This window comes from Vibrio sp. 1249-1 (assembly GCF_033340495.1).
Genome location: NZ_JAWOWJ010000018.1, coordinates 1 through 57,671 on the forward strand (window position 1 = coordinate 1; position 57,671 = coordinate 57,671).

Below are 57,671 nucleotides of genomic sequence, written 5' to 3' on the forward strand. Positions count from 1 at the left end.
CACTCAATAGCCAAGAATGGATCAAGTGCTGAGTGTCACACTTTTTCTGTCAATAGGGGCTTGGTGAACACTTACAATTTCAGAGCTAAAAAATGAATGTAACGAACACGTACGGGGTATTATAGGCCACATAAATGTAATGTCAGGCAATGCGGAAATTAACCTATCTAATATTACTTGTAGAGCAATAAAGCTTTGTTTTTCAAGGTTAGTAAAAAGGCTAGACAGTCATGCTAGTAACGTATTAAATACCCTGGAGTAACAATAAAATAAATTAGCCATCGTTTTATATATACGCTTCATCGGTCTTAAATTATTTGAATTATAAATAATAAAAGTGCGAAGCTATTTTGCTTCGCACTTTTATTGAGTCCAGCACGGCTAACTATATTAGAAGCGATACTCTACACCTAGTGATGCTTGGTTAAAGTCTGTTTCCGTGTTTGCACCGTTCGCGACATTCTCCGCATTGAGTTCTACGTCGTACCACATATATTCTGCGTTAACTAAGAAGTTATCAGTAACTTTAAAACCCACACCGGCACCAGCGAATACACCTTCATCATCTTTGTTGCCTTGGAAGCCCGCAACGTTGTAATCCGTCGAGTACCACATTTGACCGCCTTTTGCGTAAAGGTCGACACGATCAGCAATGGGAGCGGTAACTTTTAGAGCCGCTGTATAGCCGTCCGTTTCGGCATTTGCTAGGTTATTACCATAGCTACCGAAATCAATGTAACCACCTTCCAACGCTAAGTAAGGATTAAAACGGTAACCAACTAAACCTTGAATAACATCGCTGTCATCATCAAAGTCATCTTGTCCATCAACTTTTAAGTAACCGTAGTTGGCGCCAACATATACACCATGATCGTTGGAGTCCGCAGCATGTGATAAAGTACTAAACGTTGCTAAAGAAAAAAGGCTAATCAAAGTAACAACATTGCTTTTCATTTCGTTCTCCTAATATAAGTTCCATTGAAGGTTCGAATAGTAAAGAGCAAATGCAATGCCAACTTTAAATTAATGAAAAATATATTTAATTTTATAGAATACTGACAATCCTCTAAAGAACGCCGAACAAAAACAGAAAAAACGATCTGTCTGTTTACTTTATATAAACAATACTAAATTGAGGTTAATCGATGATGTGAAAAAGATTCTTGTTAATTTGTAGATTTTTCAAAGAAATTAAATAAACATCTAAAATACTCTTGTAGATTAATCAGTCAAAAAACGCTTAGCTAGTTTTTATAAGAAAGGAAGCTAATCACACATACGTTGCATCTTACTTTGCTTCAAGCCGTGAATACTCTACTCTTTGCCTAAGCAGAGTTTAATGGAACTGAAGTATGTTAAAAGGCAGTGAATACCCTTCTATTCGAGCATTAAGGACGTTTGTCGCGGTCTCTAATTACCTCAGTTTCTCTAAAGCAGCGGATGCCCTATGTATTACGCAAAGCGCAGTAAGCAAACAAATCGCATCGCTGGAGCAATTGGTGGGTTTACCTTTAATACAAAGAAGGGCGAGTGGTATTGAGTTAACCGAAGAAGGCAAGCGTTATCTGCCGCAAGTCACAGAAGCTTTGGAGCTTATTCAGCATGCAACTGCCAACTTAATCCAGTCAGATTCAAAGCAAGAATTACTCACCGTGGACGTAACCCCTTCTTTTGCCAGCCTTTGGTTGATACCTAATATTGATGACTTCCACCAGCAACATCCTAACATCCGAGTAAGAGTCTGTACCGGGGATGGGAACGTCAAAGATTCGAGCAACGAAAGTGACTTACATATTCGCTGCCTTCCATTATCCACACATTATGAATACAGCCACTTACTGTGCGAAGAAACATTGTTATTAGTCGGTTGCACAAATGCTCCTGCAATTGAGAGTGTGCACGCTGTTAGTAATTATCCGTTTATACCTCAAATCACTCGCCCTCAGCTATGGGAGCAATTTAAAACTGTCTACACTGTAGAATCTCCCGTTACCTATCAACCTGTAGGCGTCGAACATTTTTACCTAGCTTGCGAAGCTGTCAGAATGGGAAAAGGGCTCGCCTTGCTTCCTGATTTTATGGCGCAGTATTCGATTTTAAGAGGGGACATTCAGCATGTTCTCAACCTCTCTTTACAGAGCGGTTATGGTTATTACGTGATGATTCCAAATTATCGACTTTCAGCTAAAAAAGTAGTGGCATTTCACGAATGGCTGAAGAGCAAGCTAAGTTAATGTTGTTTCTTTAAACTCGTTTAGGTAAACCAAAACAACTCAAAGACTTCGGTATCTGTCTGCTCAAATTTATGGCATTCTCATCCATACTATTTAAAAAGGATAAATGGATAGTAGGATATGGACAGCAACACGCCAAGACTCTCTTTACGCACCATTGAGCCGACCGATTACCCAGAGCTCGCGGAATTAATGGACCTTGTTTTTCCTGATGTTGGTGGCTCATGGCCACGCCTGACCATCATGGATCTTATTCATCAGTTTCCTGATGGACAAATCTGTATTGAGGATAACGGAAAAATTGTCGGCGCAGCGCTAACAATCAAAGTGGACTACAACCGATTTTCACTTCCTCACCTGTACACCGACATCATCACCGAGAACAACGTCATCCAAAACCAAGTGACCGGTGACGCCATGTATGGTCTCGATGTATTTGTTCACCCGGACTACCGTGGGCTGCGTTTAGGTCGCCGCCTGTATGATGCGCGTAAAGAACTTTGCCGGAGTAAGAATTTCAAAGCAATTTTAGCCGGTGGTCGCATCCCGAATTACCACAAATATGCTGACGAACTGAGCGTGGCTGAATACATCGACAAGATAAAACGCCGTGAGCTTCACGATCCTATTTTGTCTTTTCAGCTTGCAAATGACTTCGATGTAAAGCGTATTATGCGTGGTTACTTGCCAGAGGATAGTGCTTCTAAAGGCTACGCAACTCTACTGGAGTGGGATAACTTCTTCTACGAAGAGGATATTCAATCCGTACACGATGTAGAAAAAACGCTGATTCGGATTGGTGTTGTGCAATGGCAAATGCGTGCTATGAATGACTTAGAGGACTTGCTCGATCAGGCTGAGTTCTTCATCTCTTCTCTTGCGAACTACAAAGCCGATTTCGCCCTATTCCCTGAATTCTTTAACGCGCCGCTGATGGGATTGCAAAACGACCAAAATTCCGTCGAAGCAATTCGCTTTTTGGCTAGCTTTACAGAAGAGATCAAAAACCGCTTCTCGCAGATGGCCGTCACCTACAACATCAACATTATTGCAGGCAGTATGCCCGTCATCGAGGATGGCAAGTTGTATAATGTGGCCTACTTGCTGCAACGAGATGGTGAAATAAACGCTCAATATAAGATCCACATCACGCCCCATGAGCAAAAAGACTGGGTGATCGACGGTGGTGACAATGTTCAAGTGTTCGAAACCGATGCAGGCAAAGTCGGCATACTGATTTGTTATGACAGCGAGTTCCCAGAGTTGGGAAGAATGCTCGCCGAGCAAGGCGCACAAATTGTGTTCGTTCCTTTCTGGACAGACACAAAAAATGGCTACCAACGAGTACGAATCTGTTCCCAATCACGAGCCATCGAAAACGAATGCTACGTTGCAATTGGGGGCAGTGTCGGCAACTTACCTCGTGTTGATAATGTCGATATCCAGTACGCACAATCTGCCGTATTTTCACCGTCGGATATCTATTTTCCACACGATGCGACCTTGACAGAAGCAAGCGCCAACACCGAAATGATAATCTTCGCTGATGTTGATTTGACTAAGTTGAAACAGCTTAATACCGAAGGCTCTGTCACCAACTTACGTCATCGCCGCCTTGATTTGTATGGTGCATTCACCAAAGCCAAAGAGTCATAAGGATCTCCCTAATTCGCCGCTACCAAAGAGCGTGGCGGCGAATAAAGCCTGCTGCAGGTTGATTCTGCGCAATTATCAGAGGCATGTCAGTTTTTCTCAATGGTGAGAAACAAGAATTGACCCAATAGGACATTCGGAGTATCACTCCAACTTCGTTCCGCTTTTATTAGGGGAAAGCTTTTGGAACATATTAACGAACTTCTCATGTCAATGAAGCCTTTGCTTGAGCAATACGGCTACGTTGCGCTGATTGTCAGTATATTTCTAGAAGGGATAGGTATCCCGATGCCTGGTCAATCACTGATGATCGCGGCATCTTTGCTCTCGTCAGAACAAGTCATGAACCTAAGTATGGTAATGATGGTATCGTGGCTGAGCTGCTTTTTGGGTAATACCTGTGGTTACCTAATCGGCTATTACTTTGAAGGCTGGTTGGATAAAAAAGGCTACATTTCCGGCCCGAAGATGCAAACGCTTCAATTGACTATCCAGAAATACGGCCCTACGTGCTTGGTCGTCAGCCGCTTTATTGAAGGAATGAAGCAATTTATGCCTCTTGCATGCGGTATCGCGAAAATGCCACGTAGAGAGTTTTTGCTCGGTAACGCCCTCGCGGCGACGGTTTGGGTATTGGTATTCAGCTTGTTAACTCACTTTGCATTTGAACATTTAAGCGTGTTGAGCAACCTGTACACCGAATACAAATATCTGGTATGGGCATTTGCTGCTGTCTTATTTACGTGGATGGTTTTAGGTATTGTTAAACGCAAAAAAGCCAAATCAATGCAATAACGATAGTCTCTTCATTAGCGCATAACTAAAGCTCGTGGTATCAGTGAGATACGCAACACGAGCTTTTATCTTTTTCTTTACGTGTAAAATTTAAACAGCCATTTAGACGTCTAGACGTTGACAATGTAGAAGTGTGATATTAGTCTGCTCTTCTCTCTTATCATTAACATTGTCGTTTACATGTCCGGTTCCCAACAAACTACTAAAACAGTTGCACCGTCTGCGGTCGCACTGATCCCATTAATTGTATTCCTTGCGCTATTTATTGGCGTAGGCACATACTTATCTTTGCAAGGCGTGGAATTTGCCTTCTACCAGCTGCCTGCACCCATCGCGGTGTTACCAGCCATCATCATTGCGTTTCTTTTAAGTAAAGAGAAACTTAACCGCTCAATCGAACACTTCATGCGTGGTGTTGGCCACCCAGACATCATCGCAATGTGTATGATCTATCTGCTTGCAGGTGCCTTTGCTGCGGTAGCAAAAGCCTCTGGCGGTGTTGATGCAACAGTGAACCTTGGTTTATCCGCTATTCCAACCAGCATGATTTTACCGGGCATTTTTCTGATTTCTGCTTTTATCGCAACAGCAATGGGGACTTCGATGGGTACCATCGCAGCCGTTGCCCCCGTAGCGTTGGGTATTGCTGAATCAGCAGGAATGAGCTTACCGTTAACCGCAGGCGTTGTACTGAGCGGCGCTATGTTTGGTGATAACCTTTCTATCATCTCTGACACCACCATCGCGGCGACACGCTCTCAAGGTTGTGAGATGAAAGACAAGTTTAAAGAGAACATTCGTATTGCTTTACCTGCGGCGTTGATCGCGATTGCAGTGTTCGCTTTCAACAGTACTGCGACTCAAGTGCCTGCAACTGGCGATATTGAGTGGCTAAAAGTCTTGCCGTACATCACTATTTTGATCCTAGCGGTATCTGGTGTGAATGTGTTTGTGGTTCTGTCGATTGGCATTCTTTTGGCTGGCGGCGTGAGCTTGGCATCGATTGACAATTACGGACTAACTAATCTAGCCCAAGACGTATACAAAGGCTTTGGTAACATGCAAGAGATCTTCTTGTTATCCATGCTGATTGGTGGCTTGAGTGAACTGATGCGTCGCCAAGGTGGTCTTGCTTTTCTAACAAATTTCGTTAGTAGCCTTATCCACGCGTTTGGCTCTAGTCACTCTAAGCATGCGAACAGTCGTGCAAGCGAGCTAGGTATTGCAGGTTTGGTATCAATGGTCAATGGCTGTACGGCAAACAACACCGTAGCCATCATTGTATCGGGCAGCGTTGCTCGCCAACTGGCGGAAGAGAATAATGTCTCTCCTCGCCGCTCAGCAAGCTTGTTAGACATTTTCTCATGCGTGGTGCAAGGCGTGTTGCCTTACGGTGCTCAAGTACTACTGCTAGGTTCCGTGTTCAACCTCTCGCCACTTGAAGTAGTTGCCAATTCTTACTACTGTTTTGCATTAGCGATAGCGGCTGTTGTCGCGGTGTTTATCAAACATCCCGCTCGTCAACCTGTAGCGCAAACTGAGAACTAACGACAAATACCGAAAAGGCTCCGATGGAGCCTTTTTACTTTCCTTTCTTCTTTTTTTCTTTTCCGCGAGCAGATTTACTTCAAAGCTGAACGCAAACTTTGCGCACTGCGTAAAGGAATCGCAAAGCGATGCGCCACATCGCGTAGAGCTTCCACCTGAGCCGCGTTACTGATTGCTAATTCGCCTGCCACATCGAAGTGGTTATTCTCAAACCCCACTCTAACATCGAATCCAAGTAACATCGCACTCGCTAAACAGTCTTGCTCTCGCGCACCAAAAGCACAAATGGCACATCGAATTTCTTCCTCGTCAAAACGCGCCAAATTCAAACCTCGTAAATCCCATGGCGAAGACTGTTGAGTTTGGTGATAACGCCCTAACACCACTAATGCATGCTGATGCGTTTTAGGTAACACGCCCGCATCGCGTAGTTGGAAATAACGTTCAATGTCGGTTGTATCGTAGAGAATAATTTGGCTCACGATGCTGTTCTCTGCCAACCAATGGAAAAAGACATGCCCTTCTTTCTCACTTGCGCGATCGGGGATTAACTCCCTCAATGCGAAAGAAGCCGCTTCAGGTTTCACAGCTTTGACTAACGCCCTCTGTTGTGGCGGAGAATATAAACCCACAGCTTCTGTGGTGAGCTGAACCATCATGGTTTCTCCCACCGCTTCTTTCACGGCATGGTAAATTGCCATGTTGTCGTCGATGTCTAATGAATGACATCCGTTGGCGTCTCTAGCATGCAAATGGATCATGGCAGCCCCTGCCGTTTGACAAGCGATAGCCTCTGCAACCAGTTCGTCTTTTGTCATAGGTAAGTTGGCGTGATCGTGCTTAGTTTTTCTAGCACCGTTTGGGGCCACGATAATGGCGATAGGTTCTCGCAAATATTGGTTTGCTACTTCCATGTCTCCGCCACCTCTTTTAACGTTAATGAGAGTTTACCGACTAGTTCATCAATATGATGAGACTGAATAATGAATGGCGGTGCGAGCAAAATATGGTGCCCATTAACGCCATCAATCGTTCCGCCCATTGGGTAGCACATTAAGCCATTTTCCATTGCTCGCTGTTTGATGCGTTTGTCTGCCAATGTGGCTTTACTCAGAGGCGCCTTGCTTTCTTTATCCGCCACCAGCTCAATGCCAAAAAACAAGCCTTTACCACGAATGTCGCCAATGTACGGTAAATGGGCCAATGCAGAAGTAAGCTCATTACGCAGCAAAGCACTTTGCTGATTCACCGCCGTTAATAAATCATCTTGGAAGATGGTTTCAATTGTTGCCACGGCAGCAGCGCACGCCACAGGGTGCGCCATAAAGGTATGACCGTGTTGGAAAAAACCGCTTCCATCAGCAATAGCTTGATAGACTCGATCATTCGCAACCACCGCGCCAATAGGTTGATAACCCGCACCAAGCCCTTTAGCCATACACACCAGATCGGGTTCTGCCTCTTCTTGCTCAAACGCAAAAAAACTGCCACTGCGTCCAACGCCACACATGACTTCATCCAAGATCAATAACACATCGTATTGGTCGCATATTTCGCGAATACGCTTGAAGTAACCTTGTGTGGCAGGCACAGCTCCAGCGGTGGCTCCCACAATGGGCTCAGCGACAAAAGCCATGACATTATCAGCCCCCAACTCAAGAATTTTTGCCTCTAGCTCATTCGCCGCTCGCAATGAGTAATCCAATTCCGACTCATGACTCTGCTGATAACGATAAGCATAGCAAGGGGCGATATGATGGCTCGGGTGTAAGATGGGTTTGAACGGTTCACGTCGCCATTCATTACCTCCGACAGCCAGAGCCCCCAAGGTATTACCGTGATAACTTTGCTGACGCGCGATGAATTGCTTTTTCTCTGGCTTACCTGATTCCACGAAATACTGCCGCGCCATTTTTAGTGCCGACTCCACTGCCTCTGATCCGCCACTGACTAAATACACATGGTTGAACTGTTCAGGCATGTACTGACAAATCAATTCTGCTAGGCGCTCACTGTTGTCACTAGTAAAAAATCCAGTATGAGCAAATGGCACTCGCTCGATCTGTTCCAACATGGCTTTTTTAACGGCGTGATGACTGTGGCCAAGGTTTGATACCGCAGCACCACCACAAGCATCGAGATACTGCTTTCCATGCTTATCGAATAGATAAACACCTTCACCTCTATCGATGATTGGTAGCGTGGCATGGCAATGACGGTGAAATACGTAAGACATTTGAGTCCCTTCCAATGTGTAATACTTGCACACATCATCAGGAACAAACCCAAACGTGACAAGAGAATAAATCTCACCCTCTATGAGCTTTTGGAATACCACAAACCAAAAACACCAAATCCCTTGATATTTAAACAATAAAATAAAAATAGGCCAGCTTTTTTAAAGGCTGGCCTATGGGTAACCCAAAGCTAAAAACAGAATCGTTTTACGCGTTTAGTGCCTGTTCTAAATCGGCTAGAATATCGTCAATATGCTCAATACCCACCGATAAACGAATCATCTCTGGAGACACACCAGCTTGTTTTTGTTCTGCTTCGCTCAATTGACGATGAGTCGTCGATGCAGGATGGCAAGCCAATGATTTTGCATCGCCAATGTTCACCAAACGCTTAAAGATTTTCAAAGCATCATAAAAACGCACACCAGCGTCATAACCATCTTTTAAACCAAACGACAAAATCGCAGAAGGCTTACCTTTCATGTATTTTTCGGCGAGATGGAAGTGTTCAGAACTTGGTAATCCGGCATAACTTACCCAACTGACGTTGTCATTCTGTTCCAAGAATTCAGCCACTTTGAGTGTGTTCTCGGTATGGCGCTCCATACGCAGCGGTAACGTTTCTAGCCCTTGCATAAGCATAAATGCATTCATCGGTGATAATGCGGCTCCGGTATTACGCAGTGGTACGGTACGCGCACGCCCGATAAATGCCGCCTCACCAAACGCTTCGGTATACACCACGCCGTGGTAAGAAGGTTCTGGTTGGTTGAAAACAGGAAAGCGGTCTTTGTGCTGCGCCCAAGGGAATTTACCTGAATCCACAATCACGCCACCTAATGTGGTGCCATGCCCACCAACGTATTTAGTGAGAGAGTGAACTACGATATCCGCACCAAATTCGATGGGTTTGCAAAGCACTGGCGTCGCAACGGTGTTATCCACAATCACAGGTACGCCTTGTGCATGAGCAAGCTCCGCCACACGTTCTAAATCGATGATATTGCCCGCAGGGTTCCCAATGCTCTCGCAGTACACCGCTTTGGTATTTTCATCAATTAATTCGGCCAAACTTTCTGGCTTGTCATCTTTAGCAAACTTCACCTGAATACCTTGATTTGGGAGCATGTGCGCAAACAAGGTATAAGTACCGCCATAAAGTTGCGGCGTAGAAACGATGTTATCGCCCGCTTGCGCTAACGTCAGAATCGCATAGTTAATCGCTGCACTCCCCGCACTCACGACCAATCCAGCAATGCCGCCTTCTAACGCTGCCATGCGTTTTTCCAGCACGTCATTAGTCGGATTCATGATGCGAGTGTAGATATTCCCCGGCACTTCCAAGTTAAACAGATCAGCGCCGTGCTGCGCGTTATCAAACTCGTACGCGACCGTTTGATAAATCGGTGTCGCGACAGATTTGGTGGTCGGGTCAGTTTCGTAACCAAAATGGATAGATAGCGTTTCGTCTTTCATGTTCTTCCCTGTCTTTCATCACTCAAATAGCGGCAAGAAAAGCACTTACCTTGCTTAAAACTTATATTGCCCAATTTTTCAACAAATAACGTAGGGATGAATCACAGAGATAAAACGCTAATTCAACTGTCCAAGTAACCAGTGACGAAACGTTTCTGTCGCATTCGTACGTGTGTTCATGATCAAGTAATACCCTGCATTGGCAGGAATCGGTTTGAATGGAGAAACCAAACGCTCTGTCGTCAATTCATCCTCAATCAATGCCATTCGAGCCATCGCAATCCCAACGCCAGCTTCGGCTGCAGACATCGCCATATCCGTTCGATTAAAAAAGTGTCCGACATCGGTTTTAAAATCCAACCCCATCGCTGACGCCCAATATAGCCACTCATAGTCACGCGTCGCTTTTTCCCATGGCATCGCATCGTGTAGTAGCGTCGCCTCTTGCCATTGCTTCACTGGCATTGAGTTTTTTTGCTCACCAAACAACGTTTTTAGCCAGCCATGATCCTCAAGGTATTTTGGACTCATCACCGGTAGCAGATGCTCATCCAAAATCAGCTCCGCGTTAGCATTTCTATAAGGATGAAGACCATAGTCAATTGCGGCGTCATAGTCTTTTATCTCACTATTTACCAGCGCACCTTCCGCAAAGATTTGTACTTGGATATCCGGATTATCATGATGGAAGCTTTCGAGCTTTGGGACTAACCATTTGAAAGCAAAAGAAGGCGTCAACTTCAAACGAATTTCATTGGTTTGCTTTTCTACTTTGAGCTCATCAAGCAATTTGCTCAGTTCCGAAAAGTGAAACTGCGTCGCTTGGTGTAACTGAGTGCCTTTTACGGTTAAACGAATACCGCGAGAGTGGCGTTCAAATAAAGTAAAACCTAATAACGCTTCCAAATGAATAATTTGTTGGCTTATGGCACCAGTGGTGAGGTGTAAATGTCTTGCAGCACCAGTAAAGCTGTTGTACTCCGCGACTTGGCTAAATAAACACAAACCACTTATCAGATTACTTTTCATCCTTGAGCCTATAGTTTTTCTAAACGCTGTGTGTAATTTATATCGATTGTTAACAAAAGGTAAAGAAAAGAAACTGAGCACTCTGATAAATGTGTGGAGTGCATCAATGGAAGTCATCGTATTAGGCAGCGGCGTTATCGGCTTAACCTCTGCTTGGTATTTATCTCAAGCAGGCTATCAAGTTACCGTCATTGACCGCCAAGCAAGCAGTGCCATGGAAACGAGCTTCGCCAATGCCGGGCAGATCTCATATGGCTATTCTTCGCCTTGGGCTGCGCCTGGTGTTCCTGTTAAAGCCATTAAGTGGTTAATGGAGGAGCATGCTCCACTTAAAATCAAACCCACTCTGAATGCCGACATGATCCGCTGGGCAAGTAAAATGGTCGCGAACTGCACCCTACCTCGCTATCAAGTTAACAAGGCTCGCATGCTTTCGATCGCCAACCACAGCCGTATTTGCTTAGAACAGTTACGCCAAGAACACGCCATTGAGTATCAAGGGCGTCAGTTTGGGACCTTGCAAGTATTCCGAACACATCAACAGCTGCAAGCTATTGAAAAGGACATGCAGCTCCTTGAACAAAGCGGAACCCGATTTAAGCTAATGGACGTCGAACAATGTATTGAACAAGAGCCAGGGCTTGCACTTGTGAAAGACAAACTGGTTGGTGGCTTGCATCTACCTGATGACGAAACGGGCGATTGCCATCAATTTTGCCAACAACTAACGGAGCTTGCTAAGACAAACGGTGTCCGATTTGAGTTCGATACTGAAGTAAGCAATTGGGTTACAGTAGGCAAAAAGATCATAGGTGTCCAAACGAACCGAGGACAATTTAAAGCAGACCAATATGTGGTGGCCTCTGGCAGCTACTCTACAGCGCTACTCAAGCAACTCGATATTGATATTCCGGTCTACCCTGTCAAAGGCTATTCACTCACCATCCCGATGGAAGATGAACACTTCTCTCCTCGATCTACTGTGATGGATGAAACCTATAAAGTCGCTATGACTCGATTTGATGACAGAATTCGCGTAGCTGGCACCGCAGAATTAGCAGGGTTTGATACTTCCCTTCCACAAAAGCGGAAAAACACTATCGAAATGGTCATCCGTGATCTTTTTCCTCGTTGTGGTGACTTCAGCCAAGCTGAGTTTTGGAGCGGCTTTAGGCCAATGACGCCTGATGGCACACCAATTATCGGCGCGACTAAATACGATAACCTTTTTACTAATACCGGACACGGAACTCTGGGCTGGACGATGGCTTGTGGTTCAGGTCAATTGCTAGCAAGCGTAATGAAAGGTGAAAAAGCAAAAGTGATGGATAATGCGGAACTTAACCTTTGTCGTTACGCCTGAGCACATGACTGAACAAAAAAACAGACAGACACTTACTCCACAAAATGCATAACCATTGGCATTTTTAACTCATCAAAATCGCAGCACATTTAAATGACAATGTGCTGCATAATTAATCATCAGGCAAATCTTCTACCTAAAAGGAGCAAATAAGCAACAAGAACCAAATTTTAACAACTACTCTCCATTCTGTGTTCATCATCACGCTACAAAGGATTTGTAGCTAAAAAAGTTAACAATTGCATTACATAAAGGGTAATGTATTGTGTGAAAAACAACCACAAACACAACTAACAGGGAAAATACTCATGCAGTCATTAGTTGATTTTCTGAATGGAATTATTTGGAGCCCGGTACTGATCTATTTGTGCCTTGGCGCAGGTTTGTTCTATTCAATCATGACGCGTTTTGTACAAATTCGTCACTTCTTTGAGATGTGGCGCTTATTACTTTCAGGGAAGAGTTCAACAAAAGGGATATCATCATTTCAGGCACTTGCCGTTTCACTATCTGGCCGTGTAGGTACAGGTAACATTGCTGGTGTTGCTGCTGCTATCGGTTTCGGTGGCCCAGGCGCAGTATTCTGGATGTGGGTCGTTGCCTTCTTTGGCGCTGCAACCGCATACGCAGAATCAACACTTGCACAAATTTATAAAGAAGAAGACGAAGGCGAGTTCCGTGGTGGCCCTGCTTACTATATTGAGAAAGCAATGGGACAAAAATGGTACGCTTGGATCTTTGCTATCGCGACCATCTTTGCTTGTGGTGTTCTACTTCCTGGCGTTCAATCGAACAGTATCGGTAACGCAGTAGAAGCCGCATTTGGCTCAGGTGACATGATTGAAACCGCTATTGGTACCTTCAGTTTTGCTAAAATTTTCACTGGTACGGTTGTTTGTGTCATTTTGGCTTTCATCATTTTTGGTGGCGTAAAGCGTATCGCGAACTTTACCCAAGTCGTTGTACCATTTATGGCGTTAGCTTACATCATTACTGCGTTTGTCATCATCCTTCTAAACATTGGTGAGGTTCCGCGCATTTTCGGCATGATTATTGGTGACGCGTTCACACCAATGGCAGGCGTTGGTGCCGCAATTGGCTGGGGTGTAAAACGTGGTGTCTACTCCAACGAAGCAGGTCAAGGTACTGGTCCTCACGCAGCAGCAGCAGCGAGTGTTGATCACCCTGCTCAGCAAGGTCTTGTTCAATCTTTCTCTATTTACATCGATACACTACTTGTGTGTTCAGCAACCGCGTTCATGATTCTTATCACTGGCGCGTACAACGTAAATGGTGCGATTGAAGGTACATTCCTGGTTCAAAACCTACCAGCGGATATTGGTGCAAATGGCCCTGTGTTTACACAGATGGCGATCGAAAGCGCACTACCTGGCGTGGGTAAACCATTCATCGCAATCGCTCTATTCTTCTTCGCGTTTACGACCATTCTGGCTTACTACTACATTGCAGAAACGAACATTGCTTACATTCGTCGTACGTTCAAAGTAAATGGACTGATGTTTATTCTGAAAGTCATCATTATTTCATCCGTGTTCTACGGAACCGTGAAAACCGCCAACTTAGCATGGGCGATGGGTGATGTAGGTGTAGGACTGATGGCGTGGCTAAACATCATCGGTATTTTGATCATCTTCTTTATGTCGAAGCCTGCACTCAAAGCATTGAACGACTACGAAGAGCAACAAAAACGTGGTGTGACCGATTTTACATTTAACCCTGTTGCACTGGGCATTAAAGGCGCAGATTACTGGGAAGATAAGTACCGACGTAAAACGGGTAAAGCACCAACGGCAGACAGCAATAGCGCAGAAACTGTTGAGCAACCATCAACATAGCGTTATCACATAAATAAGAAAAAGCAGTGGTCCGATTAAGGACATAAAAAAGGGGGATTAACCAATGGTTAATCCCCCTTTCTTCTTTATGAGTAACAGCTTAGGCGATAACCGCTTCAACTTTACGAGCGATTTTTGCTTTACCCACAGGTAACACTTCACGACCAAATTCGTTGTTCAGTACTTGCGCCATTGCGAAGTAAATTGCACTTGCGCCACAGAAGATACCCTCGAAGCCAGCGATAGCACCGATCACTTCGCTACCAGTGAAATCACGAGCAGCAAGCAAGAAGAACAGGATAGTTAGAGAGCCAAATACCACTTGCTTCGCTGTTGGGTAACATAGAGAACCAATGAACATGAAACCAGTGAAGATGCCCCAAAGCGCTAGGTACCAACCCATAAAGCTTGCAGGGCTTGCAGGAAGACCCATGTGAGGCATTACGATTAGACCAACCAATGTTAGCCAAAATAGACCGTAAGAAGTAAACGCAGTTGTGCCGAATGTATCACCGCGTTTAAAGCACATGATGCCAACGATTACTTGGCTAAGGCCACCGTAAAAGATGCCCATCGCTAGAATCATAGAGTCAATTGGGAAAAATCCTGCATTATGAATATTGAGCAGAATAGTGGTCATACCGAAACCCATAAGACCTAGCGGTGCTGGGTTAGCCAGTTTTGTCGACATGTACAAATACCTTTTTTCAAAAATGTTGATAAAAAATGCGCGCGAATTTTAATGGGCTCCAGAACAAAAGAGAAAAGCTGTTATTGAAAACTTAGATTCCATAAATAAACCACTACATATATAAAAAAAGACCCTGCAAAAAAGCAGAGTCTTTATAGATGGTTAGGTTGTTTTTTACTCGATCACTGACAAGAAATCTCGTCCCAGAACCAGTTGCTTTGCGTTGGGCTTTCCCACACTCCTGGGCCATTTTTCGCAACAAAACATTTGTTTTGGTACGTCACTTTATCGCCGTTAGCGACTTGCGTTACACCCGGCTCCCACTGAATAAAATTGCCTGTCACTGGTGGTTCTGGCTCGGTTACTGGCGGCTCTGGCTCAGTCACCGGTGGTTCAGGTTCCGTTGTAGGCGGCTCCGTAGGAGTGCCTGAAACCAGCTTCCAAGGGTCTCCTTTCGTTGGCTCATTACCTTGTGACCACCATTTCGCTTCGTAAACAGCACCTTGGTAAGAAACTTGATCACCCGTGTTATATACTTTGCCAGAATCCCAAGCTGCCACACCACCTACAGGCGGATCGACCGGATCCACTGGGTCTAACTTGTCAACTACACGAACTTCTGGCCAACCCGCATGAGATTGGTAGAAGTTAGTTACACATTTCTCATAGTCACCCGCAACTAGCGCAGAGTAAGCCGTTTGGAAACCAACAAGTTCACATTCAAAAGAGTGGCCTCCCGGACGATCTGAGTAGTATTTCCAGTTCCCATCCCAGTTGGTGTACAACACGTCTGTCGCACCATTCAGATTTAAGCTGCCGTAAGGCGTCTGCTGCCAACAGGTATTGGTCTCATCGGCTTCAATTGGAATTTGATAATGAGCGGCAAGTCCTTCCCAATAGCGAATACGGTTAACAGGTTGGCCTTTATCTTTGTTTTGCTCTCCACACTCAATACCACCATTGATCACGTTGATGGTGGTACCAAAGCCGTAACCAATGCCAGCATCAAGCTCACGCTGTGAAGGCACCCAAGTACGGTCAATCACATGTAGCATTGCAGGTTTCGGTGCTTGTGGGGTTAGGAAGAACCAGATAGCCGATGCTAAGTTCAGCCACGAATCCGCAACCAAGCCTGGATTTTTCAGCAATACAGATGCATCGCCATCAAACATCACTTCAGAGAACGCGCCATAGTTAAAATGGTAAGAAAGCTGCTTTGCACCACGTCCAAAGTAACCTTGTCCAGACTCACATGGCCAGCGTTTGTTTTGCCAGTCATTTTGACCACAACCTGTTGTGTAACCTTCTTGCCCTTCAGACCATCCCATTTCTCGCACATGAACCAAAGCTTGCTGCCACTCTTCCAACCCTAGCGGATTATCCGATACGTTATCAATCGAAATATGGCCACCGGTTTCTTGTGCAAAGTGAGCAAACGCTGTCACGATCGATTTTTTACAAATTGCATCCGAATCACGACCGTCTGTGTACTCACCACAGAATGCAGGGAACTTACCAATTGCACGTAGGAAACGCGTGTAAGTGTATTCAGGTGCCGCCATTTGAGTCAGGAAGTCCCACTCACTTTCGGGGAATACACGCTCTACACGCTTCACGTTTTCTGGGTTGGTTGTCGCCCCTGGAACAATCGCTTCAACCACTGAGTTCGGGCGTGTCTCTAATGCTTGTGACCAAATGGCATACATAGGATCAGAAGTTTTGCTTTGCTCTACGGCTTGAACGTCACCACGAGCAATAACATAACCATTCGGATTTTGCGGATCGGGCTGAATATTCATACTCGCATTCACTTGTGCTGCTAAGACACAACTCAATGCAAGAGGAAGATGTTTGAGTGCAAACATGTCTAGTCTCCGGATTTCAACAATACAATATACGAGGAATAACTAGACATATAGTGGATCATATATACGAAACACCGAGCCAAGTACGTTGATTCTGCGAGACAAAATGAATAAATAGGTCCTCACACACATTTTGTCACAAGAAAAATGTTACCTTGACTCAAAAGAAAAGCGGAGACCCTGTGAGCCTCCGCTTTGTGATGTTTCTCTCTTTATTGTTCTGCCGAAACCACCTCTAGCTTCGCGGTTGACTTTTGTTTAGACAGCACAAAATAAACCACACACTGAGAAATAATTGCGGCAAGCACAATCACTGGTGAGGCGTTGATTCCAGCTAAAAGAAAACACCCTAATGCGATCATTCCATTGAGTAATGCGTAAGGCAATTGTGTACGGAAGTGCTCATACTGTTCACACCCCGCTCCTGTCGACGACAAAATCGTAGTTTCAGAGATGGGAGAACAGTGATCGCCAAACAAGCCACCAGATAATACCGCACCAATACAAACCAACAGTGGTGCATCAATCGCAACGGCAGTTGGGATCACTAATGGCATCATGATGGCAAACGTCCCCCAAGATGATCCCGTAGCGAACGAGATAATACCGGCCAGTAAAAACGCAACCGCTGGCAATAACCAGTAAGGGAAACCGGCTTGAGCTTGTTCAGCAATGTATGCAGCTGCACCTAATTCTTTCCCAACCGAGCTAAGCGCCCAAGCCAATACCAGAATCACCGCCACTGACATCATGTTTGACATCCCTTTCAGATAAACCTGAATACCATCCGAAAGCTTTCTTACGCCATAAAACGCCATCAGCGCAATTAAAGTGAAGGCCGCGAAGAAATATGCAGAAGAAAGTGCAGCCCTAAACGTTGATCCTGCCACTTTTTGAAATGGAAAACCGTGTGGCACGAGGATGGTACATAGAACCACCAGCATAACGAGCAAAGGTGCCCATACAAAACTAGATTTTGCATTTTTATGCGTAAACACATTCATGGACTCCTGCACTTTCCCAAAGTCGGAGCCCTGCTCTGCTAGTTGTTCAGCCTTCGCCATCGGTCCGAAATCTAATTTGAAGAAAGAGACAATCGGCACAATCGCGATCGCAAGAAAGGCGTAAAACTGATACGGGATCGCACCAATGAAAGCATCCCAATCACTCATACTGACATTCAGGGCAGTAAACTCTTTTTGAATCAATCCCATGATGTAAACGCCCCATCCGATAAAAGGGATCAAGATTGCGACGGGAGAGGAAGTAGAGTCGATAATAAAAGCTAATTTTTGGCGTGATACTTTTAACTTATCAAATAAAGGGCGAAAAACAGGGCCAACAATCAGTGGTGTACCAAGGTCTGAGAAGAAAATAACCACACCACCGAACCATGCGGACAGTTGAGCTTGGCATTTACTCGCAACCCATTGAGTAACCTTTTTAGCAAACGCCACACCACCGCCAGATTTCTCCATCAAGGCAACAAAGCCACCAATAAAGACCAAGAGCAAAATGACGCCCGCATTGTAGCTGTCAGTTAATTGCGGCAGTAGATAGCTTTTCATCAGTGCACTAAACGAGTCTAGTGGCCCTTTTTCGACAAATGTCCCTTCGAGCATAGCGACACCACTCACCACACCCGCGAATAAACCAACAACGACATTTCTTGTGGTCAGCGCGAGGAAAAGAGTAATAAGGATGGGAATGAGAGAGGTAACGTCAGCCTGTTCCATAGCAATACCATTTATGATAATTAAACAATTAAAATGAATATATATTTAATTTAACCGCATGTATATATCTCTCACAAAAAAGTTGAGCCACCTCTTCACAAACTTGAAGTACAAAAAAACCAGCCCGAAGGCTGGTTCTTATAAACTCAACTGTCTAGAGGAAAATTATTCCCACTCGATAGTCGCTGGTGGCTTACCTGAAATGTCGTAAACAACACGAGAAATGCCATCAACTTCGTTGATAATACGGTTAGATACCTTACCTAGGAAGTCGTATGGTAGGTGTGCCCAATGAGCAGTCATGAAGTCGATAGTTTCTACCGCACGTAGAGACACAACCCAATCGTACTTACGGCCATCGCCCATTACACCAACAGAACGTACTGGTAGGAATACCGTGAACGCTTGAGATACTTTGTTGTATAGATCAGCTGCGTGAAGCTCTTCAATAAAGATAGCATCAGCACGGCGTAGCAAGTCACAGTACTCTTTCTTGATTTCACCAAGAACACGAACACCTAGACCTGGACCCGGGAATGGGTGGCGGTAAAGCATGTTGTAAGGCAGGCCTAATTCTAGACCAATCTTACGAACTTCATCTTTGAACAACTCACGTAGTGGCTCAACAAGACCCATTTCCATGTCATCTGGAAGACCGCCCACGTTGTGGTGCGATTTGATCACGTGCGCTTTACCAGTCTTAGATGCAGCTGACTCGATTACATCAGGATAAATCGTACCTTGAGCTAGCCATTTCGCGTTTTTCAGCTTCTTAGACTCTTCATCGAATACATCTACGAATACGTGACCGATAGTCTTACGCTTCTCTTCTGGGTCAGACTTGCCTTCAAGTGCTTTTAGGAAGCGTTCTTCAGCGTCAACTTTGATGATGTTCAAACCAAATTGGTCGCCGAACATATCCATTACTTGTTGACCTTCGTTTAGACGAAGTAGACCGTTATCAACAAATACACACGTTAGCTTGTCGCCGATTGCGCGATGAACCAGCATCGCAACTACCGATGAATCAACACCACCAGATAGACCTAGGATAACTTCGTCGTCACCCACTTGCTCTTTAATGCGAGCAACCGCGTCTTCGATGATAGATTCCGAAGTCCATAGACGCTCACAGCCACATACGCCAAGAACAAAGTTCTCAAGCATTTGTAGGCCACCTTTTGTGTGTGTCACTTCTGGGTGGAACTGAACACCGTAGTATTTCTTCTCTTCGTTCGCCATCGCAGCGTAAGGACAAGTGTCTGTCTCACCAACTTTTACGAAATCGGCTGGGATCTCTACTACTTTGTCGCCATGGCTCATCCAAACGTCTTGAGTTGCTTCAAGGTCTTTAAATAGAGCACATTCACCAGAAACTTTAACCTGAGCGTAGCCAAACTCACGTTCGTTAGAGCCCGCTACTTTGCCTCCTAGTTGTTCCGCCATAGTTTGCATGCCGTAACATACGCCAAGTAGAGGAACGCCAGAGTCAAACACATATTGAGGCGCGCGTGGAGAGTTCTCTTCCGTTACGCTTTCTGGACCGCCAGATAGGATAATGCCATCTGGGTTGAATTCGCGAATATCCGCTTCTTCTACATCCCAGCTCCATAGTTCACAGTAAACGCCGATTTCACGTACGCGGCGTGCTACTAATTGAGTGTACTGAGAACCGAAGTCCAAGATCAGAATACGTTGGTCATGGATATTTTTAGTCATTTTGAGCAGTCTTTTTAAGGCTAAGTGATTAAAACCGAGGCGAGTGTACTCGCCTCTTCTTAATGCTTCAAGGAAAAAGCAAACGTTTCCGTTGGGTAATTAGTTCCCTAGACGGTAGTTCGGCGCTTCCTTAGTAATTTGAACATCGTGTACATGAGACTCTTGCATACCTGCACCAGAGATACGTACAAATTCAGCTTTCGTACGCATATCTTCGATAGTTGCAGAACCAGTTAGACCCATGCTTGAACGTAGACCACCCATTTGTTGGTGTACGATCTCTTTTAGACGGCCTTTGTATGCGATACGACCTTCGATACCTTCTGGTACTAGCTTGTCCGCTGCGTTGTCAGACTGGAAGTAACGGTCAGAAGAACCTTGAGACATAGCACCAAGAGAACCCATGCCGCGGTAAGATTTGTAAGAACGGCCATTGTATAGAATCACTTCACCCGGCGCTTCTTCAGTACCAGCAAACATAGAACCAACCATCACACATGATGCGCCTGCTACGATTGCTTTACAGATATCACCTGAGAAACGGATACCACCGTCAGCAATAACCGGAATACCATAATCATTAGCCACTTCTGCCGCATCTGCGATTGCAGTGATTTGTGGAACTCCCACACCCGTTACAATACGAGTTGTACAGATAGAACCAGGTCCGATACCCACTTTCACTGCGCTTACGCCAGCTTCGATTAGTGCTTTAGCACCAGCACCAGTTGCTACGTTACCACCGATGATGTCTAGATCTGGGTAAGCAGCGCGAGTTTCGCGGATGCGGTTTAGTACACCTTCAGAATGTCCGTGTGAAGAGTCGATAAGTAGAATGTCAACGCCTGCTTCAACTAGAGCAGCAACACGCTCTTCGTTACCAGCGCCAGCACCAACGGCTGCGCCAACACGTAGGCGACCACGCTCATCTTTACATGCGTTTGGTTTACGTTCTGCTTTGTGGAAGTCTTTCGCAGTAATCATACCGGTTAGTTGGAACTCATCATTCACAACCAATACTTTCTCTACACGAGCTTCGTGCATTTTCTCTTGCACTTCTTCTCGTGTTGCACCTTCTTTAACTGCTGCCAACTTCTCTTTTGGCGTCATTACTGAAGATACTTTCTTAGAAAGGTCCGTCACAAAACGAACGTCACGACCAGTGATAATACCAACAAGCTCATTGCTCTCAGTGACAACAGGGAAACCTGCAAAACCATGCTTTTCAGTGAGTGCAACAACATCAGCGATGGTCGCGTCAGGGTTTACAGTAACCGCGTCAGTTACCATACCAGCTTCGAACTTCTTAACTTTACGAACTTCGGCTGCCTGCTGCTCAATAGACATGTTCTTGTGGATAAAGCCAATGCCACCCTCTTGCGCTAGCGCAATCGCTAGACGAGCTTCAGTAACAGTGTCCATAGACGCTGAAATCATTGGGATGTTTAGGGTGATGTTCTTAGTTAGCTGAGTGCGAAGATCAGCTGTGTTTGGGAGAACGGTGGAGTGTGCTGGCACAAGTAGTACGTCATCGAATGTCAGCGCTTCTTTGGCAATTCTTAGCATTTGCAATATCTCACAATTAGAGGAGTAAAAAGAACAATCCAATCTCATCGTTTCGCATAATGAGGGTAACCTGTGTTAGCAACAAGCTACATTTGGATTAGATATTGCGGAGGGATTATACGGTTAACGCAATCGCTTGACCACAAATTTTTTAATTTTTTTTCTTGCAATTACCCCCTTGCTATGTATTATATTGCCGCTAATTTCCATACTCACGTCTAAGAGATTAGCTGTGCTCTCCAAGACCAATCAAAACATCTTTACTGTTTCTCGTCTCAACGCAGAAGTTCGTTTACTCCTTGAAAACGAAATGGGGATCGTTTGGCTCGTCGGAGAGATATCCAACTTTTCAGCTCCTGTCTCTGGTCACTGGTACCTCACTCTTAAAGACTCTCGCGCTCAAGTTAAATGTGCCATGTTTCGTGGTAACAATCGCCGCGTTACTTTCAAACCCGCTAACGGTAATCAAGTCCTAGTAAAAGCTCGTCTGTCTCTTTATGAGCCTCGCGGTGACTACCAATTGATCATCGAAAGCATGCAACCGGAAGGTGATGGCCGTCTTCAACAAGAGTTTGAAGAGCTGAAAATGAAGCTTGCAGCAGAAGGGTTGTTCGCGCAAATCAATAAGCAATCTTTGCCTGAGCACCCTAAACGTGTTGGCGTCATCACATCGAAAACTGGTGCCGCGCTTTACGATATCTTAGACGTATTGAAACGTCGTGATCCTTCCCTACCTGTTGTGATTTATCCGACAGTGGTACAAGGTGAGGACGCAGCCATTCAAATTGCACAAGCCATTGGTCGCGCTAACAGCCGTGATGAATGTGATGTACTAATTGTGGGCCGAGGTGGTGGTTCATTAGAAGACTTATGGTGCTTTAACAACGAGATATTAGCTCGCACGATTGCAGCAAGCCAAATTCCTATTATTAGCGCCGTTGGACATGAAGTTGACGTAACAATAGCTGATTTTGTCGCCGACGTACGCGCGCCTACTCCATCAGCAGCCGCTGAGCTAGTAAGCCGTGATAACAGCCACAAAGATCAAGCTTTAGTTACCCGCCAGCATAAGTTAGCGAGTGCGATGCGTTACTACCTAGCACAACAAAAGCAGCAATCTGCTCAATTAGTGCACCGTCTAGAGAGACAGCACCCAAGCTATCGCTTGCAACGTCAGACGCAACAGTTAGATGAGTTGGACATGCGCTTACAGCGAGCGATGAGTCGTTTTATTGCCTTGCGTCAACAGCGAATCGAGCGTCAACATTATCGGCTGCAATTAAATTCTCCTGTAACACGCCTTGCCGAGCAGAAGTCGAAGCTAGAACGTGTTGAGCAAAAGCTCATGGATGCAATGGATCGCAAATTACTGACTATGCGCCATCAACTCGCGATTGCTGCAGAGAAGTTAGACACCGTCAGCCCACTAGCGACATTGAAACGAGGTTACTCAATTACTCAAACTGAGCAAGGTAAAGTGATTACTCAATCTTCAGATGTAAAATCGGGAGATATATTGATTACTCGATTAGCCGAAGGCGACGTTCGCTCTACCGTTAACTGAATACAAACTCTGGTTAACTGATTTTCTGGAACTTAAATCGGACACGTGATTTTGATTTGAGTTCATTACACACATTACAAAAGTAACTCGCAGCACCGCATGCTTGCAGCTTCTCCAGCTCCGCCTCACAATCAGGGCAAAAACCTACTTTTTTAAAATCCGATTCACACTGTGCACAATGGTATTGTCCTGTCCATTCCAGTTCGACATTGCAAGTCGGGCAAATGTTCTGCTGCATATCCCGTTCCTCTCTCTAAACTAAGCAATTTCGAGTAACGCATGCTACTCAAAATAGCGAACAAGTATGTTGATCTTCATCACCGCCCCAACAAGTTTCACGAGGCGTTAACCATACTTGATACGTAGGATCTTATACTGATCGTCTGATATTTACTCCTTGATCAGCGATCACCCCTTAAAAGAATATTTATATAACCACACACCGAAAGCATAAGTTACATATTCTGCATTCCAATTTAAGGCAGAATAAAAAACCTTAAAAAGATTTAATTAAACGAAAAATCAGAATTTAATAAAAAGATCTTATTCAAAAAGCAGTGTTTACATTGGTGTGCATTTCGATAGTTTGAGCGTCGAGCTTAACGAGTTTAACTTGGATAAAAGCAAACTCATTTAAATGGCTCGCATGCGTTCCACCACAAGGGATTACCGCTAATTGACCTTCCCCTAAATCGCACTTCCAATAGCGAGAATCCGTTAATCTGTCACCGTGGCATTCCATGGTGATCATCGCATCTCGTCGAAGCCATTCCACAAGTTGGCTATTCACTTTTTTTGCAATCGCCTGGAGGTCATTCAGCATATCTGCACTGTTTAATCCTCTTTTACGGAGTGTTTTGCCTAAACGGTACGTATCGAGGCACTTGTCTGGAGTAACATAACTCGTAACTTGTGCATAGCTATTAAAGTCATAATAACCATGTGGGTCTTTGCGGTCTGCGTCTTTTCGCCAATAGTCTTCCGCTAGTACTTTATTCAACGCCAAATACGCTAAGTGTCCTGCAGTGTGGCCTCGACTCAAAGCGCGTTGGTAATCCTTATCTACCGCCAATGTCACCAAATCATCAGTAACAAGTGATTCCGTACGTGATAAAACATGCACAACGACAAACACCCAACCTTCAGCATCACGCTTTACAGGGATGTCACTACCCACATACAAAGCACCACTCTCCTGCTCCACTGCTCCAACTTGGCAATCTACTACGTCATGCTCAGACCCATTCACCTTCAACGTTCCTTTATCTGCAGGGTGATCCGGCCACATGTGACTAACGGGATGGAACGGCGTGACATCTGTAATAACGTAAGTCACTTCTTCCGTAGATTGAACGAGCTGTATTTGTGCTTCTAATTGCCATGTTTGATGACAAAAACGAGTCTTTGTTGCTGTGATAGTCATTTTTACGATTACTTTTGATAAAAAAATACCCAAGTAGAAACTTGGGTATTCGAATTTCATTATTTATTGCGGTTTTTCACCATCGACATCATACGTTTGCGTTTACGCTCTTGTGATAGCGTAAGCTTATTCGTACGGTTCTCGTATGGGTTATCACTGTTGTGGAAGTTAATGCGAATCGGTGTTCCCATAATTTCCAGAGACTTACGGAAGTAGTTCATCAGATAACGTTTATACGAATCTGGCAATTCACGAACCATGTTACCGTGGATAACAACGATCGGTGGGTTGTAACCACCTGCGTGTGCGTATTTGAGTTTGATACGACGACCACGAACCATTGGCGGTTGGTGATCATCCACAGCCATCTTCATGATACGCGTCAGTACTGACGTACCCACACGCGTTGTCGCCGAGTTATATGCTTCTTGAATAGATTCAAACAAGTGACCAACGCCAGTACCGTGCAGCGCAGAGATAAAGTGGATACGCGCGAAGTCGACGAATCCTAGACGGCGGTCCAGTTCTTTCTTCACGCTTTCTTTCACGTCACTGTCTAGACCATCCCACTTGTTAACGGCGATGACAATTGAGCGGCCAGCATTCAGTGCAAAACCAAGCAAGCTTAGGTCTTGGTCTGAAATATTTTCACGTGCATCAATCACCAGTAGAACGACGTTTGCATCTTCTACCGCTTTCAGCGTCTTAACAACAGAGAACTTTTCAACCGTTTCATTGATACGACCACGACGACGAACACCTGCGGTATCAATTAGTACGTATTCGCGTCCATCACGCTCCATCGGGATGTAGATAGAATCGCGCGTTGTACCAGGCATATCGTATACAACCACACGTTCTTCACCCAGAATACGGTTAGTCAGTGTCGATTTGCCTACGTTAGGACGACCGATGATCGCCAACTTAATCGGCTGCTCTTGAAGGCGTTTGAATTCAGCTTCTGCGTCTTCTTCAGTGTAATCTTCAACAAGAGGCTCTTCGTCTTCGAATCCAGTCAGGTCTTCAATCTCACCTTCTTCAGATTCACTTGTTAGTAGATCATCAAAGAATGGAGATAAAGCACGCTCAAGCAAAGCGGTCACACCACGGCCATGAGCAGCCGCAATCTGGTACATATCATCCACGCCGAGCTGCCAAAAATCAGCACACGCCGCATCGGCATCAATACCATCGATTTTGTTTACTACCAGCATCGCTGGCTTTTCAATTTTACGCAGATGCGCAGCAATTGCTTCATCTGAAGGTGTCAGACCAGCACGACCGTCAACAAGGAACAATACAACATCAGCCTCATCAATCGCGGCTAATGACTGTTCTGCCATCTTTGTTTCCACGCCTTCTTCTGTGCCATCGATACCACCAGTATCAATCACAATGAATTCGTGCTCTTCACCAAGTCTCGCCTGGCCATATTTACGGTCTCGCGTTAGGCCTGGAAAGTCCGCAACCAACGCGTCACGAGTGCGAGTCAATCGGTTAAATAGTGTAGATTTACCTACGTTCGGACGCCCTACTAGAGCTACAACAGGTACCATAACAACCTCTACAATAATCTTTCTTCTGTAGTTATAGGTAACGACTTGCTCGATGCCAAATCAAACCAGCTTTTTACCTATAACCACGTCAGGGTTAATAAATTCAAACAACAAAACGGCTCCTAGCTGTCACCAGCCAGGAGCCGAATGTGAATTATATCACGATATTATTCGTTAATGGTTAGTTTCTTTACATCGCCGTTGCGAGTTGTAATCACATAACCATCCGACAATAACGTCGGGCCAACTGCCAAGCCACTATCATCGACAAACTGCTGCGCAACAAATTCGCCCGTTGAACGATCCATCCAGTGAAGGTAACCAAGCGTGTCACCGACAACGAGATAATTGCCAACAATAACTGGCGCTGTAAGTTGTCGGTGCTCAAGCAAGCTGTTTTCCCACAACTCAGTCCCGCTTCGTGAATCAACGGCAACAACATGATCTTTTTCCGTTATCACAAAGATGCGACTACCATCTGTAGAAATGTCTGTCGCAGATGAGTAATTACGCTTCCAAATCGGGTTCGCTGAACGTAAGTCAATGGCGATAAGTTGACCATTGTATCCAATGGTGAAAAGAGTACCGCCTAGCACAATTGGCGATGAATCAACGTCAACCAAACGATCAATTTCTGTCGCGCCTTTTGGCGTACCAACAGGCTGTTGCCAAATCAACTGACCACGCTCAACGATAGCAGCTGCGAGTCGGCCATTTGCCGTTCCCCAAAATACACCGCCGCCAATTGCAGTCGGAGTACTGTCGCCACGTAAAGTTAAGTTCGGCACTTCTGTGCTCAATGCCCAGCGTTGCTCACCTGTACTCTCATTAAGGGCAATCAGCATGCCTCGGCTAGTATTGATGATAATAAGGCCTGAATCTGCAACTGGCTTCGCCAGTACCTCACCACCAACTTTTACACGCCAAACAATTTCACCTGTTTCTTGGTCAAGAGAGATGACTTCACCATTCTCAGAGCCAATGTAAAGGTTTCCGTATGCCGCTGTGATACCACCAGAGAGACGAGCAATGACATCTTCTTCTAGGTCCGTTTGCCAACGTTGTTTACCATTCTCAGGATCCAGCGCTTTTACTAAGCCATCACGACTTGCCACGAACAATGTATCATTCGCAAATACAGGGGATAGTTTTGAAAAGTAATGACCAACACCATCGCCAACCGATGTGCTCCACTCACTACTGGTTGTAAACTGACTGTCTACCTGAGGTAGTGGCGCCATTACAATGGTGTCTTTCTCACCTGCACAACCGGCAAGTACTCCCATTGTTAACGCCCCTAGCAAGGCTTTCTTAAAGACTCTTTTCATCCAATGCGGTCCTTATTTCGCCAGATCGTCCAATTTCATTTGTAGTGTCGGGCTTGCATCTGCCGCTTGCTGAGCTTCAGTATACGCAGCGTACGCAGCATCTTTGTCACCTTGGCGAATCGCAATATCGCCACGAAGTTCAGCAATACGACCTGTCCATGCTGTATCAGTGACGTTACTTAGCTCTGCCGTTGCAGCGTCGAAGTTACCCATTTCCGTCTCAATACGCGCAATGCGGTAACTAATCAATGGTAACAACGCAGCATCTTGAGTGTTGCTTTGCGCCCACTTCAGTTGCTCCAATGCAGCAGAAAGGTCTTGAGCTTCAACTTGTGCTTTAGCAAGTTGTAGTGCAGCCAATACTGAATATTCTTTTACTTCATTTGACTCAATGAAAGCTTTCACGTCAGCTTGAGCATCAGTGCCTTTGTCTTGCAAAGCATTCATTGCTGTCGTGTAGCTTTGAGAAGCTGCTTCACTCGCCTGAATCACAGAATCCTGGTAGTAACGCCAGCCAAATAGACCACCTAAACCAACAACCGCACCGATGATGACGGCTTTGCCGTTTTCCTTCCACCAGTCTTTAATGGCTTCAACTTGTTGTTCTTCAGTATCGTAAAGTTCCACTTCCTGTCCTCTTAAAACATGTAAATGGCAGCTTAGCTGCCATTGTTCCTATTTCGTTTAAAGGCTCCACATTTGGGAGCCTTAGCTTACGAACTAGGATGTAATTTTGTTAGATTACTAAAAGACTTAAATCAGTGCTGCGATCTTTTCTGCAACTTCTGCTTGGTTGTAAGTCTCTTGCTCACCACCAGCTAAGTCTTTCAGTACTACGGTATTATCCGCAACTTCGTTTTCGCCCAGAACCAATGCTACAACAGCACCAACTTTGTCTGCGCGTTTAAACTGTTTCTTGAAGTTACCGCCACCGAAGTGATTCATCACACGAACGCCTGGAACAGACTCGCGAAGCTGTTCTGCTAGCTTCATTCCTGCCATCATGGTGCCTTCACCCGCTGTGACTACGTACACGTCAACACTGCGACGAACGTCTGTCAGTTCCAACGTTTCTAGCATCAGTACTAGACGCTCTAGGCCCATTGCAAAGCCAACCGCTGGTGTTGGTTTACCACCTAATTGCTCTACAAGGCCATCGTAACGACCACCGCCACATACAGTGCCTTGAGCACCTAGGCTCTCAGTGATCCACTCAAATACCGTGCGATTGTAGTAATCCAGACCACGAACTAGACGTTCGTTAACTGTGTATTTGATACCTGCGGCGTCTAAAAGTTCACATAGACCTGCGAAGTGTGCTTTAGATTCTTCACCCAAGTAATCTGAAAGGCGAGGCGCATCACCTAAAATAGCTTGAACGTCTGGGTTCTTCGTATCCAGAACACGCAGTGGGTTCGTGTGCATGCGACGCTTACAATCTTCATCTAGCACATCAATATGTTGCTCAAGGAATGCAACCAGTGCAGTACGGTAGTCTGCGCGGTCTTCTTGAGAACCGATAGAGTTCAGCTCAAGACGAACATGTTCATTGATACCTAGCTCACGCCATAGACGCGCCGTCATCATGATAAGCTCTGCATCAACATCTGGACCATTTAGACCAAACACCTCAACACCACACTGGTGGAATTGACGGTAACGACCTTTCTGCGGACGTTCATGGCGGAACATAGGCCCCATGTACCACAGACGCTGTTCATCACGGTTGATCAGGCTGTTTTGGATACATGAACGTACACAGCCCGCCGTACCTTCAGGGCGAAGTGTTAGGCTGTCACCGTTACGGTCATCAAAGGTGTACATTTCTTTTGAAACGACGTCTGTCTCTTCACCAACAGCGCGGCTGAATAGGTTTGTTTCTTCAACGATTGGCATGCGCACTTCGTTATAACCGTATGCGCTAATTACATTTTTCACTGTGTTTTCTAATTTTTGCCACAGTGGCGACTGAGTTGGGAGGCAATCGTTCATGCCTCGAATTGCTTGAATTGTTTTTGCCACAATACTTACCGTAATTCTCGTTGAGATTAATCTTGTACTTTAACTTCGATGCGGTTTTCGCCATTCATCATAGCTGCTTTCGCACGGATCTTAGCTTCTAGCTTATTCACAAGGTCATCGTTATCAAAGCGCTCTTTCTGGCGTTTACCATCTTCGTAGAATGCGCTCTTCTTGTTACTACCTGCTAGACCTAAGTGAGAAACTTCTGCTTCACCAGGGCCGTTTACCACACAACCGATGATAGACACATCCATTGGCGTGATGATGTCTTCTAAACGTTGCTCCAGTGCATTCACCGTACCAATCACATCGAATTCTTGGCGTGAGCAGCTTGGGCACGCAATAAAGTTGATGCCTCGAGAGCGAATGCGCAGAGATTTAAGGATGTCGAAACCGACTTTGATTTCTTCAACTGGATCGGCAGCCAAAGAGATACGCAGCGTATCTCCTATCCCTTCAGATAACAGCATACCTAAGCCAACAGATGACTTAACAGCGCCAGCTCGAGCACCACCCGCCTCTGTGATACCTAAATGAAGAGGCTGATCGATTTTCTTCGCCAGCAGACGATATGAATCCACCGCAAGAAAAACGTCTGAAGCTTTCACGCTAACTTTAAATTGGTCAAAGTTAAGACGATCGAGATGATCTACGTGACGCATCGCCGATTCAACCAAGGCTTCTGGCGTAGGCTCACCGTATTTCATCTGTAGATCTTTTTCCAAAGATCCACCATTGACACCAATACGGATCGGGATATTTTTATCGCGAGCGCAATCAACAACAGCGCGAATGCGCTCTTCATTGCCGATGTTACCTGGGTTGATACGTAAACAGTCAACTCCGTACTCCGCAACTTTCAGCGCGATACGATAGTCGAAATGAATATCAGCCACTAATGGTACAGAAACTTGCTGTTTAATCAGTTTGAAAGCTTCTGCTGCGTCCATCGTAGGTACAGAAACTCGAACGATATCTGCGCCGACTTTTTCTAGTGCTCGGATTTGAGCGACTGTCGCTTCTACGTCAGTCGTGCGAGTGTTAGTCATTGACTGTACTGCAATTGGCGCACCATCACCAATTGGCACATCACCCACATAAATACGCGTCGATTTACGACGAATAATTGGAGATTCGTGTTGCATAATTTTTTATAACGGTAGAGTGAATCTAGCTACTTTGCCTGAAGTATACCCAGAAAGGTCGACAGGTTCACTTGCAAATGTCATTGTAACCCCTTCCGGTGCGCCTAATATCACTTTAAATGGCGCTTTTCCGGTAAGTTCTACATCTTGTCCTGGCTTATGAGTACCACTTACCAGCGTTTTACCATTGGTGTCTTTTACTTGAATCCAACAGTCCGCTTTAAACTTCATAGTAAGAAGTGTCATGCCTTCAGGTACTACTGGCGCAGGCTGTTCCTCTTCCGCCGCTTCAATCACGGCAACAGGTTCTTCAGAATCTACGCTTGTTGTATTTTCAGTTTCAGTCAGCAAAGGATCCGCCCCTTGCTCAACGGGTGCTTCAGTCAATTCAGCAACACCTTCATTAGTTGAAGCAACTTCTTCAGGAGTGCTTGCGATTAACTCTTCAGCCGTCATCAAATCGATATCAGCTAATTCTTGAGCAGTGGGCTGCGGCGCTTCAACACTTGAATCCGTTACTTCCTTAGTTAGGCTATTCTCTTGTTGGTTTTGCCACCACCATGCAGCTGAAATGCCAATAATGACTAGCCCGATAACCCAAGTAAGGAGCATAATACGGCTATTGTGCTTCTCGTCTTTTGTTTTACGAGAGAAGCTTTGCATTTCAATTTCTTGCTCTTGAGGCTGAGCATCGGCAGTCTGCTCTAACGCCGTCAAAACCACCTTCTCATCAAGACCTACGAATTTAGCGTAAGAGCGTAAGTAACCACGCGTAAATGTCGCGACTTGTTGAGATTCAAATCGGTTATTTTCAATATCTTCAATCACAGAAATGCGAAGCCTCAGGCGGTCGGCAACTTGCTTTTGGCTCATTCCCAAGGATTCACGTTTGTTTTTCAGTAATGTGCCAGCTTCAATAGAGAGTGGCACTTCATTCGTATTTTCGTGTTCTGTCATAATGGCGGTATTTAATCTGTTTTAGTGGCTAACGTGGTCATGTATTTTCGTTATTGTTCTTAAGCCTCTTTAAAGATAGCTAGCCTAAACGCGTTAACCAAAAATAATAATTTTAAGAAACTCTCAGCGATCTGAGTGCGAATACCCGTTTTGCAAAAATCAGCAAAACGTATGTGAGAAAGTGCTGAGAATTATCGGTGTCATCGTTAGTGTTACATATCATGATAAGCGAATGCGCAACGAAGACAAAAACTCTTTACACTCAAACTAACAGATAGCTCAAGCTTTTGTCCAAACTTTGACAAAGGAATTCGAAATTATACCCAAATAACCTTAGGTTGAAGAGTGATAGTCCCAAATCTTGGCGAAAATGTCCTAAACAATAAACAAAATAGCCAGAGCGAATGGCTCTGGCTATTTTTGAATTCCGGTCGTTTATACAGCTTTCACTTCAATGGTATCGGCACCGCGTGACGCTTTCAGCATTGCCGTACGTTTAGTTCGGTCAATTACATCACCGACCAACTGACCACATGCGGCATCAATGTCATCACCACGTGTTTTACGAACCGTAACTGTGTGCTCGTATTGCATCAATGTTTTTTGGAAGCGATCAATACGTGAGTTACTTGGTTTCTTGTAAGGTGAACCTGGGTACGGGTTAAACGGAATCAAGTTAATCTTACATGGTGTGTCTTTCATCAATTCAGCCAGTTCACGAGCATGGTCCATGTCATCGTTCACATGATCAAGCAACACGTACTCGACTGTTACCTTGCCACGGTTTGCATTCGATGAAGCAATGTAACGACGAACGGATGCTAGGAAATCTTGAATATCCCAACGATCGTTAATTGGCATGATTTCACTACGCAGCTTATCGTTTGGCGCATGAAGAGAGATCGCTAACGCAACGTCGATTTTGCCCGTCATCTGATCAAGACCAGAAACGACACCTGATGTTGATACGGTTACGCGACGCTTCGACAAACCAAAGCCAAGGTCATCCAGCATTAACTCCAATGCAGGAATCAAGTTCTTCATATTAAGAAGCGGCTCACCCATGCCCATCATCACGACGTTCGTAATTGGGCGACGGCCTGTTTCTTTCTCAAGACCAATTTCACGTGCAGCACGCCACACCTGACCGATGATCTCTGAAACTTTCAAGTTACGGTTAAAGCCCTGCTGTGCTGTTGAGCAGAACTTACATTCCAATGCACAACCTACTTGAGAAGATACACAAAGCGTTGCGCGATCATCTTCTGGAATGTAAACCGTTTCTACATCCTGATCACCAACCTTCATTGCCCACTTGATCGTGCCGTCTGAAGAATGCTGAGCTTCTGCTACAGTTGGTGCTTTAATTTCACACTTGTGTAAAAGCTTTTCGCGCAGCTTCTTGTTGATGTTTGTCATTTTTTCGAAGTCATCTACACCGAAATGGTAGATCCACTTCATAACCTGATCGGCACGAAACGCTTTCTCGCCAAGTTCTTCCGCGAAAAACTGACGCATGCCTTTGCGATCAAAGTCGAGTAGATTGATTTTTTCAGTGGTCATGTTGCCTCTCAATGACTGAAACAAGAATAAGGGCGCGAATTGTACAGCCTTTATGCAGCTACAACAAGGGGTGTAAGACCCTGAGTTTGCTAAGGCATTAAAATAAAAACGATTAAATTTTAATCAGACTTTACGGTGAGAATAATGATTAGACAACCGACAACAAAAGCGTAGAAGTGGTACAGAGAAAACAGTGAGAACAAACACACGTAACTAAGCTTTCACCCCTGTAAGATGCTCAGATTAGCCAACATCTTCGCGAATAATTACGAATGAACTCGCAGGTGAAATGGAGAACGCGGAATAAAAAACCTCGGACAATTCCGAGGTTATTACGAACTAGATCATCACGCAAAAGTGATGCATGAACGAGTTAGCGAGAGAAAACTTCTGATTCAGGGAAGAAAAACTCAATTTCACGAGCGGCAGACTCAGGGCTATCTGAACCATGAACTGAATTGTGACGCATGCTGAGTGCGTAATCAGCACGCAAAGTGCCACATGCCGCGTCCTCTGGGTTGGTTTTACCCATTAGCTCGCGGTAACGTGCAATCGCATTTTCGCCTTCCAATACCTGAACCATAATAGGACCAGATGTCATGAACTCTTTTAGAGGAGGGAAAAACTCTTTACCTTCATGCTCTGCATAAAAGCCGCTTGCCTGATCTTCTGTCAGGTGAACCATTTTGGCAGCGATGATACGTAGGCCAGCCTTTTCAATACGATTGTAGATTTCACCAATTAGGTTTCGCTCTACAGCATCAGGCTTAATGATTGAAAATGTTCTTTCTAGAGCCATAAAATTTCCTTTCTGTACTTGTAATAATAGTTGTGCTTTTAAAGTGACTTACTGGGTAAGAGCAGCACTCAAACAAGAGAGTGCTGCAATCAATCTTATTTTCCAGCTTGCTCATTGAGGAAACGAGCAAGTGTACGAACACCCATACCCGTTGCTCCCGCAGCCCATTTATCAGAAGCGGCTTTACGATACGTACCCGCACAGTCGAAATGTAACCAGCCTTTTTTGTAGTCCTCAACGAAGTAAGACAAGAATGCAGCTGCAGTACTTGCACCCGGAGAATAATCACCAGAGCTGATATTCGATAAATCGGCAAAATTAGATGGCAGCATTTCTCGATGGAAATCAGCAAGTGGTAGCGGCCACAAGCCTTCTTTTTCCTGGTTTGCCGCCGTAAGCGCTTGATGCGATAGCTCATCATCAAAGCTCATTAGCGCATGGTAATCGTTACCTAACGCATTCTTCGCTGCGCCTGTTAGCGTCGCGCAGTCAATGATTAACTCAGGCTTTTGCTCACTGGCGTAGATAAGACCGTCTGCAAGCACCAAGCGACCTTCCGCGTCGGTATTCATAATCTCAACGGTTTTGCCGTTTTTGTAAGTGATGATGTCGCCAAGCTTAAGGGCACGGCCAGAAACCATGTTCTCAGCACAACACAAGATCAGCTTTACGCGCTTGTTTAAACCGCGCAAGATAGCTAATCCTAGGCCACCAGTTATAGTACCCGAGCCACCCATATCTGCTTTCATTGCACTCATGAAGGTAGAAGGCTTCAAGCTGTAACCACCGGAATCAAAGGTGATGCCTTTACCCACAAGACATGCGAATACAGGTGCGTTTTCGTCACCAGTTGGGTTGTAGTCTAACTGAAGCATCGCAGAAGTACGCTCAGAACCACGGCCTACTGCGTAAATACCTTCCCAACCTTCTGCCAACAAGTCTTTGTCTTTGACGATACGAGCTGTCACCGTGCCTTTCGGCGCAACAGATTTGATGAATTCAGCAGCCATTGTCGCTAGCTGACGAGGAGCAACTTCTTCTGCCGTTTTGTTGATAATATCGCGGGTAAAATCAGTCGAAGTAATACGAGCTTGAAGCTCTGCTTGCTCTTCATCAGACAATGCTGCCCACTCAACTGAGCCATGTTTTTTAGGGTTACGGAACCCTTGGTGGAAAGCCCATACGCTCTCTAGATCCCAGTTATCACCAGAAAGAAAAATAGAACGAATTCCTTGGCCATCTAGCTGACGAGCTGCACGTTGAATTGCGCCGAGATCATGACCTTCACCTAAGTGAATAGTTGCGCCGTTTTCAGCGAATGAAAGCAGTGCTTTTTCACCCCAATGTGGTGCTGCCGACTCTTGACTTAAAAATACAGACATCTGTGTAGACATGGTTTCTCCTTGTCTTATAGCAGCGTTGCCTACGCTGCTTCTTTTTAATAACTCACGGATGTTAGCATTATGTAGGGCAAAAATGTCAATTGGATAAAAAAACGGACCTAAAGGTCCGCTTTTTTTAGTAAGAATTGTTAACTAGGCTGTGTTTTACAGACTTAGTCTGCTTCGTCCATCCAGCACATGATAACGGCTTCTAGAATCTTTTCATTAGAACGGTTTGGCTCATCGTCAAACTCATCTAACTCCATGATCCATTGATGAAGATCGGTAAAACGCACTGTTTTTGGATCGACATCTGGAAACTTGTCACAAAGTTCAATCGCGATATCGCGAGAATCTGTCCATTTCATTGCTCATCTTCCTTTTGCTTCTTCCCTATATTGGGAAGATAGTTTTAGTGATCTTCTGAAGCGTGGTTGAGTGTGTATTTAGGAATTTCTACTACCAAGTCTTCATCAGCAATTCTCGCCTGACACCCTAGGCGTGACTCAGGCTCTAGACCCCACGCTTTATCTAGCATGTCGTCTTCTAGTTCTTCACTTTCTTCTAGTGAATCAAAACCTTCACGGATGATTACGTGGCAGGTAGTACACGCACATGACTTCTCACACGCATGTTCAATACCGATACCGTTTTTTAGCGCTACGTCTAGAACGGTGTCACCAGAGTTTGCTTCCAACACTGCACCTTCTGGGCACAAATCGTCGTGTGGTAATACAATAATCTTAGGCATAACTACTTATCTCTTATATATCGTCTACTGATTGACCTGACAACGCAGCTCGAATCGATTTATCCATACGGCGTGATGCGAAATCTTGGCTCGCTTTATCGGTATCTTTAATGCCCTGCTCTATCGCATCTGCATCATCACCATTACGCAGCTCAATCAAGGCTTCGATGGCTTTAATCAAGTTTTGTTTCTCTTGTTCTGATAGTAAGTCATCACCATCAGCTTGCATCGCTGCAATCAAACCTTCTATCACTCGGTCGGCTTCAACACGCTGTTCAGCTAAGGCACGAGCTTGCATGTCTTCTTTTGCGTGCGTCATTGAATCACGCAACATATCCGCCACTTCATTGTCACTTAAGCCGTAAGAAGGTTTTACTTGAATCTCTGATTGAACACCAGTGCTCTTCTCCATTGCCGTAACAGAAAGAAGGCCATCTGCGTCAACTTGGTAAGTCACGCGAATATGTGCCGCACCCGCTGCCATCGGAGGAATACCTTTTAGCGAGAAGCGAGCAAGTGAACGACAGTCATCAACCATTTCACGTTCACCTTGTACCACATGAACACTCATCGCCGTTTGGCCATCTTTGAATGTGGTAAATTCTTGCGCACGCGCAACGGGAATCGTAGTGTTGCGGGGGATGATCTTCTCGACCAAACCACCCATGGTTTCAATACCGAGCGACAGTGGAATCACATCAAGAAGCAACATTTCAGAGTCAGGCTTGTTACCCGCGAGAATGTCTGCTTGGATACCCGCGCCGATTGCAACAACTTCATCAGGGTTAATGCTTGTCAGGGGTGTGCGACCAAAAAACTCGCCTACCATTTCACGAACCAGCAATGTACGGGTTGAGCCACCAACCATGACTACTTCAAGTACATCTTCCGCATCTACATCCGCATCTTTTAATGCGCGACGACAAGACATCAGTGTTTTCTTCACTAGCGGACGAATCAGATCTTCGAACTGCTCGCGAGTCACGGTGCCTTTCCAACCAAAAACGTCAACGTCAACACTGTCTTGCTCAGAGAAAGCAATCTTAGCTTCAGTAGCAATGTTCAACAGTGTACGGTTCTTTTCTGCAGAAAGCGGCGCTTCTAGACCCGCTTGCTCCATTAAATAATCGGCAAATAGATGGTCGAAGTCGTCACCGCCTAATGCAGAGTCGCCACCTGTTGCTAATACTTCAAATACGCCTTTCGATAAACGTAGGATAGAGATATCAAAAGTACCGCCACCTAGATCGTAAACCGCAATCACACCTTCTTGACCAGAGTCTAGGCCATAAGCAATTGCCGCAGCGGTTGGTTCGTTAAGTAGACGGAGAACATGAAGACCAGCTAATTTCGCCGCATCTTTTGTACCTGCACGTTGCGCGTCATCAAAGTAAGCAGGAACGGTAATAACGACACCAGCTAACTCACCACCTAACGTATCTTCAGCTCGCTTACCCAATACTTTTAGGATGTCCGCAGATACTTCAATCGGGTTTTTGTCACCTTGAGGTGTTTGCAGAATTGGCAGGCCGTTTTCACTCTCTTTAAAACGATAAGGAAGTGAAGAGTAACGGGACTGAATGTCCTTTAATGAACGACCGATCAAACGTTTTACAGAGATAATCGTGTTCTCTGGTTCAAACTCTGCTTTGGCTTTGGCTTCGTGGCCGACCGTTAACGTTTCCTCAGCGTAATTAACGACTGAAGGTAAAATAGTACGGCCCTGCTCGTCCGCAAGTGGAGTTGCATCGCCGCTACGTACAGAAGCAACCAAAGAGTTGGTAGTACCTAAGTCGATACCCGCTGCTAACTTATGCTCATGAGGTGCCGAGCTTTGGCCCGGTTCTGCGATTTGAAGTAGTGCCATGATAGGTCCTTGTCACGCTTACTAGCCGAGGAGTTTGTCTTCGACTAGCTCAATTTCGTTCTTTAGTTTGGCAATGAATTTTAGCTTACGAACTCGGTCTGCGGCTTCAGCCCATAGACCATCATCAAGCTCTTGCTCGACGCTTGCCAGATGCTGTTTGTACATTTTGCTGACCTTAGAGTCGAAGTCAAAAAGCGCCGATTCAGGATCGGACTTGTCAGCAATCTCTTCCAGTTCTTCGCGCAGTTCCATTTGCTCCATTAAGAACATCGGATCTTGCATTGTTTGCTGTTCACCTCGGATCTCAACACCTTGCTCTGCGAGGATATACTCGGCGCGAGAAATAGGATTTTTCAGAACTTGATAGGCATCGTTGATTTGCGCCGCCTTTTGCACCGCCATCAAACGGTCACGTTCTGAGCCCGTTGCAAAGTTATCCGGGTGGAAGCGTTTTTGTAGTTCTCGGAACTGAGAAGAAAGAAGGCTACCATCCAGCTTAAACTGACTTGGTAGCCCAAATAATTCAAAGTGATTCATTAAGTTCGGGTCCTAGTAAAGCCTTCCGGACTCGTTTGCCCAGAAGGACAATCAATTAGACGTTGAAGCTTTCACCACAACCACATTCACTTTTCGCGTTAGGGTTGTTGAATTCAAAACCTTCATTCAACCCTTCTTTCACGTAATCCAATTCAGTACCATCTAGGTACACTAAGCTCTTTTGATCGATGATAATTTTCACTCCAGAGAGTTCAAATACTTCGTCTTCTTCATTGAGCTCATCAACAAACTCAAGTACGTATGCCATGCCGGAACAACCAGTCGTCTTCACTCCAAGACGTAAACCGATACCTTTGCCTCGGTTATCTAGGAATGCTCTTACGCGACTTGCCGCTGATTCTGTCATTGTGATGGCCATACTGCACCTTAGTCTGTCTAAATTTCGGTTGGAATGGGAGCGTCAAAGCTCCCATTATATTACGGAATAATTATTCTTGGTGTTTTTTCTTGTAGTCAGCAACCGCTGCTTTGATTGCATCTTCAGCAAGAATAGAACAGTGAACTTTCACTGGTGGAAGCTCTAGCTCTTCAGCAATCTCAGAGTTTTTAATTGCTGCCGCTTCATCAACTGACTTACCTTTTACCCACTCAGTTACTAGTGAGCTTGATGCGATTGCACTACCACAACCGTATGTTTTGAACTTCGCATCTTCGATGATACCTTCAGGTGTCACTTTGATTTGAAGCTTCATTACGTCACCACACGCAGGAGCGCCAACCATGCCGCTACCTACTGATGGATCTTCTTTATCGAATGAACCAACGTTACGTGGGTTCTCGTAGTGATCAATTACTTTTTCGCTGTATGCCATGATAAATTACCTCGAATCCTCTATTTCAATCCCTGAGATTAATGGTGAGCCCATTCAACAGTGCTCAAATCAATCCCTTCTTTGTACATATCCCATAGAGGAGACATGTCGCGTAGCTTAGTCACTGCAACGCGGATTTGTTCAATTGCGTAATCAATTTCTTCTTCAGTCGTGAAACGACCAAACGAGAAACGAACCGAGCTGTGAGCCAATTCGTCATCCATGCCTAGGGCACGAAGAACGTAAGAAGGCTCAAGACTTGCAGACGTACAAGCACTACCAGAAGATACCGCTAGATCTTTAAGCGACATTAGTAGTGATTCACCTTCTACGAATGCGAAGCTGATGTTTAGGTTGTGTGGTACACGTTGCTCAAGGTCACCGTTTACCGTCACTGCTTCTAAGTCTTTCACGCCATCAAAAAGACGGTTACGAAGCGCTAAAGCGTGATCGTAATCTTTTTGCATGTCTTCTTTTGCAATGCGGAATGCTTCACCCATACCTACGATTTGGTGAGTAGGTAGTGTACCAGAGCGGAAACCACGCTCATGACCGCCACCGTGCATTTGCGCTTCAAGACGAATACGAGGCTTACGACGTACATAAAGTGCACCGATACCTTTAGGACCGTAAACTTTGTGAGCAGAAAGTGAAATTAGATCAACTTTCATCTCTTGAACGTCGATTGGTAATTTACCAGCAGATTGCGCAGCGTCCACGTGGAAAACAATTTTACGCTCACGGCACAGTTCGCCGATCGCTGTAATGTCTTGAACCACACCAATCTCGTTGTTTACATGCATAATAGACACAAGCACGGTGTCATCACGCATGGCTGCTTTAAGCTTCTCTAGATCGATCAAGCCATTTGATTCTGGCTCAAGGTAAGTCACTTCAAAGCCTTCACGCTCAAGTTGACGACATGGGTCAAGAACGGCTTTGTGCTCTGTTTTACAAGTGATTACGTGCTTGCCTTTCTTCGAGTAAAAGTGCGCTGCACCTTTAATCGCAAGGTTGTCTGATTCTGTCGCACCAGATGTAAATACGATTTCGCGAGGATCTGCATTTAGAAGGTCAGCAATTTGCTCACGAGCAGTATCGACCGCTTCTTCTGCCTGCCAGCCGTAACGGTGCGAACGTGACGCTGGGTTGCCAAATGTGCCATCCATTGTCATGTACTGAACCATTTTTTCAGCAACACGTGGATCAACTGGACATGTAGCGGAATAATCAAGATAAATCGGCAGTTTCATTCTCTACTCCAATGTAAAAAGCTGACCGCTAAGAGCGGACGTTTACACCGATGGGCGCGGCGGTTGTATTTTTGTTTGATAGCCCATGGGTTACCGCCAGATCAATGTCCTGACGATCAGAAATTTCGAGTACTTCATTGTCTGTCATCAACTCACCAAGAGTGATGTTATTCAAAAAGTCACTAATGCGAGAGCTTAGGTCACGCCACAGCGTGTGAGTAAGGCAACGTGTTCCACCTTGGCAATCTCCTTTACCTTGGCATTTGGTTGCATCTACTGACTCATCAACGGCAGCAATCACGGTACCAATAGCGATACTGTGAGCGTCGGCACCAAGTCGGTAACCACCACCAGGACCACGAACGCTGGCAACGAGACCTGCTTTACGCAATTTTGAAAATAGCTGCTCTAAGTAAGAGAGCGAGATCCCTTGACGCTCTGAAATATCAGCCAGAGGTACAGGGTTTTGTTGCGAATGCAGTGCCACATCCAGCATGGCTGTCACCGCATATCTTCCTTTAGATGTAAGTTTCATACCACACCGTATCCACATGGTTTGTAATGGTTAAGATTTTTCCATACCTGAGTAATTTGGTCAAGTATTTATTTGACCATTTTACTCAGGTATTCATCCTTACACCTAAAGTGGTTATTATTCACTCAGAACTTCTTTTCTATCGAAGTCAAAACGCCTCGTAGAATATTAAGTTCTTGGGTTTCTGGTCGAGCACGAGAGAACAAACGGCGCAACTTATTCATCACCTGTCCAGGTTGCTCTTTGTTAATAAACTGGGTCTCAACCATCACCTTTTCAAGATGCTCGAAGAACATTTCGAGTTCTCGATGACGCGGGTATTCTTCCGATTCATTTGGGGAAAACTGGCTTTGCTCTAAGTTCAAGTGTGCAACTCGCACTTCGTAACTGAGAGTTTGTACAGCCATCGCTAGGTTAAGCGAGCTGTACTCAGGATTAGCGGGAATACAAACATGGTAGTGGCACTTTTGTAGCTCTTCGTTTGTCAAACCAGTTCTTTCTCGGCCAAACACGAGCGCAACCGGATGCTTTCGGCCTTCAACTGCAAATTTCTCACCGCATTCACGTGGCTCGAGCATTGGCCATTCTAATGTACGAGAGCGGGCGCTAGAACCCACAACAAGGCCACAATCTTCAACCGCTTCTTCTAATGTGCCGACAATCTTTGCATTTTGAGCAATATCACCAGCACCCGCAGCTAAAGCAAGAGTTTGTTCATCCACTTCACATTGTGGATCGACTAATACTAGTTGGTTTAAACCCATCACTTTCATTGCTCGAGCTGCTGAGCCAATATTGCCTGAATGAGAGGTACCTACGAGTACAATTTTTACTTGATCCAACATCTGTGTTTGCTACCTAAATTAAAACCGCAGAATGTTATCATAGTTTTTTAAGACACCCTAGAGGCAAGCAGACCTCTCTTCTCATTCTTGGTTATTGTTCTCGTCCGCAGTATGCTCTGTACACTCAACCAGCCGCATTTAGAACAAAAAATAACCACTTCCCTTTTTAATTATCTCTGGTATACTCGCCGCCGCTTTCATTTGTTCTTTAACATCCGTTGGGAAATTCGTATGCATCCAATGCTAAACATTGCTATTCGCGCTGCGCGAAAGGCAGGCAATCATATTGCTAAATCACTAGAAAACACTGATAAAGTAGAATCTACTCTTAAAGGCACTAATGACTTTGTCACTAACGTAGACAAAGAAGCAGAATACATCATCATCGATACTATCAAGCAGTCTTACCCTGAGCACTGTATCGTTGCTGAAGAACAAGGTCTTATCGAAGGTAAAGATAAAGACGTACAATGGATCATCGACCCACTGGATGGCACCACTAACTTTGTAAAAGGTTACCCAACTTTCGCGGTTTCTATCGCTGTTCGTATTAAGGGCAAAACTGAAGTTGCTTGTGTTTACGATCCAATGCAAAACGAGCTATTCACTGCACAACGCGGTGCCGGCGCTCAACTAAACAGTGCACGTATTCGTGTTGCTCAACTAAAAGACCTTCAAGGTACTGTTCTAGCAACAGGCTTCCCATTCAAGCAGAAACAACACGCTGAGTCTTACATCAAGATCGTTGGTGCGCTATTCACTGAATGTGCTGATTTCCGTCGTAGCGGCTCTGCTGCTCTTGACCTTTGTTACGTGGCTGCTGGCCGTGTTGATGGTTACTTCGAGCTAGGCCTAAAACCTTGGGATATGGCAGCAGGTGAGCTTATTGCTCGTGAAGCTGGCGCAATCCTAACAGACTTTGCTGGCGGCACTGACTACATGAAGTCTGGTAACATCGTTGCTTCAAGCGCTCGTGGCGTAAAATCTATCCTTAAGCACATCCGCGAAAACGGTAACAGCGCGATCCTTAAGTAAGATTTGAAAGTCATATATAGCCCGTCACGCTGATGACTTTAGAAAGCCCCGCTCATTGAGCGGGGCTTTTTTATTTCGAACAATCAGCCTGTTTGTAGAAACGGTCGTAGTCAGATAAGTGGTCTATTTTTACGTGCTTAACCTTCCATATTTGTTCCTTCATTAAAAACTGCAGCGAAACCGTGACTGGCTGGTATACATCACCAAAGCCGTTTACAGAAAGACATCCAACTCCTCCATCCTCACTGTACTCTTCAAAGTAAGACAGCTCTGTAACCAAACTTGATGGGATAGATGATAAAAATGGAAATTGATGACCAAATTTTATTGGGTGAGACTTAATACTGTTCAGCTCTTCAATCGATAGATTTGGTCCTGCCATAGCTTCTACCACCTCTATATACTGCATCTTGTATAAATTATTACGTATATCAAGGTAAGTATCGTGGAGTGGACTTGCGATGCAGGGCGTTGAAACACTTAGTAAAACCGGAATAGGTAGAATTCTATTTAGCATAACCAACTAAACCCCAGCTTCACGGAGCGCTTGATCAATTTTACTCGGCTTAAATCTGTACTTACAAAGCCCCCACTCGCACTGCTCTAAAAGCTCACGGACATTTACCTGCCCAGTAACTCCAAAGGAAACAACACCAAAAAGAGAAACACTCCCACTGTATGTCAAAACACCATCACGAGTAGTTTTAAAAGTAACAGAAACGGCTTTTAATTTTATGCCCAGCTCTTCAACCATTTCTTTTGAAACTTCAAACTTAGTAAATCCAAGCTCACCAGATAAAGTTACTTTACCTGACTCATCAACTGCTAACTTGAACCTTTTCCCTCCAGTAACTAGCTTGGTGGTAACACCTTTATTGTGCTTGTAAGAAATCTCTACAAACTTCAGTAACTGTACTTTTATTTCAGCTTGCCTTGACATTATTTCCTCCCGAAATTGTTGAACATACTTCCGATATTCAACTCAATCAAAAAACTACAATTCAAGCTGGAAGTACCTCAAAAAAAAAATGAAACTTTCAAATCTATCAGGCATAAAAAAACCGCTGATTGTTCAGCGGTTTTTGTTTTCGGTTCTCAATCTGCCTTATGGCATTTCGTCGAACTCTGCACCCTCTTTTTCTACTTGAGGTGGCATCAAGTGCTCTTTCTGGATACCCAGTTTTAGAGCCAGTGCTGATGCTACGTAGATAGAAGAGTAAGTACCTACAGTGATACCGAGTAAAAGTGCGGTTGCAAAGCCGTGAATCATAGCACCACCCTGCATGAACAGTGCAATTACCACGAACAACGTCGTACCAGATGTAATCAATGTACGGCTCAACGTTTGAGTGATTGAGGCGTCCATAATGTCTGAAGGTTCACCCTTACGCATCTTACGGAAGTTTTCACGAATCCGGTCAAATACAACGATGGTATCGTTGAGTGAGTAGCCCACAACCGTCAGTAGCGCAGCTACGATAGTCAGGTCAACTTCAATTTGTAGAAACGAGAAGACACCTAGCGTGATAATTATATCGTGAGCCAATGCCATTACCGCACCAGCCGCTAGACGCCATTCAAATCGCATCGATACATAAAGCAGAATACAGATCAGCGATACCAAGATCGCTAGACCACCAGCTTCTGTTAGCTCATCACCAACGTTGGGACCTACGAACTCAATACGACGCATTTCTACGCTTTCGCCAGTACCATCTTTGATAGCACCAATGATTTGGTTACCTAGCGTTTCACCAGAAACGTCATCACGTGGACGAAGACGAACCATGACTTCACGAGCACTACCGAAGTTTTGTACTGTCGCATCGCCAAAGCCTTTTGAATCTAGTGCTGCACGAATCTCTTCAAGGTTTGCTGGCTGTTCAAAACCGACCTCGATAAGAGTACCGCCAGTGAAATCTAGACCCCAATTAAGCCACTTGGTTGACAAAGTGAAGATAGAAGCAGCAATCATTATAATTGAAAAAACGAATGCTACTTTCGACCAACGCATAAAGCCGATCGTCTTCTCTGCTTTTAGAATTTGAAACATATTAATTCCCAGCCTTAGATCGACAATTTATCAACGCGTTTGCCACCGTAGATCAGGTTCACGATACAACGTGTACCAATAATGGCGGTGAACATTGAAGTTAAGATACCGATAGATAGAGTAACTGCGAAACCTTTCACCGCACCTGTACCGACCGCAAATAGAATGATTGCAGTAATTAGTGTTGTGATGTTCGCATCAGCAATCGTGCTGAATGCATTCGCGTAACCTTGGTGAATCGCTTGTTGTGGACTACGTCCATCACGAATTTCTTCACGGATACGCTCGAAGATCAGTACGTTCGCATCAACTGCCATACCGACTGTTAACACGATACCGGCTATCCCCGGAAGCGTCATGGTAGCGCCTGGAATCATCGACATAACACCAATGATAAGCACTAAGTTTGCCATTAGAGCAATGTTTGCAATCAAACCAAAGCCGCGGTAGTAAAGCAGCGTAAATAGCATTACGGCAACCATACCCCAGATACATGCTTGGATACCCATATCGATGTTTTGCTGGCCCATTGATGGACCAATGGTACGTTCTTCAACGATAGAGATAGGTGCAATCAGTGCACCAGCACGTAGTAAAAGTGCTAGGTTGTGTGCTTCTGCAGCAGAGTCGATACCTGTGATACGGAAGTTACGACCAAGAGCCGATTGAATCGTTGCTTGGTTGATGACTTCTTCATGCTTATCCAGAATAACTTTGCCTTCAGGCGTACGACGGCCACTGTCTTTGTATTCTGCAAACACGGTAGCCATTAGCTTACCAATGTTCTTCTTAGAGAACGCAGACATCTTATTACCACCTTCGCTGTCTAGCGAGATGTTAACTTGTGGACGACCATATTCATCAACACTTGAGCTTGCATCTGTGATGCTTTGACCGCCAAGAATAACGCGCTTCTTAAGCACAACTGGGCGACCATCACGGTCCATCTTGATTTCACTACCTGCTGGCGCACGACCATTTGCCGCTGCTGATAGGTCAGCTTTATCATCAACTTCACGGAATTCAAGCGTTGCCGTAGCTCCGAGAATTTCTTTTGCACGAGCAGTGTCTTGAACACCAGGCAGTTCAACTACAATGCGACTAGCACCTTGACGTTGAACCAATGGTTCCGCAACACCTAGTTCGTTGACACGATTACGTAAAATCGTAATGTTTTGCTCAACAGCATAGTTACGGATCTCTTGTAAACGTTGCTCAGTAAAGGTTGCAGTAAGAGCGTAACGGCCATTTGAATCAGAATCGACAAAAATCATGTCCGGGTGATTCTTTTCTAGCGTTGCTTTCGCTTCTGCTAATTGCTCTTCGTTACGCAACAACACTTCTACCGCTTCTTTTCCAGAAGGGCGGATTGCACGGTAACGAATCTTGGCGTCACGAAGTTCGCTACGGAAAGCTTCTTCTTGTTGACCAACAAGCTTTTCCATCGCTGCATCCATATCCACTTCCATTAAGAAGTGAACACCACCGCGAAGGTCAAGACCTAGCTTCAATGGTGACGCGCCAATCGCTTCTAGCCAATCGGGTGTAGAAGGTGCAAGGTTAAGTGCAACAATTGTGTCTTTGCCTAGCGCTTCGCTGATGACATCACGAGCACTGATTTGTGTGTCAGTGTCGTTAAAACGAACAAGAATTGATCCATCTTCGAGAGCAATGGATTTATGAGAAAGTTGCTCTTTGTTAAGAGCAGTAGTGACAGCATCCAGCGTTGACATATCTACAGAGGCGCCACGCGCCCCTGTAACTTGAATAGCCGGATCTTCACCGTAGATATTTGGAAGTGCGTATAACGCAGCGGTGATGATGGCAAAAAGCACCATCAAGTACTTCCATAATGGATAACGGTTTAGCACAGCGAGGATCCTTTAGCTGTTTTATAGAGACTTAAGCGTACCTTTTGGTAGCACTGCAGTGATGAAGTCTTTCTTGATTACTACTTCATTGTTCGCGTTAAGCTCAATTGAAATGTAGTCATTGTCTTCAGCAATCTTAGTGATTTTACCTACTAGGCCACCGCTAGTTAAAACTTCGTCGCCTTTGCCCATAGAAGCCATTAGGTTTTTGTGTTCTTTTACGCGTTTCGCTTGTGGGCGGTAAATCATGAAGTAAAAGATCACTGCGAACATGCCAAGCATGATTAGCATTTCAAAACCACCGCCTGCTGGCGCGCCTTCTGCTGCTGCGTGAGCCTGAGAAATAAACATTAAAACATCCTCATTATATTTTATTGATAATCAAACAAATTGGGCTTTCGCATTTTAGATTCAAGTCTGAGAGTAACTAATAGAGATCGCTCTCTCAAAAATAACGTGCGTTAGCCTACTTTATTAGCAAAAGCCTCTGGCGACATGCCAAAGGCTTTAATTCTTTTAGTTTTTCAATTACTGCTCTTTTGCTAGTGGTGGCACTTCACGGCCACGACGCTCATAGAACTCAGTAACAAATTCATCGAAGCGATCTTCATCAATTGCTTTACGAATGCTTTCCATCAGACGCTGGTAGTAACGCAGGTTATGGATTGTATTCAAGCGAGCGCCTAAGATTTCATTACAACGCTCTAAATGGTGAAGGTACGACTTGCTGTAGTTTTGACAAGTGTAACAGTCACAATGCGGATCCAATGGTGTTGTATCCGTTTTATGTTTCGCATTACGGATCTTGATCACACCACCAGTCACAAATAAGTGACCATTACGTGCGTTACGCGTTGGCATTACACAGTCAAACATGTCGATACCACGACGAACACCTTCAACCAAGTCTTCTGGCTTACCTACGCCCATCAAGTAGCGAGGTTTGTCTTCAGGAAGTTGAGGACAAGTATGCTCAAGAATACGGTGCATGTCTTCTTTAGGCTCACCTACTGCCAAACCACCAACCGCGTAACCGTCAAAACCGATTTCCGTTAGGCCTTTTACCGACACATCACGTAAATCTTCGTAAACACCACCTTGAACAATACCAAATAGGTTGTTCGGGTTTTCTAGCTTCTCGAAGTGGTCACGTGAACGCTGTGCCCAGCGTAATGACATTTCCATCGATTTCTTCGCTTCATCGTGTGTCGCTGGGTAAGGCGTACACTCGTCAAAAATCATAACGATGTCAGAGCCCAGGTCTTTTTGAATTTCCATCGACTTTTCTGCGTCCATGAAAATCTTGTCACCGTTTACTGGGTTACGAAAGTGAACACCCTCTTCAGTGATCGTACGCATCTTACCAAGGCTGAATACTTGGAAGCCGCCTGAATCAGTAAGAATAGGACCGTGCCAGTTCATAAAATCGTGCAGGTCACCGTGCATTTTCATCACTTCTTGACCAGGACGTAGCCACAGGTGGAACGTATTACCTAGCAGAATTTCTGCACCAGTACCTTTTACTTCTTCTGGTGTCATACCTTTAACGGTACCGTAAGTACCTACTGGCATGAACGCAGGAGTTTGAACAGTGCCACGTTCGAAAGTCAGTTGACCACGACGTGCATTGCCGTTTTTCTTCTTAAGATCGAATTTTAATTTCACGATGCCTCCGGGTGTCAGAGAAACAGTCTGACTGAGTGTTTAGGGCTCTACCCTACTTTAAGGAGCGGTCGCTTTTCCTTGCGAGAGACAAAGCAATGGATGCTTTATTTCCTAGCTTACTGCTAGCACTCGTAAATCTATTTTTAACTACGCCGTTTTCTTCTTGATGAACATTGAATCGCCATACGAGAAGAAACGGTATTTGTTTTCCACCGCATGTTTGTAAGCATTCATGGTGTTCTCGTATCCAGCAAATGCACTCACCAACATGATCAGTGTTGATTCAGGCAAGTGGAAATTTGTGATCAAGCAATCCACCAACTGATATTCGTAACCAGGGAAAATAAAGATTTCTGTATCGCCAAAGAATGGGGCCAGCTCAGTCCCTTTTTGCAATGCGTCTTGCGCTGCACTTTCAAGTGAACGCACAGATGTGGTACCAACAGCAATAATTCGTCCGCCACGCGCTTTCGTCGCTTTAATTGCGTCGACGACTTCTTGTGGTACTTCTACGTACTCGGCATGCATGTGGTGATCGTTGATATTTTCCACTTTTACTGGCTGGAATGTACCCGCCCCAACGTGCAAAGTAACGTAAGCAAACTCTGCACCTTTCGCTTTGATTTTCTCCAAGAGAACATCATCAAAGTGAAGGCCCGCCGTCGGTGCCGCAACCGCACCTGGCTTTTGATTATATACCGTTTGGTAACGCTCTTTATCTGCATCTTCGTCTGGACGGTCGATGTAAGGAGGAAGCGGCATATGGCCGATTTCTTCCAGAATTTCTAGTACCGTCTTATCAGAACTAAATTTCAGTTCAAATAAAGCATCATGGCGTGCAACCATTTCTGCTGAATATTCATCATTCTCGCCAACAATAATGGTTGTACCTGGTTTTGGTGATTTAGAGCAACGAACGTGCGCGAGGATGCTTTTCTCATCCAACATGCGCTCCACTAGCACTTCTAATTTACCGCCCGATTCCTTGCGGCCAAAAAGACGAGCAGGAATAACACGAGTATTATTAAACACCACTAAGTCACCGGGTTGAACTTGGCCCAATACATCAGTAAATGTGCCATCAATGAGCTCTCCGGTATTGCCGTCCATTTGCAGCAGTCGGCTAGCGGTACGCTCTGGTTGAGGGTAGCGAGCGATGAGTTCATCTGGAAGGTCGAAATGGAAATCTGATACTTGCATGTTACTTGTCTTATCTATTGGTCAAATCACGTCTAGGCGACGATAAAATTGCGACGAGTTTTTCGCAGCAGACTAGTATATGTTTACATGCTGCAATAGCAAGCAAATCACCAGAATATAGCAGTAAAAGCCATGGTGAAGAGTGTAATAAAACGTGAAAAGCCTCGATTACTTGGCACTATTTTTAATTTGAGCCCCAAAGAGAGAACATGAAAAAAGCAAAGCAACGTATACCGCTGCTTATTAGTTTGGCATTCCAATCGCCCTATCAAACCTCACGCTTTCGCCACAAGAATAACGGCACGAATAAACCCAATAACAAAAACCCTAGACTGCCACCTTCATCATCTGAGCCTTTGAAATCACAGTTATTGGTCGCAATGCCATCGTGACACTCTTTATTGTCACCACTTTCATTGTTAGCACTTTTGATAAAATTCGGCGCAATGATGTAACGACTTGGTGGCGCATCGGCAGTGATGTAAGACTGTACCCAGTCGTAATAGTGGCTCACCTTGGTGTAGAAACTTGGGATCGTCAAAGAGCCACACGTTGGTAGAATAAGGGGGCCGCCACTAACAATACCAATTTGTTTGCCGGTCGCCACATCGACCAACGGGCCACCACTGTCACCTTTACATGCAGAGTTGCCATATTGAGTATGGCTATCTGGCTCCAATACATGGTTTTGTGTTGGTAGCGTACAAATTTTGGTTTGGTTGTCTCTTGAATCAATGATCCCCGGAAAACTGCTGCCAATTTCTAAACGCTCATAACATTTGTCGATGGGTAAAAATGTGCTAATGGTGGTTTTGAGCGTATTAGAAGGTTCAGAAGCATCCGGCTGAGTAGCCCCCCATCCAAACACTTGCACATTTTCGACACGTTGATTGGTCAGGTAATTATCGTTCCAATCCGCCGCCAAACGTGCTTCGATACTCTCCATGTCAACTTTACTCGCTAGGTCAGCAAAGCTCGCGTTTGCCACTGGGCGCGTGAGATACAGCAACGCGATGTCTGAATCTAAACCGGTTTGGATAGGTTTCACGTTGCCATTACTGTCGGTCTCAGCTTTTGAAATCCGGGTGTAATCCGGATGAACCACAACGTGAGACACCGGATAGAAGTTATCAAGCCCTGCAGAATTAAGTTCATACACATTCGCATTCACCGACAACTCACCCGGCGGGGTCACATAGTAGGTTGCTTCATTGGTTCCTTGTCCCATCACCACACAGTGCGCCGCAGTCAGTACCCATTGCTCTGTCAGCATCGTTCCCCCACACAGCGGAAACTCTGCCATATTACTTGCTCGCAAAGTAACGCGGTCAACAGGATCGGTTTGTTCATCTCCTAACACAATCGCCTGTGTTGATGGCACACTGAATGCCGCCACTGCCAGCGCAATAAGTTTGTTACACGTTGTTCGTTTCATCTAGGTTGCTGTCTTCAATTTGGTAAGCCTGGACGTATCTTCTTCGAGAGAAGAATCTTGGAAAATCCAGCGAATAAAAATGTGCGATTCAATTCATTGGATTACCTTGGGGACACATTCAATATCAACTAAAAATGCCAACTGACTCGCACACAAACCGACTTATTCAAATTAATAAAAACACCAATAAAACACAGATTACGCAGCCCATCAGCATTGTGCTATTTAATTGATGAAAAACGAGTTAGCTCCCAGATATACAGAAAAATATTCTCTATATTTAAGAGAAGGACAATGCCGCTGGAGGTCTCTATGATCAAGGTTGAAGACATGATGACTCGTAATCCTCATACCTTACTGCGCACGCACACCTTGCGTGATGCAAAAAGCATGATGGATGCGCTTGATATTCGACACATTCCGGTTGTTGATGCCAATAACCACTTACAAGGCTTGGTGACTCAACGCGACATTCTTGCTGCTCAAGAATCGAGCTTGCACCCAGATGAGGCTGAACAATCTTTTACTTTAGACACACCGCTCTACGAAATGATGCACACCAATATCATGACGGCAGAGCCTATCGCGGGGCTCAAAGAGAGCGCTATCTATATGCAAAAGCATAAAGTTGGCTGTCTACCTGTTGTCACCAAAGGTCGATTGGTCGGCATTATTACTGATAGTGACTTCGTGACGATTGCGATTAACTTATTGGAACTACAAGAAGAAGTGGAACCTGAAGAAATCGAGCAGGAAGAATAGTACGCAAGCGTATTCTCTTTGTTGTAAGTTTCGTTTTTACACCGGTTAAACGAAAAAAGAGCGGCAGGGTTGCCGCTCAAAATGCCATTACTGACGCTGATTAAGGAAGTGTTTCTCTGCCAATTAGAATTGGTCTTCTTCGGTCGAACCTGTCAATGCTGTCACTGAAGAGTTACCACCTTGGATAGTATTGGTCATTCTATCGAAGTAACCTGTACCTACTTCTTGTTGGTGCGCAACAAACGTATAACCTTTTTCAGCCGCTTGGAATTCAGGACGCTGAACTTTCTCAACATAATGACGCATACCTTCACCTTGAGCGTAAGCGTGTGCCAGTTCAAACATGTTGAACCACATGTTGTGAATGCCTGCTAGCGTGATGAATTGGTACTTGTAGCCCATGTCTGCAAGCTCTTGTTGGAACTTAGCAATGGTTTCTGCATCTAGGTTTTTCTCCCAGTTGAATGAAGGCGAGCAGTTGTATGCCAACAATTGATCTGGGTATTCAGCGTGAATTGCTTCTGCAAACTTACGTGCTTCTTCCAAACATGGCGTAGCCGTTTCACACCAAATCAAGTCTGCATATGGTGCGTAAGCCAGACCGCGAGAAATCGCTTGGTCGATACCCGCGCGAACGCGGTAGAAACCTTCTTGAGTGCGCTCACCTTCAATAAAGTCTTTATCATATGGGTCGCAATCTGAAGTAATGAGATCCGCCGCATTCGCATCAGTACGAGCAATAACTAATGTTGTTGTTCCCGCTACGTCAGCAGCCAAACGAGCTGCAACGAGCTTTTGTACAGCTTCTTGCGTAGGAACTAATACCTTACCACCCATATGACCACACTTTTTCACCGATGCTAACTGGTCTTCAAAGTGAACGCCCGCGGCACCGGCTTCGATCATCGATTTCATTAGTTCGTAAGCGTTAAGCACACCACCAAAGCCCGCTTCCGCATCCGCTACGATAGGTAGGAAGTAATCAATACCACCTTCATCTTCAGGCGTCTTACCAGCAGCCCACTGAATTTGGTCTGCACGACGGAATGAGTTGTTGATACGCTTTACTACTGACGGTACAGAATCTACTGGGTAAAGAGATTGGTCTGGATACATCGTCGAAGCGGTGTTGTTATCCGCCGCTACCTGCCAGCCTGACAGATAGATCGCTTCAATACCTGCCTTAGCTTGTTGAACGGCTTGACCACCCGTTAGCGCACCAAGACAGTTTACGTAACCTTTTTTCGCACTACCGTTGACCAGTGACCAAAGTTTGTCTGCACCACGTTGTGCAATTGTGTTTGCAGGCACCATAGAGCCACGCAGTTCCACCACTTCCTCGGCAGTGTAAGTACGCTTCACATTTTTCCAGCGTGGGTTAGTTGCCCAGTCTTTTTCCAGAGCTTCAATTTGTTGGCGGCGAGTTAAGTTAGTCATTGGTCTATCCCTCTTTATAATTTGCACTTTATGCGTGTGCGTTGAGTTTCCGTTCTCAGGCAGTACTTCCCTATCTGCCTTGAAAATCCTTCACGTTATTGGTGTTACAGTTATTCTTTATTAATCCAGGTAGTCATAACCAGGAACTGTCAAAAAGTTGGTCAGTTCATCGCTCGTCGTGAGCCTTGCCATTAAGTCTGCTGCTTCTTCAAATCGACCCGCATGGTAGCGCTGCTCGCCAATTTCTTGCTTCACGACTTCAATCTCCTCTTTGAGATAGAGCTCGAACAGCTCTTTAGTGACCTTTAATCCGTTGTCTAGCGACTTGCCGTGTTGAATCCATTGCCAGATAGAGGCGCGTGAGATTTCTGCCGTTGCTGCGTCTTCCATCAGTCCGTAAATCGGCACACAACCATTGCCAGAAATCCAAGCTTCGATGTATTGCAGCGCAACGCGAATATTGTGGCGCATTCCGCCTTCAGTGCGCTCGCCTTCACAAGGCTCAAGCAGTTCGGCTGCTGTAATAGGCGCATCCTCTGCACGGCTCACATCCAACTGGTTGGTGCGTTCACCCAGCACAGCACTAAAGACTTCCATAGCAGTGTCAGCCAAACCTGGATGAGCCACCCAAGTACCGTCGTGGCCGTTGTTTGCTTCTAACGATTTGTCAGTCTGGATCTTGTCTAATACTTTTTGATTCTCTTTCGGGTCTTTAGCTGGGATAAATGCGGCCATTCCTCCCATCGCGAAAGCACCTCGTTTATGGCAAGTACGTACCAATAATCGCGAGTAAGCGTTTAAGAATGGCTTGTCCATCGTTACCACTTGGCGATCTGGCAGTACTCGGTCTGAGTGTTTTTTCAATGTTTTGATGTAGCTAAAGATGTAATCCCAGCGACCACAGTTCAAACCAACGATGTGTTCTTTAAGCGAGAACAGAATCTCGTCCATTTCAAATACCGCTGGTAAGGTTTCAATCAGCACAGTCGCTTTGATCGTGCCTGTATCCAAACCGAAATAGTCTTCCGTGAAATGGAACACTTCGCTCCACCACTTCGCTTCGTGATGCGATTGCAGTTTTGGAAGGTAGAAATAAGGGCCACTGCCTTTTTGAAGTAACGCTTTGTAGTTGTTATAGAAATACAGAGCGAAATCGAATAGCGCACCTGGAATGATCTGACCGTGCCACGTAACGTGTTTTTCTTTTAAATGAAGGCCGCGAACACGGCAGATCAACACCGCTGGGTCATCTTCCAGCTGATAATGTTTGCCATTGCCAGGATTGGTGTAACTGATGGTGCCATTAACAGCATCGCGCAAGTTAATTTGACCATCCAGCACTTTACTCCATGCAGGAGACATTGAATCTTCGAAGTCTGCCATGAACACTTTTACATTCGCATTCAGTGCGTTAATCACCATCTTGCGGTCAGTTGGTCCGGTAATCTCCACACGGCGATCTTGCAGATCTTGTGGGATTCCTAGGATCTTCCAACTTCCTTCACGGATGTCTTGTGTCTCTGGTAGAAAATCTGGTAGCTCACCAGCATCAATACGTGCTTGCTTCTCTTCTCTTGCTTCCAGCAACTGTTCAACACGTCCGGCAAATTTTTCACACAGTAGAGATAAAAAGGTTTGGGCTTCAACAGGGAAAATTGCTTGATGTTCTGGAGCAACGACTCCATTCACCTCAAGCATGCCTTGGGTTTGCTTTAGTTGTTGTGTTTTTTGTTCTGTCTGAGCAAGCATAATCATTCATCCTTAACGTGCTTTATCAATCTTGGGCAGTCAGCGTAAAGCTACATTTGTAAGTTATGAACAACAAATTACATCCTTTAACTTTGTGTTCAACTCGTCTAGCCATGCCGATAGATTGCGTAATGCTACGTGTATTTTCAATCTAGACATAAGTCGTATCGGCCTTTAAATAAGCTATATCAACAAGGGGTTTAGTGAAACCCCCAATATAAACAAAACAGAAAATTCAAAGTTTTATTCCGCAAGGTAAAAACCATCTATCAAGCGCCTTATTTTGTAAGTTATTACGTAATAAAATTACATTAAATTTAAAGTCGTTTTATCATTTCAAACAAGCGTATGAATATAGACTGGTAAACAAACACCTTGTATTCACAAGGGCTGAAGAGATGTATTTAAACAGGGGTCAAACAAGGTATGCAGGGCTTTGTGTAAAATTAACATTGTGAAATTTCACTATTTTATGAAAGCTTCATCAAAGAAGGGCTGTAAAATTTTACAAGTCAAAGTTTACCAACAGAATAAAATACTAGAAAGCGCACTGTTTCCAGTGCGCTTTTAGATAAATAATGGAGAAGTAAGGGCTAATACTAATAGCTAAAGCAGCTCTGAAACGACTTCTGCAAGTTGATTAAATGTTTTCGTTCTTGACGAGCTCGGACGCCAAACTAAGCCGATTTCGCGATAAGCTTGTTTACCAGGAGGATCGATCACGACTAAATTCTGGTTATGCAGCAAGCCATGGTCGATAGCCATTTGAGGAATGAACGTTGTTCCCAAACCATTCGCAACCATTTGCACCAGTGTATGGAGGCTGGTTGCCGTAAACGGATTGATTTTTTCTTTGTCTGTTAATTTACACGCTGATACCGCATGTTCCGTTAAGCAATGTTCTTTCTCTAGTAGAAAGACGGATTCGTCAGGTAAATCCGCGTAACGAATCGGCACAGGGACCGATTGGGCTTGATTAGCGCTTATAACCATTCGAAACGGATCCTTACCCACTACTCGGCTTTCCATCCCATCAATTTCGACTGGTAACGCTAAAATAAGCACATCCAGCTCACCATGTCTGAGCGCTTGAAGTAAGTTTGTCGTCGTGTCTTCTCTTAATAAAAGATCCAGTTGTGGAAAACGGTAGTTCACCTCTTGTACCAAATCACACAGTAAAAACGGAGCAATTGTTGGTATACATCCTACTTTTAGCTGGCCTTGCATATCGTCGCCTTGGCACATACGTCCAAGCTCGACCAAATCTTGCCCTTTTGCTAACAGCTCTCGCCCCTGCTTTACTACCATTTCTCCTGTTTGGGTAAAAACCAGTGGACTTTTCTTATCTTTCTTTTCATATAATGGACAGCCAATCAATTCCTCTAAGTTTTGAATACCCTTACTTAAAGTCGACTGACTGACAAAACAACGCTCTGCAGCGTCACTAAAATGTCTTGTTTCATGCAGTGTGACTAAATAGTGTAACTGCTTCAAACTGGGCCATTTATTCATAATTGTATTTGTATCTACCGCCGTTCCAGTGATCGAGTTAAGAGTTTTGTTATTATCGTTTTTTTCGATTAACTCAATCTATTTATTTCGCTTTTTTCAATACTACAATCTGTACTATAGTTTGTCTCGTACAAACACGAACCAAACCGACACAACTGAATTCGGTTTGGAGCTAACCATACTTTTTAGGAGCAAAAAAATGGTACTAGTAGGTCGTCAAGCCCCTGATTTTACTGCAGCAGCTGTTCTAGGTAACGGTGAAATCGTTGAAAACTTCAACTTTGCAGAGTTCACTAAAGGTAAGAAAGCAGTAGTATTCTTCTACCCACTAGATTTCACTTTCGTTTGCCCATCTGAGCTAATCGCATTCGACAACCGTCTAGCTGACTTCCAAGCTAAAGGTGTTGAAGTAATCGGTGTTTCTATCGATTCTCAGTTCTCTCACAACGCATGGCGTAACACTGCTATCGAAGATGGCGGTATCGGTCAAGTTAAGTACCCACTAGTTGCTGACGTTAAGCACGAAATCTGTAAAGCTTACGACGTTGAGCACCCAGAAGCAGGCGTTGCTTTCCGTGGTTCTTTCCTAATCGACGAAGAAGGCGTTGTACGTCACCAAGTAGTTAACGACCTACCACTAGGCCGTAACATCGACGAAATGCTACGCATGGTTGACGCTCTTAACTTCCACCAGAAGCACGGCGAAGTATGTCCTGCACAATGGGAAGAAGGTAAAGCAGGTATGGACGCATCTCCAAAAGGTGTTGCAGCGTTCCTATCTGAGCACGCAGCTGACCTAGGCAAAAAATAATAGACCTTCACCC

Annotated in this window: 51 protein-coding genes; 10 read left to right on the top strand and 41 right to left on the bottom strand. The window is 44.9% G+C overall.

The features are described from left to right. Positions 1-390: 390 nt before the first annotated feature. On the bottom strand, positions 391-954 hold the full coding sequence (locus R7Z50_RS21260; protein WP_005381668.1) for a porin family protein: 564 nt from the start codon (positions 952-954) through the stop codon (positions 391-393). Positions 955-1,352: 398 nt separating this feature from the next. Between R7Z50_RS21260 and R7Z50_RS21265 the strand changes: the two genes are divergently transcribed. The 4 genes from R7Z50_RS21265 (at position 1,353) to R7Z50_RS21280 (ending at position 6,230) form a co-directional block, all read left to right on the top strand. Continuing rightward, positions 1,353-2,234: a LysR family transcriptional regulator gene (locus R7Z50_RS21265; protein WP_005381669.1), complete on the top strand. Its 882-nt coding sequence runs from the start codon at positions 1,353-1,355 to the stop codon at positions 2,232-2,234. Positions 2,235-2,354: 120 nt separating this feature from the next. Then, the gene (locus R7Z50_RS21270) at positions 2,355-3,890 is read left to right on the top strand and encodes a bifunctional GNAT family N-acetyltransferase/carbon-nitrogen hydrolase family protein (RefSeq protein ID WP_005381670.1); all 1,536 of its coding nucleotides are present in this window, start codon (positions 2,355-2,357) and stop codon (positions 3,888-3,890) included. Positions 3,891-4,094: 204 nt separating this feature from the next. After that, positions 4,095-4,682, top strand: a complete 588-nt coding sequence (locus R7Z50_RS21275; protein WP_005381671.1) for a DedA family protein — start codon at positions 4,095-4,097, stop codon at positions 4,680-4,682. Positions 4,683-4,862: 180 nt separating this feature from the next. Then, on the top strand, positions 4,863-6,230 hold the full coding sequence (locus R7Z50_RS21280; protein ID WP_005381672.1) for a Na+/H+ antiporter NhaC family protein: 1,368 nt from the start codon (positions 4,863-4,865) through the stop codon (positions 6,228-6,230). A gap of 74 nt (positions 6,231-6,304) precedes the next feature. On the opposite strand, the gene R7Z50_RS21285 is transcribed toward R7Z50_RS21280, so the two are convergent. The 4 genes from R7Z50_RS21285 to R7Z50_RS21300 form a co-directional block, all read right to left on the bottom strand. Next, positions 6,305-7,144 (bottom strand): 3-keto-5-aminohexanoate cleavage protein, encoded by an 840-nt coding sequence (locus R7Z50_RS21285; RefSeq protein WP_138940405.1) that lies wholly within the window; start codon positions 7,142-7,144, stop codon positions 6,305-6,307. After that, the gene (locus R7Z50_RS21290) at positions 7,135-8,466 is read right to left on the bottom strand and encodes an aspartate aminotransferase family protein (RefSeq protein ID WP_031780846.1); all 1,332 of its coding nucleotides are present in this window, start codon (positions 8,464-8,466) and stop codon (positions 7,135-7,137) included. The genes R7Z50_RS21285 and R7Z50_RS21290 overlap by 10 nt, the downstream gene beginning before the upstream one ends. Positions 8,467-8,674: 208 nt before the next feature. Next, positions 8,675-9,943, bottom strand: coding sequence for an O-acetylhomoserine aminocarboxypropyltransferase/cysteine synthase (locus R7Z50_RS21295; protein ID WP_318149250.1), 1,269 nt, complete (start codon positions 9,941-9,943; stop codon positions 8,675-8,677). Positions 9,944-10,060: 117 nt separating this feature from the next. After that, positions 10,061-10,972 carry a LysR substrate-binding domain-containing protein gene (locus R7Z50_RS21300; protein WP_005381678.1) on the bottom strand — a complete coding sequence of 304 codons (912 nt, stop codon included), beginning with the start codon at positions 10,970-10,972 and terminating at the stop codon, positions 10,061-10,063. 106 nt (positions 10,973-11,078) lie between these two features. On the opposite strand from R7Z50_RS21300, the gene R7Z50_RS21305 reads away from it, so the two are divergent. Beyond that, a complete protein-coding gene (locus R7Z50_RS21305; RefSeq protein WP_318149251.1) occupies positions 11,079-12,335 on the top strand; it encodes a D-amino acid dehydrogenase in 1,257 nt (418 codons plus the stop codon). Positions 12,336-12,643: 308 nt separating this feature from the next. Next, the gene (locus R7Z50_RS21310) at positions 12,644-14,191 is read left to right on the top strand and encodes an alanine/glycine:cation symporter family protein (protein WP_005381681.1); all 1,548 of its coding nucleotides are present in this window, start codon (positions 12,644-12,646) and stop codon (positions 14,189-14,191) included. A 100-nt stretch (positions 14,192-14,291) separates the two neighbouring features. Here the strand turns inward: R7Z50_RS21310 and R7Z50_RS21315 are convergent, their stop codons facing one another. The 5 genes from R7Z50_RS21315 to guaB form a co-directional block, all read right to left on the bottom strand. After that, positions 14,292-14,882, bottom strand: a complete 591-nt coding sequence (locus R7Z50_RS21315) for an acetate uptake transporter (protein WP_005381682.1) — start codon at positions 14,880-14,882, stop codon at positions 14,292-14,294. Between the two features lie 182 nt (positions 14,883-15,064). Beyond that, the gene (locus R7Z50_RS21320; RefSeq protein ID WP_005381683.1) at positions 15,065-16,747 is read right to left on the bottom strand and encodes a chitinase; all 1,683 of its coding nucleotides are present in this window, start codon (positions 16,745-16,747) and stop codon (positions 15,065-15,067) included. A gap of 212 nt (positions 16,748-16,959) precedes the next feature. Beyond that, positions 16,960-18,483: a Na+/H+ antiporter NhaC family protein gene (locus R7Z50_RS21325; RefSeq protein ID WP_005381684.1), complete on the bottom strand. Its 1,524-nt coding sequence runs from the start codon at positions 18,481-18,483 to the stop codon at positions 16,960-16,962. Positions 18,484-18,648: 165 nt separating this feature from the next. Then, complete coding sequence (guaA, locus tag R7Z50_RS21330; RefSeq protein ID WP_005381685.1) at positions 18,649-20,202, bottom strand: glutamine-hydrolyzing GMP synthase; 1,554 nt, start codon at positions 20,200-20,202, stop codon at positions 18,649-18,651. Between the two features lie 99 nt (positions 20,203-20,301). Beyond that, positions 20,302-21,768 (bottom strand): IMP dehydrogenase, encoded by a 1,467-nt coding sequence (gene guaB, locus R7Z50_RS21335; protein WP_017633908.1) that lies wholly within the window; start codon positions 21,766-21,768, stop codon positions 20,302-20,304. 232 nt (positions 21,769-22,000) lie between these two features. Between guaB and xseA the strand changes: the two genes are divergently transcribed. Continuing rightward, positions 22,001-23,332 (top strand): exodeoxyribonuclease VII large subunit, encoded by a 1,332-nt coding sequence (xseA, locus tag R7Z50_RS21340; RefSeq protein ID WP_042521180.1) that lies wholly within the window; start codon positions 22,001-22,003, stop codon positions 23,330-23,332. 13 nt (positions 23,333-23,345) lie between these two features. Here xseA and R7Z50_RS21345 read toward each other — a convergent pair whose 3' ends face one another. The 20 genes from R7Z50_RS21345 to trmJ all read right to left on the bottom strand — a co-directional run bounded on the left by R7Z50_RS21345 (position 23,346) and on the right by trmJ (position 42,128). Then, positions 23,346-23,570: a zinc ribbon domain-containing protein gene (locus R7Z50_RS21345; RefSeq protein WP_318149252.1), complete on the bottom strand. Its 225-nt coding sequence runs from the start codon at positions 23,568-23,570 to the stop codon at positions 23,346-23,348. Between the two features lie 309 nt (positions 23,571-23,879). Continuing rightward, on the bottom strand, positions 23,880-24,755 hold the full coding sequence (locus tag R7Z50_RS21350) for a metal-dependent hydrolase (protein WP_065275049.1): 876 nt from the start codon (positions 24,753-24,755) through the stop codon (positions 23,880-23,882). Positions 24,756-24,814: 59 nt separating this feature from the next. Next, entirely contained in the window at positions 24,815-26,311 is a 1,497-nt protein-coding gene (gene der / locus R7Z50_RS21355; protein ID WP_017820569.1) for a ribosome biogenesis GTPase Der, read from the bottom strand. A 167-nt stretch (positions 26,312-26,478) separates the two neighbouring features. Then, positions 26,479-27,639: an outer membrane protein assembly factor BamB gene (bamB, locus tag R7Z50_RS21360; protein ID WP_005381696.1), complete on the bottom strand. Its 1,161-nt coding sequence runs from the start codon at positions 27,637-27,639 to the stop codon at positions 26,479-26,481. Positions 27,640-27,651: 12 nt separating this feature from the next. After that, positions 27,652-28,266 carry a YfgM family protein gene (locus R7Z50_RS21365; RefSeq protein WP_005381697.1) on the bottom strand — a complete coding sequence of 205 codons (615 nt, stop codon included), beginning with the start codon at positions 28,264-28,266 and terminating at the stop codon, positions 27,652-27,654. 126 nt (positions 28,267-28,392) lie between these two features. Then, the gene (gene hisS, locus R7Z50_RS21370) at positions 28,393-29,661 is read right to left on the bottom strand and encodes a histidine--tRNA ligase (RefSeq protein WP_005381698.1); all 1,269 of its coding nucleotides are present in this window, start codon (positions 29,659-29,661) and stop codon (positions 28,393-28,395) included. A 26-nt stretch (positions 29,662-29,687) separates the two neighbouring features. Then, complete coding sequence (ispG, locus tag R7Z50_RS21375; RefSeq protein ID WP_005381699.1) at positions 29,688-30,806, bottom strand: flavodoxin-dependent (E)-4-hydroxy-3-methylbut-2-enyl-diphosphate synthase; 1,119 nt, start codon at positions 30,804-30,806, stop codon at positions 29,688-29,690. Between the two features lie 6 nt (positions 30,807-30,812). Continuing rightward, entirely contained in the window at positions 30,813-31,763 is a 951-nt protein-coding gene (rodZ, locus tag R7Z50_RS21380) for a cytoskeleton protein RodZ (protein WP_005383707.1), read from the bottom strand. Positions 31,764-32,198: 435 nt separating this feature from the next. Then, positions 32,199-33,326, bottom strand: coding sequence for a bifunctional tRNA (adenosine(37)-C2)-methyltransferase TrmG/ribosomal RNA large subunit methyltransferase RlmN (locus R7Z50_RS21385; protein WP_017633913.1), 1,128 nt, complete (start codon positions 33,324-33,326; stop codon positions 32,199-32,201). A 373-nt stretch (positions 33,327-33,699) separates the two neighbouring features. Then, a complete protein-coding gene (ndk, locus tag R7Z50_RS21390) occupies positions 33,700-34,125 on the bottom strand; it encodes a nucleoside-diphosphate kinase (protein ID WP_005381702.1) in 426 nt (141 codons plus the stop codon). 95 nt (positions 34,126-34,220) lie between these two features. Continuing rightward, positions 34,221-35,519 (bottom strand): aminopeptidase PepB, encoded by a 1,299-nt coding sequence (pepB, locus tag R7Z50_RS21395; RefSeq protein ID WP_017633915.1) that lies wholly within the window; start codon positions 35,517-35,519, stop codon positions 34,221-34,223. Positions 35,520-35,680: 161 nt separating this feature from the next. Continuing rightward, positions 35,681-35,875 carry a Fe-S cluster assembly protein IscX gene (gene iscX / locus R7Z50_RS21400; RefSeq protein ID WP_005381711.1) on the bottom strand — a complete coding sequence of 65 codons (195 nt, stop codon included), beginning with the start codon at positions 35,873-35,875 and terminating at the stop codon, positions 35,681-35,683. A gap of 44 nt (positions 35,876-35,919) precedes the next feature. Continuing rightward, complete coding sequence (gene fdx / locus R7Z50_RS21405) at positions 35,920-36,258, bottom strand: ISC system 2Fe-2S type ferredoxin (RefSeq protein ID WP_005381713.1); 339 nt, start codon at positions 36,256-36,258, stop codon at positions 35,920-35,922. Positions 36,259-36,271: 13 nt separating this feature from the next. Beyond that, the gene (hscA, locus tag R7Z50_RS21410; RefSeq protein ID WP_053302969.1) at positions 36,272-38,125 is read right to left on the bottom strand and encodes a Fe-S protein assembly chaperone HscA; all 1,854 of its coding nucleotides are present in this window, start codon (positions 38,123-38,125) and stop codon (positions 36,272-36,274) included. A gap of 21 nt (positions 38,126-38,146) precedes the next feature. Next, a complete protein-coding gene (gene hscB, locus R7Z50_RS21415; protein WP_033905803.1) occupies positions 38,147-38,662 on the bottom strand; it encodes a co-chaperone HscB in 516 nt (171 codons plus the stop codon). Between the two features lie 55 nt (positions 38,663-38,717). Beyond that, on the bottom strand, positions 38,718-39,041 hold the full coding sequence (gene iscA / locus R7Z50_RS21420; protein ID WP_005381717.1) for an iron-sulfur cluster assembly protein IscA: 324 nt from the start codon (positions 39,039-39,041) through the stop codon (positions 38,718-38,720). A 70-nt stretch (positions 39,042-39,111) separates the two neighbouring features. After that, the gene (gene iscU / locus R7Z50_RS21425; protein ID WP_005381718.1) at positions 39,112-39,495 is read right to left on the bottom strand and encodes a Fe-S cluster assembly scaffold IscU; all 384 of its coding nucleotides are present in this window, start codon (positions 39,493-39,495) and stop codon (positions 39,112-39,114) included. 38 nt (positions 39,496-39,533) lie between these two features. Beyond that, the gene (locus tag R7Z50_RS21430; protein WP_005391556.1) at positions 39,534-40,748 is read right to left on the bottom strand and encodes an IscS subfamily cysteine desulfurase; all 1,215 of its coding nucleotides are present in this window, start codon (positions 40,746-40,748) and stop codon (positions 39,534-39,536) included. Between the two features lie 28 nt (positions 40,749-40,776). Beyond that, entirely contained in the window at positions 40,777-41,283 is a 507-nt protein-coding gene (gene iscR, locus R7Z50_RS21435) for a Fe-S cluster assembly transcriptional regulator IscR (RefSeq protein WP_005381720.1), read from the bottom strand. Between the two features lie 125 nt (positions 41,284-41,408). Beyond that, a complete protein-coding gene (gene trmJ, locus R7Z50_RS21440) occupies positions 41,409-42,128 on the bottom strand; it encodes a tRNA (cytosine(32)/uridine(32)-2'-O)-methyltransferase TrmJ (RefSeq protein WP_005383693.1) in 720 nt (239 codons plus the stop codon). A gap of 231 nt (positions 42,129-42,359) precedes the next feature. On the opposite strand from trmJ, the gene suhB reads away from it, so the two are divergent. Then, positions 42,360-43,163 (top strand): inositol-1-monophosphatase, encoded by an 804-nt coding sequence (suhB, locus tag R7Z50_RS21445; RefSeq protein WP_005381722.1) that lies wholly within the window; start codon positions 42,360-42,362, stop codon positions 43,161-43,163. Positions 43,164-43,233: 70 nt separating this feature from the next. Here the strand turns inward: suhB and R7Z50_RS21450 are convergent, their stop codons facing one another. The 8 genes from R7Z50_RS21450 to R7Z50_RS21485 form a co-directional block, all read right to left on the bottom strand. Then, positions 43,234-43,545 carry a hypothetical protein gene (locus tag R7Z50_RS21450; RefSeq protein ID WP_017633920.1) on the bottom strand — a complete coding sequence of 104 codons (312 nt, stop codon included), beginning with the start codon at positions 43,543-43,545 and terminating at the stop codon, positions 43,234-43,236. A gap of 141 nt (positions 43,546-43,686) precedes the next feature. Next, on the bottom strand, positions 43,687-44,103 hold the full coding sequence (locus R7Z50_RS21455) for a hypothetical protein (protein ID WP_017633921.1): 417 nt from the start codon (positions 44,101-44,103) through the stop codon (positions 43,687-43,689). Between the two features lie 165 nt (positions 44,104-44,268). Further along, the gene (gene secF / locus R7Z50_RS21460) at positions 44,269-45,216 is read right to left on the bottom strand and encodes a protein translocase subunit SecF (protein ID WP_005383689.1); all 948 of its coding nucleotides are present in this window, start codon (positions 45,214-45,216) and stop codon (positions 44,269-44,271) included. Between the two features lie 14 nt (positions 45,217-45,230). Then, positions 45,231-47,087: a protein translocase subunit SecD gene (secD, locus tag R7Z50_RS21465; protein ID WP_005381724.1), complete on the bottom strand. Its 1,857-nt coding sequence runs from the start codon at positions 47,085-47,087 to the stop codon at positions 45,231-45,233. Positions 47,088-47,108: 21 nt separating this feature from the next. Continuing rightward, complete coding sequence (gene yajC / locus R7Z50_RS21470) at positions 47,109-47,438, bottom strand: preprotein translocase subunit YajC (protein ID WP_005381725.1); 330 nt, start codon at positions 47,436-47,438, stop codon at positions 47,109-47,111. Positions 47,439-47,615: 177 nt separating this feature from the next. After that, positions 47,616-48,752: a tRNA guanosine(34) transglycosylase Tgt gene (gene tgt, locus R7Z50_RS21475; protein ID WP_005381727.1), complete on the bottom strand. Its 1,137-nt coding sequence runs from the start codon at positions 48,750-48,752 to the stop codon at positions 47,616-47,618. A 147-nt stretch (positions 48,753-48,899) separates the two neighbouring features. Beyond that, the gene (gene queA / locus R7Z50_RS21480; RefSeq protein ID WP_025768859.1) at positions 48,900-49,952 is read right to left on the bottom strand and encodes a tRNA preQ1(34) S-adenosylmethionine ribosyltransferase-isomerase QueA; all 1,053 of its coding nucleotides are present in this window, start codon (positions 49,950-49,952) and stop codon (positions 48,900-48,902) included. Between the two features lie 268 nt (positions 49,953-50,220). Next, entirely contained in the window at positions 50,221-51,387 is a 1,167-nt protein-coding gene (locus tag R7Z50_RS21485) for a S1 family peptidase (protein WP_262629377.1), read from the bottom strand. A 312-nt stretch (positions 51,388-51,699) separates the two neighbouring features. Here R7Z50_RS21485 and R7Z50_RS21490 point away from each other — a divergent pair, with 312 nt between their 5' ends. Continuing rightward, positions 51,700-52,149, top strand: coding sequence for a CBS domain-containing protein (locus tag R7Z50_RS21490; protein ID WP_017820562.1), 450 nt, complete (start codon positions 51,700-51,702; stop codon positions 52,147-52,149). Positions 52,150-52,272: 123 nt separating this feature from the next. On the opposite strand, the gene aceA is transcribed toward R7Z50_RS21490, so the two are convergent. From aceA to R7Z50_RS21505, 3 genes are all read right to left on the bottom strand, one after another. After that, complete coding sequence (aceA, locus tag R7Z50_RS21495) at positions 52,273-53,586, bottom strand: isocitrate lyase (protein ID WP_005381733.1); 1,314 nt, start codon at positions 53,584-53,586, stop codon at positions 52,273-52,275. A 120-nt stretch (positions 53,587-53,706) separates the two neighbouring features. After that, on the bottom strand, positions 53,707-55,335 hold the full coding sequence (gene aceB / locus R7Z50_RS21500) for a malate synthase A (protein WP_017820561.1): 1,629 nt from the start codon (positions 55,333-55,335) through the stop codon (positions 53,707-53,709). Positions 55,336-55,941: 606 nt separating this feature from the next. Next, complete coding sequence (locus R7Z50_RS21505) at positions 55,942-56,847, bottom strand: hydrogen peroxide-inducible genes activator (protein WP_262629376.1); 906 nt, start codon at positions 56,845-56,847, stop codon at positions 55,942-55,944. Positions 56,848-57,046: 199 nt separating this feature from the next. Between R7Z50_RS21505 and R7Z50_RS21510 the strand changes: the two genes are divergently transcribed. Beyond that, positions 57,047-57,658, top strand: a complete 612-nt coding sequence (locus R7Z50_RS21510; RefSeq protein WP_005381738.1) for a peroxiredoxin C — start codon at positions 57,047-57,049, stop codon at positions 57,656-57,658. Positions 57,659-57,671 lie beyond the last annotated feature (13 nt).

Coding starts and splice junctions, on each gene's coding strand:
- R7Z50_RS21260 (WP_005381668.1), bottom strand. CDS start 954: ATGAAAAGCAATGTTGTTACTTTGATTAGCCTTTTTTCTTTAGCAACG.
- R7Z50_RS21265 (WP_005381669.1), top strand. CDS start 1,353: ATGTTAAAAGGCAGTGAATACCCTTCTATTCGAGCATTAAGGACGTTT.
- R7Z50_RS21270 (WP_005381670.1), top strand. CDS start 2,355: ATGGACAGCAACACGCCAAGACTCTCTTTACGCACCATTGAGCCGACC.
- R7Z50_RS21275 (WP_005381671.1), top strand. CDS start 4,095: ATGTCAATGAAGCCTTTGCTTGAGCAATACGGCTACGTTGCGCTGATT.
- R7Z50_RS21280 (WP_005381672.1), top strand. CDS start 4,863: ATGTCCGGTTCCCAACAAACTACTAAAACAGTTGCACCGTCTGCGGTC.
- R7Z50_RS21285 (WP_138940405.1), bottom strand. CDS start 7,144: ATGGAAGTAGCAAACCAATATTTGCGAGAACCTATCGCCATTATCGTG.
- R7Z50_RS21290 (WP_031780846.1), bottom strand. CDS start 8,466: ATGTCTTACGTATTTCACCGTCATTGCCATGCCACGCTACCAATCATC.
- R7Z50_RS21295 (WP_318149250.1), bottom strand. CDS start 9,943: ATGAAAGACGAAACGCTATCTATCCATTTTGGTTACGAAACTGACCCG.
- R7Z50_RS21300 (WP_005381678.1), bottom strand. CDS start 10,972: ATGAAAAGTAATCTGATAAGTGGTTTGTGTTTATTTAGCCAAGTCGCG.
- R7Z50_RS21305 (WP_318149251.1), top strand. CDS start 11,079: ATGGAAGTCATCGTATTAGGCAGCGGCGTTATCGGCTTAACCTCTGCT.
- R7Z50_RS21310 (WP_005381681.1), top strand. CDS start 12,644: ATGCAGTCATTAGTTGATTTTCTGAATGGAATTATTTGGAGCCCGGTA.
- R7Z50_RS21315 (WP_005381682.1), bottom strand. CDS start 14,882: ATGTCGACAAAACTGGCTAACCCAGCACCGCTAGGTCTTATGGGTTTC.
- R7Z50_RS21320 (WP_005381683.1), bottom strand. CDS start 16,747: ATGTTTGCACTCAAACATCTTCCTCTTGCATTGAGTTGTGTCTTAGCA.
- R7Z50_RS21325 (WP_005381684.1), bottom strand. CDS start 18,483: ATGGAACAGGCTGACGTTACCTCTCTCATTCCCATCCTTATTACTCTT.
- guaA (WP_005381685.1), bottom strand. CDS start 20,202: ATGACTAAAAATATCCATGACCAACGTATTCTGATCTTGGACTTCGGT.
- guaB (WP_017633908.1), bottom strand. CDS start 21,768: ATGCTAAGAATTGCCAAAGAAGCGCTGACATTCGATGACGTACTACTT.
- R7Z50_RS21345 (WP_318149252.1), bottom strand. CDS start 23,570: ATGCAGCAGAACATTTGCCCGACTTGCAATGTCGAACTGGAATGGACA.
- R7Z50_RS21350 (WP_065275049.1), bottom strand. CDS start 24,755: ATGACTATCACAGCAACAAAGACTCGTTTTTGTCATCAAACATGGCAA.
- der (WP_017820569.1), bottom strand. CDS start 26,311: ATGGTACCTGTTGTAGCTCTAGTAGGGCGTCCGAACGTAGGTAAATCT.
- bamB (WP_005381696.1), bottom strand. CDS start 27,639: ATGAAAAGAGTCTTTAAGAAAGCCTTGCTAGGGGCGTTAACAATGGGA.
- ispG (WP_005381699.1), bottom strand. CDS start 30,806: ATGCAACACGAATCTCCAATTATTCGTCGTAAATCGACGCGTATTTAT.
- rodZ (WP_005383707.1), bottom strand. CDS start 31,763: ATGACAGAACACGAAAATACGAATGAAGTGCCACTCTCTATTGAAGCT.
- R7Z50_RS21385 (WP_017633913.1), bottom strand. CDS start 33,326: ATGACCACTGAAAAAATCAATCTACTCGACTTTGATCGCAAAGGCATG.
- ndk (WP_005381702.1), bottom strand. CDS start 34,125: ATGGCTCTAGAAAGAACATTTTCAATCATTAAGCCTGATGCTGTAGAG.
- pepB (WP_017633915.1), bottom strand. CDS start 35,519: ATGTCTACACAGATGTCTGTATTTTTAAGTCAAGAGTCGGCAGCACCA.
- iscX (WP_005381711.1), bottom strand. CDS start 35,875: ATGAAATGGACAGATTCTCGCGATATCGCGATTGAACTTTGTGACAAG.
- fdx (WP_005381713.1), bottom strand. CDS start 36,258: ATGCCTAAGATTATTGTATTACCACACGACGATTTGTGCCCAGAAGGT.
- hscA (WP_053302969.1), bottom strand. CDS start 38,125: ATGGCACTACTTCAAATCGCAGAACCGGGCCAAAGCTCGGCACCTCAT.
- hscB (WP_033905803.1), bottom strand. CDS start 38,662: ATGAATCACTTTGAATTATTTGGGCTACCAAGTCAGTTTAAGCTGGAT.
- iscA (WP_005381717.1), bottom strand. CDS start 39,041: ATGGCCATCACAATGACAGAATCAGCGGCAAGTCGCGTAAGAGCATTC.
- iscU (WP_005381718.1), bottom strand. CDS start 39,495: ATGGCATACAGCGAAAAAGTAATTGATCACTACGAGAACCCACGTAAC.
- R7Z50_RS21430 (WP_005391556.1), bottom strand. CDS start 40,748: ATGAAACTGCCGATTTATCTTGATTATTCCGCTACATGTCCAGTTGAT.
- iscR (WP_005381720.1), bottom strand. CDS start 41,283: ATGAAACTTACATCTAAAGGAAGATATGCGGTGACAGCCATGCTGGAT.
- trmJ (WP_005383693.1), bottom strand. CDS start 42,128: ATGTTGGATCAAGTAAAAATTGTACTCGTAGGTACCTCTCATTCAGGC.
- suhB (WP_005381722.1), top strand. CDS start 42,360: ATGCATCCAATGCTAAACATTGCTATTCGCGCTGCGCGAAAGGCAGGC.
- R7Z50_RS21450 (WP_017633920.1), bottom strand. CDS start 43,545: ATGGCAGGACCAAATCTATCGATTGAAGAGCTGAACAGTATTAAGTCT.
- R7Z50_RS21455 (WP_017633921.1), bottom strand. CDS start 44,103: ATGTCAAGGCAAGCTGAAATAAAAGTACAGTTACTGAAGTTTGTAGAG.
- secF (WP_005383689.1), bottom strand. CDS start 45,216: ATGTTTCAAATTCTAAAAGCAGAGAAGACGATCGGCTTTATGCGTTGG.
- yajC (WP_005381725.1), bottom strand. CDS start 47,438: ATGTTTATTTCTCAGGCTCACGCAGCAGCAGAAGGCGCGCCAGCAGGC.
- queA (WP_025768859.1), bottom strand. CDS start 49,952: ATGCAAGTATCAGATTTCCATTTCGACCTTCCAGATGAACTCATCGCT.
- R7Z50_RS21485 (WP_262629377.1), bottom strand. CDS start 51,387: ATGAAACGAACAACGTGTAACAAACTTATTGCGCTGGCAGTGGCGGCA.
- R7Z50_RS21490 (WP_017820562.1), top strand. CDS start 51,700: ATGATCAAGGTTGAAGACATGATGACTCGTAATCCTCATACCTTACTG.
- aceA (WP_005381733.1), bottom strand. CDS start 53,586: ATGACTAACTTAACTCGCCGCCAACAAATTGAAGCTCTGGAAAAAGAC.
- aceB (WP_017820561.1), bottom strand. CDS start 55,335: ATGCTTGCTCAGACAGAACAAAAAACACAACAACTAAAGCAAACCCAA.
- R7Z50_RS21505 (WP_262629376.1), bottom strand. CDS start 56,847: ATGAATAAATGGCCCAGTTTGAAGCAGTTACACTATTTAGTCACACTG.
- R7Z50_RS21510 (WP_005381738.1), top strand. CDS start 57,047: ATGGTACTAGTAGGTCGTCAAGCCCCTGATTTTACTGCAGCAGCTGTT.